The following is a 56,997-nucleotide window of genomic DNA, read 5'->3' as shown; positions in this document are numbered from 1 at the left end:
GCGGCCCACGGCGACCTCGGCATGGTCACCGCCGACGACGCCTTCATCGCCATCTCCTACTCGGGCGAGAGCGCCGAGTTGATGGCCATCCTGCCCGTCGTCAAGCGCATGGGCAGCGCGCTGATCTCGATGACCGGCAAGCCCGGCTCCAGCCTGGCCCAGCTGGCCGACGTCCACCTCGACGTCTCGGTGGCCAAGGAGGCCTGCCCGCTCAACCTGGCGCCCACCGCCAGCACCACCGTCACCCTGGCGCTGGGCGACGCCCTGGCCGTCGCCCTGCTCGACCTGCGCGGCTTCAAGGAGGAGGACTTCGCCCGCTCGCATCCCGGCGGCGCGCTGGGCCGCCGCCTGCTGACCCACGTGCGCGACGTCATGCGCAGCGGCGCCGCCGTGCCGGCCGTCGGCGCCGACGTCAAGCTGACCGAGGCGCTGCTCGAGATCACCCAGAAGGGCATGGGCATGACCGCCGTGGTCGACGCCGACGGCCGTCCGCTCGGCGTGTTCACCGACGGCGACCTGCGCCGCATGATCGAAAAAGTCCAGGACTTCAGCAAGGTGCTGATCCGCGACGTGATGCACGCCAAGCCGCGCAGCATCGGCCCGGAAAAACTGGCGGTCGACGCCGTCGCCGTGATGGAGCAGTACCGCATCAACCAGATGCTGGTGGTCGACGCCGACGGCAAGCTGGTCGGCGCGCTGCACATCCACGACCTGACCCGCGCCAAGGTGATCTGATGAACGCCGGATACAACCTCGACAACGTCGCCCGCGCCGCCAAGGTGCGCCTGATGATCTTCGACGTCGACGGCGTGCTGACCGACGGCAGCCTGCACTACGGCGCCGACGGCGAGGCGCTGAAGACCTTCAACGTGCACGACGGCCTGGGCATCAAGCTGCTGCACGAGTCCGGCGTGCAGACCGCCATCATCAGCGCGCGCGTCTCGCCGCAGGTGGTCAAGCGCGCCGCCGACCTGGGCATCGCCTTCCTGCACCAGGGCGGCCACGACAAGCTGACCCCGTTCCACGCCCTGCTGGAAAAAACCGGCCTGGCGGCCGAGCAGGTCGGCTTCATCGGCGACGACGTGGTCGACCTGCCGATCCTGCGCCGGGTCGGCTTCGCCGTCGCCGTGCCGAACGGCCGCGCCGAGGTGCACGGCCGCGCCCACCACATCACCGAGGCCGCCGGCGGCCGCGGCGCGGTGCGCGAGATCTGCGAGTTCGTCCTGCGCGCGCAGGGCAGCTACGACCGGGTCATGGCCCAGTTCCTGGTCTGAGGCGGCGAGCATGCGCAAAAAAACCGCCCACCGCTGGCGCCTGTCGCTCACCATGCTGTTGTTCGTGCTGGTGGCGCTGGGCACCTTCTGGCTGGTCGAGCTGATGAACCAGAGCGGCCAGGAGATGCAGGCCGACCGCCATCGCAACGAGCCCGACTACATCATCGAGCACTTCAGCTTCGTGCGCATGAACCAGGCCGGCCAGCCCAGCTACATCATCTCCGGCGACAAGCTGACCCACCTGCCGCTCGACGACTCGTCCGACATCGAGCTGCCGGTGGTGCGCAGCCTGGCCGGCAAGGAGCCGGGCCGGCAGCCGCCCATGCAGATGCACGCGGCGCGCGGCCGGGTCGACCGGAACAACAGCCGGGTGCGCCTCGACGGCGACGTCAACGTCGAGCGCAGCGCCTCGGCCGCCAGCCGCGCGATGCGGTTGAAGACCGAGTCGCTGACCGTGTTCCCCGACGACGACACGATGGAGACGGCGCTGCCGGTGGCGCTGAGCTTGGGCAACGCCACGGCCAACGGTGTCGGCATGCGCGCCAACAACGCCACGCGCCAGGTCCAGCTGGGCGGCCGCGGCCAACTGCTGTTGCCGCCGCGCGGCGCGCCGGCGCCGCCGCTGAAATAGGGCCTGCGCCCAACACACTGATTGCAACACTGACAGAACGGAACCACGATGAACAAACTACTCCTCTCGGCCCTGCTGTTGCTCGGCGCCGCAGTCCCGGCGCTGGCGGAAAAGGCCGACTCCAGCAAGCCCACCGAGATCAAGTTCGACAACGTCGACATCGACGACGTCAAGCAGATCCAGACCTTCACCGGCAACGTCGTGCTGACCCGCGGCACCCTGCTGATGAAGGCCGCCAAGGCGGTCGTCACGCAGTCGCCCGAGGGCTACCAGTACGCCACCCTGACCAGCGTCGCCGGCGTGCCGGCCACCTTCCGCCAGAAGCGCGACGGCGCCGGCGACCAGTGGGTCGAGGGCGAGGCCGAGCGCATCGAATACGACGGCAAGATCGAGCTGGTCAAGCTGTTCTCCAAGGCCCGCGTCAAGCGCATCGAGGGCAGCAAGCCGGGCGACGTGGTCGAGGGCGAGTTCATCTCCTACGACAGCCGCAAGGAGTTCTTCAGCGTGAAGAACACGCCGACCGGCGACAGCAAGCCGGGCGCCGGCCGTGGCACCATGGTGATCCAGCCGAGCGGCGTCAACGCCGCGCCGGCCGCCAGCACGCCGGCGGTGAAATAATGGAGGCGAAGCGCTGCGGCAGCACGCTGATCGTGCGCGGCCTGCAAAAGAGCTACGGCAAGCGCCAGGTGGTGCACGACGTCTCGCTGCAGGTCGAGTGCGGCGAGGTGGTCGGCCTGCTCGGCCCCAACGGCGCCGGCAAGACCACCTCCTTCTACATGATCGTCGGCCTGGTGCCGTCGGACGCCGGCAGCATCGACATCAGCGGGGTCGACATCTCGAGCCTGCCGATCCACCGCCGCGCCATGCTCGGCCTGTCCTACCTGCCGCAGGAGGCTTCGGTGTTCCGCAAGCTGACCGTGGAGGAAAACATCCGCGCCGTGCTGGAAATCCAGCAGGTCGACGGCAAGCCTTTATCCAAGGCGCAAATTGATGAACGGCTGGATACCCTCCTGGCCGAATTGCAAATCGAGAAGCTGCGCGAGAACCAGGCGCTGTCGCTGTCCGGCGGCGAACGCCGGCGGGTGGAGATCGCCCGCGCCCTGGCCACCAATCCGCGCTTCGTGCTGCTCGACGAACCTTTCGCCGGGGTCGACCCGATCGCCGTCATTGAGATCCAGCGCATCGTGCGCTTCCTCAAGGAACGCGGCATCGGCGTCTTGATCACCGATCACAATGTGCGCGAGACGCTGGGCATCTGCGACCGCGCCTACATCATCAACCAGGGCACGGTATTGGCGTCAGGCCGGCCAGACGACATCATCGCCAACGAATCGGTGCGTCGCGTGTATCTGGGTGAACACTTCCGCATGTAAACATGAAACAGTCCCTGCAGCTGCGCACCTCGCAGCACCTCGCGCTTACGCCGCAACTGCAGCAGTCGATCCGCCTGCTGCAGTTGTCCACGCTGGAATTGCACCAAGAGCTGGAACAGCTGCTGACCGACAACCCCCTGCTCGAACGCCTCGACGACCCGCTCGACCATTCGCTGCGCCTGCTGGGCGACGGCGCCATCAGCCAGCAGTCGGCGCCCGCCGAGGCGAGCGCCGAGGGGCCGCCGCAGCAGCCGCAGGACGCCGCCGCCGCGCCGGCCGAGGCGGACAACTTCGAGGCCGCCGACAACGACCGCAGCGGCGAGGCCGACATGGACTGGAGCGACGCCGGCCGTGGCAAGGCGCCCGACGACGAGGACTCGCGGCCGCAGCTCGAGGCCAGCCACTGCACGCTGCGCGAGCACCTGATGGAGCAGATGCGCGTCACCGTCCACGAGTCGCGCGACCGCGCCCTGGTCGAACTGATCATCGACGCGCTCGACGAGAACGGCTACCTGGAGGACCCGCTCGACGAGATCTTCGCGCGCATCCCCGCCGAGCTGGAGATCGAGTGCGAGGAATTGCAGACCGCCTTGTCGCTGCTGCAGAGCTTTGATCCGGCCGGGGTCGGCGCGCGCAACGCCTCCGAGTGCCTGGCGCTGCAGATCAAGCGCCTGCCGCACATTCCGTTGGTGACGCGGCGCATGGCGCTGACCATCGTCGAGCAGCACCTGACCTGGTTCGCCCAGCGCGACTTCAACAAGCTGAAGAAGGCCCTGGTGTGCGACGACGAGGACCTGCGCGAGGCGCAGACGGTGATCCGCCAGTGCAACCCGCACCCCGGCGCCGCCTTCGCCGCCGACGTCTCCGACTTCGTCGTGCCGGACGTGGTGGTGAAGAAGTCGCGCAACGGCTGGCAGGTCAGCCTGAACAACGACGTCATGCCGCGCCTGCGCGTCAACGCCATGTACGCCAACCTGCTCAAGCAGGGCAAGGGCGAGGGCCAGATGGGCGCCCAGTTGCAAGAGGCCAAGTGGTTGATCAAGAACATGCGCCAGCGCTTCGACACCATCCTGCGCGTCGCCGAGGCGATAGTAGAACGACAAAAGAATTTTTTCTCGCATGGCGCCGTTGCCATGCGCCCCCTTGTGCTCCGCGAAATAGCTGATACACTGGGTTTACACGAGAGTACTATTTCTCGGGTAACAACTCAGAAATACATGCTGACCCCGCATGGCATGTTTGAGTTGAAGTACTTCTTTGGCAGCCATGTCGCCACCGAAGCGGGGGGGGAAGCTTCCTCGACGGCGATCCGGGCGCTGATTGTGCAACTCACAGGAGCAGAAGACCCTAAAAATCCTTTATCCGACAGTAAGATTGCGGACATGCTGGGAGAACAAGGCATGGTGATTGCGCGACGCACTGTTGCCAAATATCGCGAAGCGTTGAAAATCCCGCCAGTCAGTCTCCGCAAGTCTTTGTAGTTTTGTTGGTTCCTGCGTGCCCGGCGGCAAAGGGCAAGGCACTAACCGTAAGCGACATCATCTCTAGGAGTGTGTATGAATCTCACCATCAGTGGACATCATCTCGAAGTGACACCAGCGATTCGCGAATACGTGCAGAACAAGCTGGAACGGGTCAAACGCCACTTCGATCAAGTGATTGATATTGCTGTCATCCTGACCGTAGATAACCTGACTGAGAAAGATAAACGCCAAAAGGCCGAAATCAACCTGCGTATGTCCGGCAAGACCGTCTACGTGGAAAGCCTGTCGCAAGACCTGTACGCGGCGATCGACACCCTGATCGACAAACTGGACCGCCAGGTCATGAAGTACAAAGCAAAAGTGCAAGAGCACGGCCACGATGCCATCAAGCATCTGCCGGACACTTTTGAACCGGCCGCCACCGCTTAAGCGGTCCCGCCACCATCCAACAAAGGGCGCTCCAGGCGCCCTTTTTTGCGCCCGCCGCAAACCCGCCGGCCGCGCTAAAATAGCCGCTCCATCCACCACCACCGTCCAGCCACATGAGCGAATTCGTCCACAGCAGCGTCAGCAACCGCACCGGCTTCATCACCCTCGACCGTCCGAAGGCGCTCAACTCCCTGTCGCTGGCGATGGTGCGCGACCTGGCCGCCGCCCTGCAGGCCTGGCGCGACGACGCCGGCGTCGACGCCGTGGTGATCCGCAGCAGCAGCGAGAAGGCCTTCTGCGCCGGCGGCGACATCCGCTTCTTCTACGACGTCGGCCGCGCCGGCGTGCAGGGCGGCAGCGCCCAGCTGGAGGACTTCTTCACCGAGGAGTACGCGCTCAACCACCTGATCCACTTCTACCCCAAGCCCTATATCGCGCTGATGGACGGCGTGGTGATGGGCGGCGGCATGGGCGTGGCCCAGGGCGGGCCCGACTGCCGCCTGCGCATCGTCACCGAGCGCACGAAAATGGCCATGCCGGAGGTCAACATCGGTCTGTTCCCGGACGTCGGCGGCAGCTACTTCCTGTCGCGCGCGCCCGGCCAGCTGGGCAACTACCTGGGGCTGACCGGGCTGACCATAGTCGCCGCCGACGCGCTCTACAGCGGCCTGGCCGACTACTTCGTGCCCGGGGCCGACATGGCGGCCCTGGCGGCGCTGATCGAGGCCACCCCTGGGGCGCAGCTGCGCCAGGCCGTCGCGGCCTTTGTGGCGCCGTTCCAGGCCTCGGCAGGGGGCAGCGTGTTGCAGGCCGAGCGCGCCACGATCGACCGCCATTTCGGCGCCGGCTCGGTGGCCGCCATCATGGCCTCGCTGGCGGCGGACGAGGGCGCCTTCGCGCAAAAGGCGCTGAAGGCGATGGCCACGCGCTCGCCGCTGATGATGGCCGTCACCCACGAGCTGCTGCGCCGTGGCGCCGCGCTCGACGTGGCCGGCTGCCTGCGCATGGAGCGCACGCTGGTGCGCCACAACTTCGAGGACGGCGAGGTGTTGGAGGGCGTGCGCGCGCTGGTGATCGACAAGGACAACGCGCCGCGCTGGAAGCCGGCCGCGCTGGCCGAGGTGACGGCGGAAATGGTCGAGCGCTTCTTCGCGCCGGTCTGGCCCGACTACGCGCACCCGCTGCGCCACTTGGCGTAGTGAAGCGGCGCAAGCCGCAAGCCAGGGGTCTGACCCCGTGCGGGGTCAGACCCCGCGCCTGGTGCTTTGCGGGGTAAAAAATTCTTTGCGGATGTCGGCACGCCGGCCTAGGCCAGCAGGCCAGGGATCAGCTCTGTTCGCGGTGGCGCAGCACCACGCGCTCGCTGGCGTGGAAGTACTGCGCCAGCCGCTCGGCCATGTAGACCGAGCGGTGCTGGCCGCCGGTGCAGCCGAGCGCCACCGTCAGATAGCTGCGGTTGTCGGTCTTGAACGAGGGCAGCCATTTTTCGATGAAGACGCGGATGTCGGTCAGCAGTTCGTTGGCGCTTGGTTGCGCGTCGAGGAAGGCGATCACCGGCGCGTCGCGGCCGTTGAGCGGGCGCAGCGCCAGGTCGTAGTAGGGGTTGGGCAGGGCCCGCACGTCGAAGACGAAGTCGGCGTCGAGCGGCACGCCCAGCTTGAAGGCGAACGATTCGAAGAACAGCGTCAGCGGCGCGCGCTCCGAGGCCACCAGGTCCTTGACCCAGGCGCGCAGCTTGTTGGCGCTCAGCTCGGAGGTGTCGATCACATGGCCCAGCTGCTCGATCGCCGACAAGCGCTCGCGCTCCTCCAGGATGCATTCGATCAGGGTGCGGCGCGCCGCCGGATTCTGCCCCGGGCGCAGCTCGTGCGACAGCGGATGGCTGCGCCGCGTTTCGGAAAAGCGCGCCACCAGCGAGTGCGTGTTGGCGGTCAGGAAGACGACCTTGACGTCGTGGCCCTGTTCCTTCAGCGTGAGCACGTCGCCCGGCAGGCTGGCCAGCGAAGCGGCGCTGCGCGCGTCGACCGCCACGGCCAGCGCCTGCAGGCCCTCGTCGACCAGCGTGGTGACCAGGCTGGCGAGCAGGGCGGGCGGCAAATTATCGACGCAATAATATCCCGAGTCTTCCAGGACGTTGAGGGCTACCGATTTGCCGGAGCCGGAGATACCGGTGAGAAGTACGATGCGCATAGGTGTCGATGATACCGCAAGCCGGCGGCGCGTGCGCAAAGCCGCAGGAGCAAAGCCGGGGGCTTAGTCGCCGCTCATGGCTTGGCGTTGGTGTAGCAGGGGTTTCGTGGGGCACCGCCCCACTCCTGCGGAACGGTCGCGCCTTGCAAGGCGCGGCTCCTTGGCAGCATTCAGTCGCCGCTCATGGCTTGGCGCTGCCGTTCCATGAACTCTTGCAGCGTGTCGATGCCGCGCAGTTGCAGGATGGTGTTGCGCACGGCGGCTTCGAGCAGCACGGCGATGTTGCGGCCGGCGGCGACCGGGATCACCACCTTGCGCACCGGCAGGCCGAGCACGTCCTCGGTGGGGAACTGGAACGGCAGCCGTTCGACCTCCTCCTCGAGCGCGCTGCGCCGCACCAGGTGGACGATCAGCTTGAGCCGCATCTTGCGCCGCACCGCCGTCTCGCCGAAGATGGCCTTGATGTCGAGCAGGCCCAGGCCGCGCACCTCCAGCAGATTTTGCAGCAGCGCCGGGCAGCGTCCCTCGATCATGTTCGGCGCGATGCGCGAGAACTCGACGGCGTCGTCGGCCACCAGGCCGTGGCTGCGCGAGATCAGCTCCAGCCCCAGCTCGCTCTTGCCGAGCCCGGAGTCGCCGGTGATCAGCACGCCCACGCCCAGCACGTCCATGAACACGCCGTGCATGATGATGCGCTGCGCCAGCTTCTTCGACAAATACACGCGCAGGAAGTCGATCACCTGGGCCGCCGGCAGCGGCGTGGAAAACAGCGGGATGTTCTTCTCGTCGCAGATGGCGAGGATGTCGGGCGGCGTCTCGAGCCCCTGGGCGATGATCAGCGCCGGCGGCCCGCCGGCGATCAGCTCGCCGATCACGTGGGTGCGGGTGAGCGACTTGAGGCGCTGGTAGTAGTTGATTTCCTGGTGCCCGAAGACCTGGATGCGGCCCGGGTGGATGGTGTTCAAGTGGCCGACCTGGTCGGCCGCCGAGGCGACGTCGCCGGAGATCAGGCGTTCGCCGCCGGGGAAGCCGGCGAACCAGCCGAGTTGCAAACTCTCGCGATTGTCGTCATAGAGCCTTTGGATCGTCAGCGGGGTTTGCAGCATGGGCGGTGGTCTTTACTCGGAAATGATCGGTAAGCCCTAGTGTACCTCATGCGTCCGCGGCCGGCGATCTTGCCTTGCTAGCCACCCGGCGCCGGCGCGGCAGGGCGCGGCGGTGGCGGTGGCGGGGATGGCGTGCCGGCTCAGCCGGCGGCTTGCAGGCTGGGCAGCCAGTTGACGATGCGCGTGTGCACCGACTTGGGGTCGGGATCGGTAGCCAGGGCGGTGCGGAAGGCGTCGTCCGAGAACATCTCGGCGATCTCCGACAGGATCTCCAGGTGCTGCTGGGTGACGTGGTCGGGAATCAGCAGGAAGAACAACAGGTTGACCGGCTTGCCGTCGGGCGACTCGAAGGGGATAGCTTCGACCAGGCGGACGAAGGCGGCCAGCGGCGACTTCAGGCTCTTCATGCCCTTGATGCGGCCGTGCGGCACGGCGACGCCGTGGCCCAGGCCCGTCGAGCCCAGCCGTTCCCGCGCGAACAGGTTGTCCGACACGGTGGAGCGGGCGATGCCGCAGTTGTTCTCGAAGATCAGTCCGGCTTGCTCGAAGGCGCGCTTCTTGCTCGACACTTCCAAGTCGAGCAGGACGTTTTCAAGAGAGAGTATTTTGCTGAGGTTGTTCATAACGCGACATAAAATGGTGCGACGCACAAAAGGTGGCATGCGAGCAGAATTATAGGCTTCTTTGCGCAGCCTGTAACATGAAATCGCTGTTGCCCGCCGTCCCGCCACGCCGCGCCATGGGGCGCCCGGGGCGGCCTGAATTATTGCAATAAACGCATTATGGCGACGATTCGCTATTTCCGGACACTAAATTGGAAAAACACCGGGTTATTCGCATCCAGCCGCCATATTGGCCGATTTTTTCCCGGTTTTTGCCGACTGTGCCGCAGCGCGGCCCGGCCGGCGCCGGTTCGCGGTCCCCGGGCGGGGGCTGGGCACCAGGTGGCCGCATCAACCATCATACGCTCAAGTGGTGTTGTCCGATTGGAAAATGTATTTCCAAGCGCGGGCTTGTAGCCAGATCAACCACACGCACCGTCGGCTTGATCCGGCGCAAGGCGGCGGCGCCGGAATCGGCGTAGAACCGGCCGGCTTGCCGCCTGTTCAGGGCGCGTTGGCGGCGCGTTTGCGACCCGGTTGCGGCGCATTCGCAGCCATGCGCGCCTATTGGCGCGCGCCGCGCAGGTTGGGCGGCGGGGTGGCCGTGCTGAAGTTGCTGCGCCAGGGGTTGATGTCGAGCCCGCCGCGCCGGGTGTAGCGGGCGTACACCGCCAGCTGCTGCGGCGCGCACTGGCGCAGGATGTCGGTGAAGATGCGCTCGACGCACTGCTCGTGGAACTCGTTGTGCTCGCGGAAACCGATCAGGTAGCGCAGCAGGCTTTCCTGCTCGATCTGCGGGCCGTAGTAGTGGATCTGCACGCTGGCCCAGTCGGGCTGGCCGGTCACCAGGCAGTTCGACTTGAGCAGGTGCGACACCAGCTTCTCCTCCACCGGGCCGTTGTCGAAGTTGGCCTTGAGCAGTTCGGGCGCCGGGTGGTAGTGCTCGACTTCGATGTCGAGGCGGTCCAGCAGCAGGCCGTCGAGCTCGCCCATTTTCAGCCGCTCGAACTCCTCCGGCAGGCTGAGCGCGATGTGCACGGCGGCGCCGAAGCCCTGCGACAAGTCCTTTTGCAGCAGCGCCTTGAGCGCCTCGGCGCTGTCGAGCCGGGTCTGGTTGAAGGAGTTCAGGTACAGCTTGAAGGACTTCGACTCGACGATGTTGGGCGAGTCGGCCGGCACGGTGATGCGGGCGATCGCCACCTGCGGCTTGCCGCGCCCGTTCAACCAGGAGATCTCGTAGGCGTTCCAGATGTCGACGCCGAAGAAGGGCAGGGTGCCGCTCAGGCCCAGCTCGTCGCGCTTGCCCTGGCGCGGGATGGGGAACAGCAGCTCCGGCGCGTAATCGGTGCGGTATGCGGAGGTTTTGCCTAGCGGCGACAGGTCGACAGTGTTGGTCATGATGGCGGGATGGGGGATGAATGAGTTCGGACAAGGCGGCATGGTAGCGCAACTGGCCGCCGCGCGCGCGCCGACGTCCGCCGGCGCCGCCGCGCCGGGGGCGGTGCCGGCGGCGCTCGGCTCCGCTCAGCCGAGGAACAGCTTGTAGACCGGGTTGGCCGTCTCGTCCCAGTAGCGGTAGCCCAGGGTGGTGAGGAAGCGGGCGAAGGCGTCCATCTCGTCGGGCGGCACCTGCAGGCCGATCAGGATGCGGCCGACGTCGCCGCCCTGGCTGCGGTAGTGGCACAGCGAGATGTTCCAGTTCGGCGCCATGCTGTCGAGGAAGCGCATCAGCGCGCCCGGCCGCTCGGGGAACTCGAAGCGGTACAGCAGCTCGTCCTGCGCCAGGCTGCTCTTGCCGCCGACCAGGTGGCGGATGTGCGCCTTGGCCAGCTCGTCGTGGGTCAGGTCCAGCGTCTTGAAGCCGTTCTCCTCGAAGCGGCGGGCCAGCGCGCCGGACTCGTGGCGGTCGGCGATCTGGATGCCGACGAAGACGTGGGCCTGGTCCTGGTCGCTGATGCGGTAGTTGAACTCGGTCACGTTGCGCGGCCCCACCAGCGAGCAGAAGCGCTTGAAGCTGCCGCGCTGCTCGGGCAGGGTGACGGCGAACACCGCCTCGCGCGACTCGCCCAGCTCGGCCCGCTCGGCGACGAAGCGCAGGCGGTCGAAGTTCATGTTGGCGCCGCAGGCGATGGTGATCAAGGTCTCGTGCTGGATCGGGTTCTTGGTCAAGGCGGCGCGCTCGATGTAGGCCTTGGCGCCGGCGATGGCCAGCGCGCCGGCCGGCTCGAGGATGGAGCGGGTGTCGGTGAAGACGTCCTTGATGGCGGCGCAGATGGCGTCGGTGTCGACGATGATGATGTCGTCCACGTATTGCTGGGTCAGGCGGAAGGTCTCCTCGCCGACCAGGCGCACCGCCGTGCCGTCGGAGAACAGGCCGACGTCGGCCAGGGTGACCCGCTCGCCGGCCTTGACGCTGCGCGCCATGGCGTCGGAGTCGAGCGTCTGCACGCCGATGATCTTGATGTCGGGGCGGATCTGCTTGACGTAGGCGGCCACGCCGGAGATCAGGCCGCCGCCGCCGATGGCGACGAAGATGGCGTGGATCGGCCCGGCGTGCTGGCGCAGGATCTCCATGCCGATGGTGCCCTGGCCGGCGATCACGTCGGGGTCGTCGAAGGGGTGGACGAAGGTCAGCTTCTGTTCCTTCTCCAGGGTCAGCGCGTGGTTGTAGGCGTCGGTGTAGGACTCGCCGTGCAGCACCACCTCGACGTCGGCGCCGCCGCGCGCCTTGACCGCGTCGATCTTCACCTGCGGCGTGGTGGTCGGCATGACGATCAGCGCGCGGCAGCCCAACTTGGCCGCCGACAGCGCCACGCCCTGGGCGTGGTTGCCGGCCGAGGCGCAAATGACGCCGCGCTTGCGCTGCGCCTCGCTGAGGTGGGCCATCTTGTTGTAGGCGCCACGAATCTTGAAGCTGAACACGCTCTGCATGTCCTCGCGCTTGAAATAAATTCGGTTCTCGTAGCGCTGCGACAGGGTCGGCGCGAGTTCCAGCGGGGTCTCAGTGGCGACGTCGTAGACGCGCGCGGTCAGGATTTTCTTCAGATAGTCGATAGTCATGGTCTGCAAACAGTGTGGTTCTGGGCCAGATGCGGTACGTGCAACTTCTGGTACTTGCGATGCGAAGACATGCTTCTAACCGGCTGGTGACCGGGGGCGGCAGGCGCTGGACGGGCGCCGGTGGGCGCGCGGCCGAACAGGTCGAACGTGCGGAGTGCGCTCGACGGGTGTGTCTGATTATAATGGACACCTTTCGCCCTACACAAAAAACCGATGATCGAATCCGCAATAGCCTGGCTGCTGCACCTGCTGGCGGCGCCGGAGGTGGGGCTGACGTCGGTCTTCCTCATCAGCTTCATCTCCGCCACCCTGTTGCCGCTGGGCTCCGAGCCGGCCGTGTTCGCCGTCGTCAAGGCCAACGCCGCGCTGTTCTGGCCGGTGATCGGCGTCGCCACCCTGGGCAACACCCTGGGCGGCGTGGTCGACTATTGGATGGGTTACCGCGCCAAGCAGGCCTTCGCGCGCGAGCGCGAGAGCCGCTGGTTTTCCTGGCTGGCCCGCTACGGCGCCAAGACCATGCTGCTGGCCTGGCTGCCCGGCATCGGCGATCCGCTGTGCACCCTGGCCGGCTGGCTCAAGCTGCCGTTCTGGCCCAGCGTGCTGTACATGGCCTGCGGCAAACTGTTGCGCTACATAACCATGACCACCCTGCTGTTGTACGTGCCGGACGGCGTGTGGCAGCGGATCGGCCATTTGCTGGGATGATGGGCCTGCATACGACGTTCCGATATATCGCCAAATCCATTAATATTATTCACTTTGAATGATTGCTTTTGGCTGCATATGCCAACGAAACGCGAATTTGGCAAATTTATTTCGGCGCGATGGCCGGCCTAGAGTCCTTAGGCCGGCTAAGGGTGTTCCCGCATGGTGCGGCGCAATAAGCTAGAATGGCCCTTTAGGGTCCAGTCCACAAGTCCAATCTCACATGAACGCCCCCGCACAAATCCAAGCATTGCTGGCGGAAACGCCCCACGGTCCCGCGCCGACCCGTCTGCGCGAAATCCCCTACAACTACACGTCGTTTTCCGATCGCGAAATCGTCATCCGTCTGTTGGGGGAGGACTCTTGGAGTCTGCTCGACGCCCTGCGCGGCTCGCGCCAGACCGGCCGTTCGGCGCGCATGCTGTACGAGGTGCTGGGCGACATCTGGGTGGTGCGGCGCAATCCCTACCTGCAGGACGATATGCTGGACAACCCCAAGCGGCGCCAGGAGTTGATCGACGCGCTGCACCACCGCCTGGCCGAGGTCGACAAGCGCCGCCTGTCGGTCGACGCCGTCGGCGAGGGCGCCGACGCCGAGCAGGCGCGCCAGCGCAGCGCCAACGTCGAGCAGTTGTTGAAGGCGGCCAGCAAGGCCGTGGCCGACTTCGGCGACGAGTTCCGCGCCACCTGGGACCTGCGCAAGCGCACCACCAAGATCCTCAGCCGCTACACCGAAAAACACAACATCCGCTTCGACGGCATGACCCGCGTCTCGCACGTCACCGACGCCACCGACTGGCGCGTCGAGTATCCGTTCGTGGTGTTGACGCCGGACAGCGAGGACGAGATGGCCGGCCTGGTCAAGGGCTGCATCGAGCTGGGGCTGACCATCATCCCGCGCGGCGGCGGCACCGGCTACACCGGCGGCGCCGTGCCGTTGACGCCGCTGTCGGCCGTCATCAACACCGAGAAGCTGATCGACCTGGGCCAGGTCGAGATGCGCGTGCTGCCCGGCCTGGACCACGAATACGCCACCATTTACTCGGGCGCCGGCGTGATCACCAACAAGGTGTCCGAGGCGGCCGAGAAGGCCGGCTTCGTCTTCGCCGTCGACCCGACCTCGGCGCACGCCTCCTGCATCGGCGGCAACATCGCCATGAACGCGGGCGGCAAGAAGGCCGTGCTGTGGGGCACCGCGCTGGACAACCTGGCCTCCTGGCGCATGGTCGACCCGAACGGCGACTGGCTCGAGGTGACCCGGCTGGAGCACAACCTGTCGAAGATCCACGACGCGCCGGTGGCCAAGTTCCTGCTCGAATGGACCCATCCGAACACCCGCGACGCCAGCAAGAAGAACGCGCCGTTCAAGACCGAGACCCTGGTCATCGAGGGCCGCAAGTTCCGCAAGGAGGGCCTGGGCAAGGACGTCACCGACAAGTTCCTGTCCGGCCTGCCCGGCATCCAGAAGGAGGGTTGCGACGGCCTGATCACCTCCGGCCGCTGGATCCTGCACAAGATGCCCAAGCACGCCCGCACCGTCTGCCTGGAGTTCTTCGGCCAGGCGCGCGACGCCATCCCTTCGATCGTCGAGATCAAGGACTACCTGGACGGCCTGCCGGCCAAGGGCGAGCAGTTCAAGACCATTCGCCTGGCCGGCCTTGAACACCTCGACGAGCGCTACCTGCGCGCGGTCGGCTACTCGACCAAGTCGAAACGCGGCGTGCTGCCGAAGATGGCGCTGTTCGGCGACATCGTCGGCGACGACGAGAACGCGGTGGCCATGGCCGCCTCGGAAGTGGTGCGCATCGCCAACACCCGCGTCGGCGAAGGCTTCGTCGCCGTCAGCGCCGAGGCGCGCAAGAAGTTCTGGCTGGACCGCGCCCGCACCGCCGCCATCGCCAAGCACACCAACGCCTTCAAGATCAACGAGGACGTGGTGATCCCGCTCAACCGCATGGGCGAGTACACCGACGGCATCGAGCGCATCAACATCGAGCTGTCGATCAAGAACAAGCTGCAACTGGCCGCCGCGCTGCACGACTTCATCGCCGCCGGCAACCTGCCGGTGGGCAAGAGCGAGGACGTCTCCGACGACCGCGTCGGCGACGCCGAGATGCTCGGCGACCGCGAGCAGCAGGCGCTGGCCCTGCTCGAGCAGGTGCAGGCGCGCTGGACCTACACGCTGACCGGGCTGGACCTGCCGCTGGCGCAGGCGCAAACCCGCCTGGCCGAGCTGGGCCTGGAGCGCCTGCTGCCGGTGTTCGCCCAGCGCCTCGAAACGCAGCCGGACGCCACCCTGTTCGACGTGGTGCAGGACCGCACCGTGCGCATCACCTGGAAGCAGGAGATCCGCGCCCAGCTGCGGCAGATCTTCAACGGCGCCGCCTTCAAGCTGATTCTCGACGAGGCCACGGCGATCCACCAGCGCGTGCTGCGCGGCCGCGTCTTCGTCGCGCTGCACATGCACGCCGGCGACGGCAACGTGCACACCAACCTGCCGGTCAACTCGGACAATTACGCGATGCTGCAGGACGCCCACCAGGCCGTCGCCCGCATCATGGTGCTGGCCCGTTCGCTCAACGGCGTCATTTCCGGCGAGCACGGCATCGGCATCACCAAGCTGGAGTTCCTCACCGAGGACGAGATCAGCGAGTTCCGCGAGTACAAGAAGCGCATCGATCCCGAGGGCCGCTTCAACAAGGGCAAGCTGCTCAACCTGCCGGGCCTGGGCGCCGACCTGCGCAACGCCTACACGCCGTCGTTCGGCCTGATGGGCCACGAGTCGCTGATCATGCAACAGAGCGACATCGGCGCCATCGCCGACAGCGTCAAGGACTGCCTGCGCTGCGGCAAGTGCAAACCGGTCTGCGCCACCCACGTGCCGCGCGCCAACCTGCTGTACTCGCCGCGCGACAAGATCCTGGCGACCTCGTCGCTGATCGAGGCCTTCCTGTACGAGGAGCAGACCCGGCGCGGCATTTCGATCAAGCACTGGGAAGAGTTCGAGGACGTCGCCGACCACTGCACGGTCTGTCACAAATGTGTGACGCCGTGCCCGGTCAACATCGACTTCGGCGACGTCTCGATGAACATGCGCAACCTGCTGCGCAAGATGGACAAGAAGAGCTTCAAGCCGATGGCCGCCGCCACCATGTTCTTCCTCAACGCCAGCGATCCGACCACCATCAACGTCTACCGCAAGGTGATGTTGGAATGGGGCATGAAGGCGCAGAACCTGGGCCACGACATCCTCAAGAAGTTCGCCAAGAAGCAGACCAAGGCGCCCAAGCCGACCACCGGCAAGGCGCCGGTGCGCGAGCAGGTGATCCACTTCATCAACAAGAAGATGCCGGGCAACCTGCCGAAGAAGACCGCGCGCGCCCTGCTCGACATCGAGGACGACAAGGTCATCCCGATCATCCGCAATCCGCTCGCCACCACGGCCGACAGCGAGGCGGTGTTCTACTTCCCGGGCTGCGGCTCGGAGCGCCTGTTCTCGCAGGTCGGCCTGGCCACCCAGGCGATGTTGTGGGAGGTCGGCGTGCAGACCGTGCTGCCGCCGGGCTACCTGTGCTGCGGCTATCCACAGCGCGGCAACGGCGAGTTCGACAAGGCCGAGAAGATGATGACGGACAACCGCGTGCTGTTCCACCGCATGGCCAACACGCTCAACTATCTCGACATCAAGACCGTGCTGGTCTCCTGCGGCACCTGCTACGACCAGCTGGCCACCTACGAGTTCGACAAGATCTTCCCCGGCTGCCGCATCATGGACATCCATGAGTATTTGCTGGAGAAGGGCGTCAAGCTGGAGGGCGTCAACGGCACCCGCTATATGTACCACGAGCCTTGCCACAACCCGATGAAGCTGCAGGACTCGGGCAAGACCATCAACTCGCTGATCAGCACCATCGACAACGTCAAGATCGAGAAGAACGACCGCTGCTGCGGCGACGCCGGCACACTGGCCGTGTCGCGGCCCGACATCTCGACGCAGATCCGCTTCCGCAAGGAGGAGGAGATGATCAAGGGCGCCGACAAGCTGCGCGCCGACGGCTTCACCGGCGAGGTGAAGATCCTCACCAGCTGCCCGGCCTGCCTGGGCGGCGTGTCGCGCTACAGCGAGGACGCCGGCACCACCGCCGACTACATCGTCATCGAGATCGCCAAGCACCTGCTGGGCGAGAACTGGCTGCCCGACTACGTCGCCAAGGCCAACAGCGGCGGCATCGAGCGGGTGCTGGTATGACGACCGCCTGCGATCTCTGCCAGTTGCTGGAGCAGGCCGCCGGCCAGGCCGGCGGCGCCGTCATCTGGCGCGACAGCCAGCTGACGGTGCTCGCCGTCGACGAGGCCGAGTACCCCGGTTTTTGCCGCGTGGTGTGGAACGGCCACGTCAAGGAGATGAGCGACCTGCTGCCGCGCGAGCGGCACTGGGTGATGGACGTGGTGTGGCAGGTCGAGCTGGCCGTGCGCGAGATCATGCAGCCGCAAAAGGTCAACCTGGCCAGCTTGGGCAACATGACGCCGCACGTGCACTGGCACGTCATCCCGCGCTTCCTCGACGACGCCCACTTCCCCCATCCGGTCTGGGCCACGGCCCAGCGCAGCTCGCTGCCCGAGGTGCTGGCCGCGCGCCGCGCCCTGCTGCCGCAGCTGCACGCCGACATCATCGAGCGTTTGGGCGGATAATGGTTTGAAAGCCAAGCCACCCCGGTAAAATCGGGGTCTGACCCCACATGGGGTCAGACCCCTGTTCCCTGCCTGGGGTGGAGTTCGCCGTCGCCGGCACCATCAATTCACCCACCAAAGCCCGCATCCCCACCATGAGTATTTCCAAGAACAGCCCGCTGCCCACCGGCTTCACCGTGCACAGCAAGTCCCGCCTGCTCGACGTCAGCTTCGACGACGGCGCCTCCTTCGCCATTCCCTTCGAGCTGCTGCGCGTGTACTCGCCGTCGGCCGAGGTGCGCGGCCACGGCCAGGGCCAGGAGGTGCTGCAGGTCGGCAAGCGCGAGGTCGGCATCACCGCCCTCGACCCGGTCGGGAACTACGCGGTGCAGCCGACCTTCAGCGACGGCCACAACACCGGCCTGTTCAGCTGGGACTATCTGTACAAGCTGGGCAGCGAGCAGGCCCAGCTGTGGCAAGACTACCTGGCGCGCCTGCACGCCTCCGGCTTCGCCGGCGACAGCGGCCGCGAACCCGGCACCACGCTGACGGCGCCGGCCAAGGCCCACGGCTGCGGCGGCAAGCACTAAAGGCGCGCCGCGTCCCTGCGCGCGCGCCGCGCGCAAGCGCCAGCGCGCCCGGCCGCGCCAGCTCGGCACCGCGCGGCATGACATACGTCGCCCCGTTTCACATCCATCGTCTTCTACCGGGCGGCCGCTTGTATAATGCTGGCAAACTAACAGGCCGCCCAATATGACCAACACTACTCATTTCGGTTACAAAACCGTCGCTGAAGACGACAAAGTCCGCGAAGTCGCCAAGGTTTTCCACTCCGTCGCCGCCAAATACGATGTGATGAACGATCTCATGTCGGCCGGCCTGCACCGTTTGTGGAAGACCTTCACCATCGCCCACGCCGGCGTGCGTCCCGGCTTCAAGGTGCTCGACATTGCCGGCGGCACCGGCGACCTGGCCAAGGCCTTCGCCAAGCAGGCCGGCCCGACCGGCGAGGTGTGGCTGACCGACATCAACGAGTCGATGTTGCGCGTCGGCCGCGACCGCCTCTTGAATCGCGGCCTGTTGACCCCCACCTTGTTGTGTGACGCGGAAAAACTCCCCTTCCCGGACAACTATTTCGACCGCGTCAGCGTCGCCTTCGGCCTGCGCAACATGACCCACAAGGACCAGGCGCTGGCGGAAATGCGCCGCGTGTTGAAACCGGGCGGCAAGCTGCTGGTGCTGGAGTTCTCCAAGGTGCCGGCGGCATTGCAAAAACCATACGACCTGTATTCCTTCCAGGTGCTGCCGTGGTTGGGCCAAAAAATCGCCGGCGACGCCGAGAGCTACCGCTATCTGGCCGAGTCGATCCGCATGCACCCCGACCAGGAAACCCTGAAGACGATGATGCAGGACGCCGGCCTGGAAAATGTACAGTATTACAATCTGACGGCAGGTGTGGCCGCTTTACACACCGGTATCAAACTGTAAGACACTTCTAGGAAGCACAGAACATGAACATGAAGAAAATCCTGATCGGCGCCATGCTGGCCGTGTCCGCCTTTTCGATGATGGCCGAGTCGATCGCCCGTCCGATGGGCGGTGGCCGCTCGATCGGCCGCCAGTCGTCCAACGTCAGCCGCACCGCGCCAGCGCCGGCCCAACAGGCGCCGCGTCCGGCCGCCGCGCCGGCACCGACACCGGCCGCGCCAGCCATCCCGCCCAAGCCGGCCAGCCCTTGGAAGGGCATTCTGGGCGGCGCGCTGCTCGGTCTGGGCGTGGGCGCCCTGTTGTCGCACTTCGGCATGGGCGGCGCCCTGGGCAGCATGTTCGGCTCGATCATCATGCTGGCCCTGCTGGCCGGCGCGGCCTTCTTCATCATCCGCATGATCCGCAACCGCAACGCTGGCAACAGCGCCAACGCCGCGCCGCTGGCGCCTAGCGCCTTCGGCGGCGGCATGGGCGGCGGCTTCGGCGGCGCCAACGCCACGCCGGAAATCGGCTCGCGTCTGCCGGCCCAGGCCTACGAGCCGCTGCCGCCGCTGCAACCGGTCTCGTCGGGTGCGGGCTTGGACAAGCCGGTCGCCCACACGCCGTGGGGCGTGCCGGCCGACTTCGACGCGCCGGTCTTCCTGCGCGTGGCCAAGAGCAACTTCATCCGCCTGCAGGCGGCCTGGGACAAGGGCGACGTCGCCGACATCCGTGAATTCACCACGCCCGAGGTGTTCGCCGAGCTGAAGATGCAGATCAGCGAGCGCGGCGCGCAGGCCGACTTCACCGACGTCGTGACCATCGACGCCGAGCTGCTCGGCATCGAAACGGCCGCCAACGAGTACCTGGCCAGCGTCAAGTTCGCCGGCATGATCAAGTCGGCGCCGACGGCCGCCGCCGAACCGTTCCAGGAAGTGTGGAACCTGAGCAAGCCGGTGTCCGGCGGCAGCGGTTGGATGCTGGCCGGTATCCAGCAACTGTCCTGACACGCGCGGGTGCAGGTAATTTGACCAGGCCGCCGGGATATTGCCCGGCGAACTGGTAAGATCAAGACCGCCCACTTTCCGGGCGGTTTTGTTTTTTGAGCGGCGAACGCATGACACCACCGAATTCATCCCCTTTCCCCTCCCTTCCGGACGCGGCCGCGCCCGTCATCGCCACCGTCAACCACCTGCTGGCCCAGGAGCCCTGGGCGCGGCAGGAATTGCTGCTGCACGCCGGCAAGGTCGCCTGCGTCGACGCCGGCAGCCTGGCGCTGCGTGTGCGCGTCGCCGGCGACGGCCTGCTGCAGGCGGCCCCGGCCGAACAGGAGGCCGCCGTCACCATCCGCCTCAAGCTGTCCGACCTGCCGCTGATCCTGCAACAGCGCGAGCGCGCCTTTTCCTACGTCAAGATCGACGGCGACGCCGAGTTCGCCAACGCCATCTCCAGCCTGAGCAAATCGCTGCGCTGGGAGGCCGAGCACGACCTGGAGAAGGTGATCGGCCCGGTGGCCGCCGTGCGCGTGGTGGCCGGCGCCAAGGCCGCCTTCGGCGCCATCAAGGCCGGCCAGCAGAAGCTGGCCGAGAACGTCGCCGAATACTTCCTCGACGAGCAGCCGATGCTGCTGCGTCCGCCCGTGGTGGCCGCTTTCTCGGCCGACGTGGCGCGCCTGCGCGACGACGTCGAACGGGCCGCCAAGCGCCTGGCCAAGCTGGAACAGAAGCTGGCCGCGCGCCAGGCCATCCTCTCGCAATTCGATACGGACCCTCAATGATCTTGAAATTCCTGCGCCTGCTGAAAATCCTGCGGGTCGCCATCCGTTACGGCCTCGACGAAATCGCCATCTCCGGCCTGAAGGTGCCGCGCACCGCCAAGCTGATCGACACCATCATCTTCTGGCGCGACATCTCGGCGCCGCGCGGCGAGCGCCTGCGCATGGCGCTGGAGGACCTCGGCCCGATCTTCGTCAAGTTCGGCCAGGTGCTGTCGACCCGGCGCGACCTGATCCCGCTCGACCTGGTCGAGGAGCTGGCCAAGCTGCAGGACCGCGTGCCGCCGTTCCCCTCCGACCTGGCCATCGCGCAGATCCAAAAGTCGCTCGGCGCCCACCCGGACCAGCTGTTCGCCTCGTTCGAGCGCACGCCGGTGGCCTCGGCCTCGATCGCCCAGGTGCACTTCGCCACCTTGAAGGACGGCAAGCAAGTGGCCGTCAAGGTGCTGCGCCCCGGCATGAAGAAGTCGATCGACGAGGACGTCGCGCTGATGCACCTGGCCGCCGAGCTGATCGGCCGCATCTGGGCCGACAGCAAGCGCCTGAAACCGAAGGAGGTGGTGGCCGAGTTCGACAAGTACCTGCACGACGAGCTCGACCTGATGCGCGAGGCGGCCAACGCCAGCCAGCTGCGGCGCAACTTCGCCGGCTCCGACCTGTTGCTGGTGCCGGAGATGTACTGGGACTATTGCTCGAGCAGCGTGATCGTCATGGAGCGCATGCACGGCATTCCCGTGTCGCAGATCGACCGGCTGGCGGCGGCCGGCGTCGACCTGAAAAAGCTGTCGAGCGACGGCGTGGAGATCTTCTTCACCCAGGTGTTCCGCGACGGCTTCTTCCACGCCGACATGCACCCTGGCAATATTTTGGTGTCGGTCGACCCGGCCACCTTCGGCCGCTACATCGCGCTCGACTTCGGCATCGTCGGCACCCTGAACGACTTCGACAAGGACTACCTGTCGCAGAACTTCCTGGCCTTCTTCCGCCGCGACTACAAGCGCGTCGCCGAGGCCCACATCGAGTCCGGCTGGGCGCCCAAGGAGACCCGCGTCGACGAGCTCGAATCGGCCGTGCGCGCCTGCTGCGAGCCGATCTTCGACCGGCCGCTGAAGGACATCTCCTTCGGCCAGATCCTGCTGCGCCTGTTCCAAACCTCGCGCCGCTTCAACGTCGAGGTGCAGCCGCAGCTGGTGTTGCTGCAAAAGACCCTGCTCAACATCGAAGGCCTGGGCCGCCAGCTCGACCCCGACCTCGACCTGTGGAAGACCGCCAAGCCCTACCTGGAAAACTGGATGGCCGAGCAGGTCGGCTGGCAGGGCATGTGGCAGCGCCTGAAGGCCGAGGCGCCGCGCTACACCCACATCCTGCCGCAACTGCCGCGCCTGCTGCACCGCGCGCTGGAGCAGGGCGGCGAGCGGCCGGCCGACAACAGCGACCTGATCAAAACGCTGATAGTCGAGCAGCAGCGCACCAACCGCCTGCTCAGCCTGGTGATCTATTTCGCCGGCGCCTTCGCCATCGGCGTGCTCGGCTTCCAGCTCTACCTGCGCTGGCAACACATGCAGTAATTGAATCAAAGGCGGCAGACATGCAAGAATTTAATGAGCGCGACCCGCTCAAGCCCGCCTTCTGGGACGAGCGCTTCGCCGGCAACTTCACCCCCTGGGACAAGGGCGGCGTGCCGCAGGCCCTGCGCGACTTCGTCGCCGCCGCGCCGGCGCCGCTGCGCACCTTGATTCCCGGCTGCGGCTCGGCCTACGAGTTGGCCTGCCTGGCCGAGGCGGGCTGGGACGTCACCGCCATCGACTTCTCGCCGGCGGCGGTGGCCGCCGCCAAGGCCGCCGTCGGGCCGTGGGCGGGCAGGGTGGTGGAGGCCGACTTCTTCGCCTGGCAGCCGGCCGGTCCGCTGCAACTGATCTACGAGCGCGCCTTCCTGTGCGCCATGCCGCGCGCCCTGTGGCCGCAGGTGGCGGCACGCTGGGCCGAGTTGCTGGCGCCCGGCGCGCTGCTGGCCGGCTATTTCTTTTTCGACAATGTGGCCAAGGGCCCGCCGTTCGGCATCGCCCGCGAACAGCTGGACGCGCTGCTGGCGCCGCACTTCGACTGCGTCGAGGACGCCGCCGTGGCCGACTCCATCGCCGTGTTCGAGGGCAAGGAGCGCTGGCTGGTCTGGCGCCGCCGCTGACGCCGTCGCTGGCGGCGTGGCCGCGCTGTGGCGTGCCGGCCTCCCGGCCAGCGGAAAACCGCGATGGGCCGGGAAAAAGCTTTATAATTCAGGGTTTTTGATGATTTTTGCGGAGTAATAGATGCCGATCTACGCTTACCGCTGCGAGGAATGTGGCTTTGCCAAGGATGTCTTGCAAAAGATCTCCGACCCGCAGCTGACTGATTGCCCGACCTGTGGCAAGGCAAGCTTTAAGAAACAACTGACCGCCGCCGGTTTCCAGCTGAAGGGCACCGGATGGTACGCCACCGATTTCCGTGGCGGCACCGCGCCGGCCACCGGCGTGTCCAGCGGCCCGGTCGAGGGCGCCGCCAAGGCCGACACCACGGTGCCGGCAGCGGCCGCCGCGCCGGCCGCGAGCACGCCGTCCGGCAAATCGGGAGCGGACTAAACAAGAGGATCAGGCCAGGCCGGGCCGAGGCGGCAGCCTGCCGCCATCACCCTTCACAGAGAACACGATGCGCAAATATTTCATTACCGGTTTGCTGATTTTGGTGCCGCTGGCGATCACCGCCTGGGTGCTGAACCTGGTGGTCAGCACCATGGACCAGTCCTTGTTGATCGTGCCCGAGCGCTGGCAGCCGCGCACCCTGATCGGCTTCGACATCCCCGGCCTGGGCACCATGCTGACGGTGCTGATCGTGTTCGTCACCGGCCTGTTGACCAACAACCTGGTCGGCAACTACGTGGTCAAGCTGTGGGAGCGCCTGTTGCAGCGCATCCCCGTGGTCAGCTCCCTGTACGGCAGCGTCAAGCAGGTCTCCGACACCTTGTTCTCGTCGTCCGGCAACGCCTTCCGCAAGGCCGTGCTGGTGCCGTATCCGCACCAGAACTCCTGGACCATCGCCTTCCTCACCGGCACGCCGGGCGGCGATGTGAAGAACCACCTGGTGGGCGACTACGTTAGCGTCTACGTGCCGACCACGCCCAACCCCACCTCGGGCTTCTTCCTGATGATGGCGCGCCAGGACGTGGTCGAGCTCGACATGAGCGTCGACGCCGCCCTGAAGTACATCGTCTCGATGGGCGTGGTGGCGCCGGACGCGCCGCCGGCCAACGAGGCGGCAAGCAAATAAACACGCAAACACGCCGCGCCTAGGCGGCGGCGAATTGAAATTTAACCTGAACTGAGAAATAACATGTCCTCAATGCGTACTCACTACTGCGGCCTCACCACTGAAGCCCTGCTCGGCCAAACCGTCAGCCTGTGCGGCTGGGTACACCGCCGCCGCGACCACGGCAGCCTGATCTTCATCGACCTGCGCGACCGCGAAGGCCTGGTGCAGATCGTCTGCAATCCCGAGCAAGCCGAGATGTTCAAAGTCGCCGAGGCAGTGCGCAACGAGTTCTGCCTGCGCGTCACCGGCGTGGTCACCGCCCGCACCGAAGGCACCATCAACAACAACCTGAACTCGGGCAAGGTCGAAGTGGTCTGCGCCGAGCTGGAAGTGCTGAACGCCTCGGTGCCGGTGCCGTTCCAGCTGGACGACGACAACCTGTCCGAAACCACCCGCCTGACCCACCGCGTGCTCGACCTGCGCCGTCCGCAGATGCAGAACAACCTGCGCCTGCGCTACAAGGTGACGATGGAAGTGCGCAAGTATCTCGACGAGCTGGGCTTCATCGACATCGAAACCCCGATGCTGACCAAGTCGACCCCGGAAGGCGCGCGCGACTACCTGGTGCCGTCGCGCGTCAACGCCGGCAACTTCTTCGCCCTGCCGCAATCGCCGCAGCTGTTCAAGCAGCTGCTGATGGTGGCCAACTTCGACCGCTACTACCAGATCGTCAAGTGCTTCCGCGACGAGGACCTGCGCGCCGACCGCCAGCCCGAGTTCACCCAGATCGACTGCGAGACCTCCTTCCTGACCGAACAAGAGATCCGCGACCTGTTCGAGGACATGATCCGCAAGGTCTTCAAGAACACCCTGGACATCGAGCTGCCGAACCCCTTCCCGGTGATGGAATTCGCCGAGGCGATGGGCAAATACGGTTCGGACAAGCCGGACATGCGCGTCAAGCTCGAGTTCACCGACCTGACCGAAGTGATGAAGGACGTCGACTTCAAGGTCTTCTCCGGCGCCGCCAACCTGCCCAACGGCCGCGTGGTCGGCCTGCGCGTACCGAAGGGTGGCGAGATGCCGCGTTCGGAAATCGACGCCTACACCCAGTTCGTCGCCATCTACGGCGCCCGCGGCCTGGCCTACATCAAGGTCAACGAGAAGGCCAAGGGCCGTGACGGCCTGCAGTCGCCGATCGTCAAGAACCTGCACGACGCCGCCCTGGCCAAGGTGCTGGAACTGACCGGCGCGCAGGACGGCGACCTGATCTTCTTCGGCGCCGACAAGGCCAAGGTGGTCAACGACGCCATCGGCGCGCTACGCGTGAAGATCGGCCACAGCGAATTCGGCAAGAAGGCCGGCCTGTTCGACGACGTCTGGGCGCCGCTGTGGGTGGTCGACTTCCCGATGTTCGACTACGACGAGGAAGCCGACCGTTGGACCGCGACCCACCACCCGTTCACCGCGCCGAAGGACGGCCACGAGGACATGCTGGAAACCAATCCGGGCGCCTGCATCGCCAAGGCCTACGACATGGTCTTGAACGGTTGGGAACTGGGCGGCGGTTCGATCCGTATCCACCGCGAGGAAGTGCAGTCGAAGGTGTTCCGCGCGCTGAAGATCGACGCCGACGAGGCCCGCCTGAAGTTCGGCTTCCTGCTCGACGCGCTGCAATACGGCGCGCCGCCGCACGGTGGCCTGGCCTTCGGCCTGGACCGCATCGTCACCATGATGACCGGCTCCGATTCGATCCGCGACGTGATCGCCTTCCCGAAAACCCAGCGCGCCCAGTGCCTGCTGACCCAGGCGCCGTCCGAAGTCGACGAGAAGCAACTCAAAGAGCTGCACATCCGTCTGCGCGCCGCCGAGCCGAAGGTGGCCGGCTGATCTAGATCTGTTGCGTCCGCCCCGGCGGACGCGGCGTGGTCTTCAAAAAGGCGCACTGGTTGCGCCTTTTCTTTTGCCCGAACAAGATGCCATACAAGATACCCGAATCCGTGCTGGTGGTGATCCACACCGCCGACCTGCAGGTGCTGCTGATCGAGCGGGCCGACCGCGCCGGCTTTTGGCAGTCGGTCACCGGCTCGCTCGACACGCCCGACGAGCCGCTGGCGCAGACCGCCGCGCGCGAGCTGTTCGAGGAGACCGGCATCGCCGCCGGCGCCGCCGCCGGTGCCGATATTGTGCTGCGCGACTGGCAGCTGGCCAACATCTACACCATCTACCCGGTCTGGCGCCACCGCTACGCGCCCGGCGTGACCGAGAACACCGAGCACGTCTTCAGCGTCGAGGTGCCGCGCGACATCGCCATCACCCTCAGTCCGCGCGAACATCTACAATACACCTGGCTGCCCTACTTGGAGGCGGCCGACAAATGCTTTTCCTCGTCGAACGCCGAAGCCATCCTGCAACTGCCCCAGCAACTCAAGCGCTAATGCGTTGCTCAACCCGTCCACCTTTGCGCGGACACAAAGGCCTATGGTGGAGCCGGCTTTAGCATGACAGTCTGTTCCGACTGTCGAGGACCCGCTTGCCATGCCCGCCATCTTGCGCTACAACGGATACACGCTCTTCTTCTTTTCAAACGAAGGCAATCCTCGCGAGCCGGCGCACGTTCATGTTCGGGGGCGGGGCGGCTCCGCCAAGATATGGCTTGAGCCGGAAGTGCGTTTGGCGCAGTCGTTTGGAATTGCTGACAATGAGTTGGGCGCGTTGCTACAGTTAGCCAAGCTGCAGCGAGAACATTTGATACAAGTGTGGGAGGATTTTTTCGATGATTGAACCACTAGCATTGAAACTCACCTTCGACCAGCAGGCGATGTGGGTACACTTGGCTGACGGGCGCACCTTGGGCGTGCCCTTGAGCTTCTTTCCCCGTTTGCAGCGGGCCAAGTCTGAGCAGTTGGCCGACTACGTCATCAGTGGCGGCGGTACTGGTCTGCATTGGGATGCGCTCGATGAGGACATCAGCGTTCAACATCTCATGTTCGGCTACGGCGACCAGACCGCAGGCAGGGGCGGTTTGGCGCGCCAAGCGTGAGTCTCAAGCCGTGCCGCGATGGTGGCGCGGCACAGTCAATTTCTCGCACGCAAGACGCGGAGGTGCCGGAAGCGGGCTTATGGGGGTAGAATCGATCCCATGAAAATCCGCGTCGCCACCTACAACATCCACAAGGGCGTGTCCGCCATCCGCAGCCAGCCGCGCGTGCACGCGCTCAAGCAGGCCATCGGCCTGTTCGCCGCCGACGTGGTGTTCCTGCAGGAGGTGCAGGGCCGCCACGACCGCAACGTTGCCCAGTACGGCGCCGAGCACCACGGCCACAGGCACTGGCCCGAGACGGCCCAGCACGAGTTCTTCGCCGGCGAGGCGCTGCACGCCGCCTACGGCATGAACGCCGTCTACGACCACGGCCACCACGGCAACGCCCTGCTCAGCGCCTACCCGATCGCCCAGAGCCGCAACCACGACGTCTCCGACCACGCCTACGAACAGCGCGGCATCCTGCACTGCGAAGTCGACACGCCGAAGGGCACGGTGCACTGCTACGTGGTCCACCTCGGCCTGTTCGCGGGCGGCCGGGGGCGCCAGACGGCCGCCCTGATCGAGGCGGTCAAGGCCTCGGCGCCGAACGGCGAGCCGGTTATCATCGCCGGCGACTTCAACGACTGGCGCGACACGCTGGGCGACAAGCTGCGCCAGGCGCTCGGCGTGGTCGAGGTGTTCGAGCAGATCGGCGACACCACCACCCTGAGCGAACTGGTGCGCACGCTGGGCCGCCGCCACAAGCCCGGCGCCTCGACGGCGGCGCGCACCTTCCCGGCCGCGCTGCCCTTCTTCCGCCTCGACCGCATCTACGTGCGCGGCTTCCAGGTCGACAACGCCGAGGTGATGCACGGCTCGCTGTGGGCGCGCCTGTCCGACCACGCCCCCATCGTCGCCGAGCTCAAGCTCGCCTGAGCGGGCCGGCCCAGCACTTCATGCGCTCAGTCAACTTCATCGCCGACAACGACGTCCAACTGCTCTACTGCGGCACCGAGTTCTTCCCCGCGCTGATCGAGGCGATCGACGCGGCCCGGGGCGAGGTCTACTTCGAGACCTACATCTTCGCCGACGACGACACCGGCAAGGCCGTGCTGGCAGCGCTGATGCGCGCCGCCGGCCGAGGCGTGCTGGTGCGCGTGATCACCGACTGGTTCGGCACCGGCGGCGCGCGCAGCCAGCGCATGCAGGCCCAGCTGGCGGCGGCCGGCGTCGAACACCGCATCTTCAACGCCTGGTTCCGCCGCGGCGTCACGCGCACCCACCGCAAGATCTGCGTGGTCGACCACGGCGTCGCCTTCGTCGGCGGCATCAACATCAACGACGACCTGTTCTGCGACTACAACCACGCCATCCGCCTGCCGGCGCCGCGCTGGGACTTCGCCGTCGCCGTGCGCGGCCCGCTGGTGGCGGCGATCCAGAAGGAGGCCGAGGCGCAGTGGGCGCGGCTGGGCAAGCTGGGCATCTTCAAGCGCATCAGCCTGTACCACGACATGCGCAAGATCGACCGGAACGCCGCCCCGCCCAGCATGGTGCAGGCCGGCTTCGTGGTGCGCGACAACCTGCGCAACCGCCGCACCATCCAGCGCGCCTACCTGCAGGCGCTGGGCCGGGCGCGCAAGAGCGTGCTGCTGGCCAACCCGTATTTCGCGCCTGGGCGCAAGTTCCGCCGCGCCCTGGCCTCGGCCGCCGAGCGCGGCGTCGAGGTGGTGCTGCTGATCGGCGTCGGCGAGATCTGGCTGCAGGACGCCGTCGCCCACTCCTTCTACCCGAAGCTGCTGGAGGCCGGCGTCAAGGTGGTCGAGTACCACCAGACCCAACTGCACGCCAAGGTCGCCGTCATCGACGACAACTGGGCCACCGTCGGCTCGAGCAACGTGGACGGCCTCAGCCTGTTCCTCAACCAAGAGGCCAACGTGGTGGTCAAGGACGCCGCCTTCGCGCGCAGCCTGCGCGGCCACATCGAGGCGGCCGTGGCCGAGGGCGTGGTGATCCACCAGGACGACTTCGCCCACATCGGCCGCTGCCGCCGCCTCGGCTACGAGATCGCCTTCGTTTGCTATAAACTGTTGATGCGCATCTTCGCGATAGGGAAATATGCTTGATCGGTTTCAGTATGAGTAAAGACGGCAAACCCGGCGCCGGCAACGACGCCGGCGGTAAGGGCGTGCGGGTCGACAAATGGCTGTGGGCGGCGCGCTTCTTCAAGACGCGCTCGCTGGCGGCCGAGGCCGTCGACAGCGGCAAGATCAAAGTCGGCGGCGACAAGGTCAAGCCGGCGCGCGCGCTGCGCCTGGGCGACGAGTTGCACATCGATAACGGCGCCGACGTCTGGCAGGTCGAGGTGCTCGGCCTGTCCGACGTGCGCGCCGCCGCGCCCATCGCCCGCCTGCTGTACGCCGAGAGCGCCGCCAGCGTGGCGCGCCGCGCCGGCGAGGCCGAGCGGCGCAAGCTGTTCCGCGAGCCCGGCGCCGAGCTCAAGGGCCGCCCCACCAAGCGCGACCGCCGCCAACTCAGCAAGGCCAGCGGGCAGGAATGACGGCGCGCGGCGGCGGCGCTATCGATCCAGCCGAGGAGTTTTCATCGAGGTATCGTTTTAATCAAAAACATATGCGACACTGTGTTTTTTAATCGAAAACGAAAGCGTTTAATCGAAAATGAGTAACTTGGCGGGTTTTAAATGGTTGGAAGATGCTTTTGGAGTTTCTCCTATTCAACCATTCATTACCGTAAGCGGGTTCGGTAGCGCGCGTAAAACGGTCGAAAGTGCCGACGGCGCGCGCATCGAGACCTACCCATATGCCATGCGGCCGGAGTCGACAGCGGCGGCGCATCTGGCATTCGCTTTTCGCTACGAGCCGATTCACCTGGAGTTCCTGGCGCGCTTGTTTGCTCAGCTCGATCCGGCGATCATCGAAGCCTGGGTCGCGCGCGAGCCGACCGGACAATACGCGCGTAGGGCCGGCTTCTTTTTCGAGTGGTTGACAGGAAAACGCCTAGCGGTAGAGCAAGTTAGTTCGGGAAACTATGTCGATGCGCTCGATGCAACAAGATACCTTGTGGCGGGCAATGCGTTCAATAACCAACGGTGGCGAGTCAGGGACAACCTCCCGGGGACCCCAGAGTTTTGCCCGATTGTCATGCGCACCGCCCTGGTCCAGCAGCATGAACGCTACGATTGCGCGCGCGCATTGAAGGATCTCGAGGTTCAATTTGGTGCCGAGATCCTACAGCGTAGCGCTGTCTGGTTGACAATCAAAGAATCCCGCGCCTCATTTTTGATTGAGAACGAGGAGGGGAAAACCGATCGCGTACGTCGATTTGCGGCAGTCATGGAGCGCCGTTGCGGGATGGGGGGCGACCCGCTGCTCCTTGCTTCGCTCACTGAACTACAGACCGAGATATTGGGAATGGCCACCCGCTATGGTCTGCGCATGTCACCCGTTTTCGTCGGCCACAATGACGGTTTTGTTTCCGTGGTCGACTATATTGCTCCGCATTGGGACCACACTCCGGTGCTGCTCAACGGTTTGGCGCTGAGCATGGAAAGAACAAAGAATCAACCCTCTCTGATACGCGCGGCAGTGGCGTCCTTTGGGTTTGTGTACATCCATCCGATGGCGGATGGAAATGGCCGTATCTCCCGGTTTCTGGTCAACGACGTGTTGCGTCGTGACGGCGCGGTGCCCGCGCCGTTCATTCTGCCGATTTCGGCAACGATCACCCATGGCCCAAGGGAGCGCGTTGGTTATGATCACGCGCTCGAGCGGCTATCGAAACCGCTGATGCGGTGTTTCTCCGACCGGTATGAGTTTGGCGCCGAAGTGGATTGCGAAGATGGCATTCGGACAAACTTCCATTTTGACGCCTACGATGAGGCCTTGCCGACTTGGCGCTATCCGGACTTGACAGGGCAGGTCGAGTATTTGGGCGACGTCGTGCGCAATACCATCGAGCGTGAGATGACCAACGAGGCGCACTACCTGCGCAATCTTGAGCAGGCGCGCGAGGCGGTGAAGAACCACTTGGAGGGGCCAAACTCGGATATCGACCAGATCATCCGCTCCCTGCGCGGTAATCAGTACCGCGTGTCCGGCATCCTGCGCAAGAGTTTTCCCCAGTTCGAAGACGCGGCGCTAGCCGAGGCGATTGTTGACGAGTTGCGCGCCATCTTCACTGCCGCAGAGGAGGGGGGGCGGCAACAAGGTGCCGCCGATGATGGCTCGCTAGAGGTTTGAGTTCATCGCCAAGAGCCCACCGCCCGGCTCGTCACATCCGCGCCACAAATGCCGGCTATGCTGCATTGCAGCAATAGAACCGCACCTCTAACGTAAGCGTTTGACTTTTGTCCCCCAGTAGATAATAGTACGAGCGTTCGCAATTCTTTTCACACGGAGCAAATTCATCTGGGAGAGAATGCTTTATTCCCAATGATTTTCAACCTTTGAGTGTCACTATTAATACTTCAGTCAAATTCATGCGCAAAGGCGAACTGACCCGCGCAGCCATTCTCGACGTCGCCCTGGACTTGTCCAGCCGGGACGGCTTGGAAGGCCTGACCATCGGTTTGCTGGCGGACAGGATGAACATGAGCAAGTCCGGCGTGTTCGCGCATTTCGGTTCGCGCGAGGACCTGCAGATCGAGGTGCTCAAGCTGTACCACCACCGTTTCGAGCAGGAAGTGTTCTTCCCCAGCGTCAAGGAGCCGCGCGGTATTCAGCGGCTGCGCTCGATGTTCGGCCGCTGGGTCAAGCGGGTCAGCGTCGAGATCGCCTCGGGCTGCATCTACATCAGCGGCGCGGTCGAGTACGACGACCGGCCCGGTCCGATCCGCGAGTCGCTGGTGGCGATGGTGGCGGCCTGGCAGGGCGCCCTGCTGCGTTGTGTGCAGCAGGCCATCGAATGCGGCGACCTCAAGGCCGACACCGACGCCGGCCAGCTGGTCTACGAGATGTACGGCCTGATCCTGGCACTGCACCACGACGCGCGCTTCCTGCGTCGGCCGGGCAGTCTGGAACGCGCCAGCGTCGGCTTCAACCGACTGATTGAAAATTATCAAAATGCGCCGCCGGCGGAGAAAACGGCAGCGCAGCACCAACCTTAAACCGCCGCGGTCCGCCGCAGCCTTTCGTCCTACACATACCAAGCCACACGCCTTCAGGAGATAATCATGGGTCAATACGTCGCGCCAATCCGGGATATGCAATTCGTGCTGCACGAGTTCTTGAAAGTTGAAGATGAACTCAAGCAAATGCCTCACTACGCCGAAGTCGATGCCGACATCATCAACCAGGTGCTGGAAGAGGGCGCCAAGTTCACCTCGGAAGTGTTGTTCCCGCTGAACCACTCCGGCGACCGCGAAGGCTGCAAGCACGACGCCGCGACCCATACCGTGACCACCCCGAAGGGCTTCAAAGAGGCCTACAAGCAGTACGTCGACGGCGGCTGGGCGGCCTTGGCCTGCGCCACCGAATACGGCGGCCAAGGCCTGCCTATCGTGCTCAACAACTCCTTCTACGAGATGCTGAACTCGTCGAACCAAGCCTGGTCGATGTACCCGGGCCTGTCGCACGGCGCCTACGAGTGCCTGCTGGAACACGGCACCGACGAACAAAAATCCGTCTACCTGCCTAAGCTGGTCTCGGGCGAGTGGACCGGCACCATGTGCCTGACCGAACCGCATTGCGGCACCGACCTGGGCATGCTGCGCTCGAAGGCGCTGCCGCAGGACGACGGTTCCTGGCTGATCACCGGCAACAAGATCTTCATCTCGGCCGGCGAACACGACATGGCCGAAAACATCCTGCACCTGGTGCTGGCCCGCGTGCCGGACGCGCCTGAAGGCTCGAAAGGCATCTCGCTGTTCCTGGTGCCGAAGTACCTGCCGAACGCCGACGGTTCGGTCGGCGCGCGCAACCCGATCACCTGCGGCGCCATCGAAGAAAAAATGGGCATCCACGGCAACTCGACCTGCCAGATGAACCTGGACGGCGCCCGTGGCTGGATCATCGGCCAGCCGAACAAGGGCCTGAACGCCATGTTCGTCTTCATGAACGCGGCCCGCCTGGGCGTCGGCATGCAGTCGCTCGGCCTGACCGAGATCGCCTACCAGAACGCCCTGGTCTACGCCAAGGACCGCATCCAGATGCGCAGCCTGTCCGGCGTCAAGGCACCGGACAAGCAAGCCGACCCGATCATCGTCCACCCCGACGTGCGTCGCATGCTGTTGACCGGCAAGGCCTACGCCGAGGGCGCGCGCGCCTTCTCGTCCTACGTCGCGCTGCAGATCGACCGCGAACTGCACCACCCTGACGAGGAAGTGCGCAAGGAAGCGGCCGACGAAGTCGCCCTGCTGACCCCGATCATCAAGGCCTTCATCACCGACAACGCCTGGATCGCCACCTCGGAAGCCATGCAAGTGTTCGGCGGCCACGGCTACATTTCGGAGTGGGGCATGGAGCAGTACGTGCGCGACGCCCGCATCAACATGATCTACGAAGGCACCAACACCATCCAGTCGCTGGACCTGCTGGGTCGCAAGATCCTCGGCGACAACGGCGCCAAGCTGCGCAAGTTCGGCGAGAAGGTCAAAGCCTTCGTTGAGGACAACGGTACCGATGAAGCCATGAGCGAATTCATCACCCCGCTGGGCGACCTGGGCGACAAAGTCACCAAGTTGACCATGGAAATCGGCATGAAGGCCTTCCAGAACCCGGACGAGGTCGGCGCCGCTTGCGTGCCTTACCTGCGCGTGGTCGGCCACATGATCTACAGCTACCTGTTCGCGCAGATGGCCAAGATCGCCCTGGAGAAGGAATCCAGCGGCGACAACTTCTACAAGGCAAAACTGGCGACCGCACGTTTCTACTTCGCCCGTCTGCAACCAGAAACCGCAACCCTGATTCGCCAGGCGCGCGCCGGCTCCGCCAATCTGATGGCGCTCGACGCAGATCTGTTCTAAGAACCTAGAGGAAAACCATGACCAATTTCATCGTTAAAAAAGTAGCCGTCCTGGGCGCCGGCGTGATGGGTGCGCAAATCGCCGCCCATTGCATCAACGCCAAAGTGCCTGTGGTCCTGTTCGATCTGCCGGCCAAGGAAGGCCCGAAGAACGGCATCGTGCTGCGCGCCATCGAAAACCTGAAAAAGCTTTCGCCTGCGCCGCTGGGCAACAAGGACCACGCCGCGCTGATCGAAGTGGCCAACTACGAAGACAATCTGGACCTGCTGGCCGGTTGCGACCTGATCATCGAAGCCATCGCCGAGCGCATGGACTGGAAGCACGACCTGTACAAGAAGGTCGCGCCGCACATCGCGCCGAACGCCATCTTCGCCTCGAACACCTCGGGCCTGTCGATCACCACGCTGTCCGAAGGTTTCGACGCCGACCTGAAATCGCGCTACTGCGGCGTGCACTTCTTCAACCCGCCGCGCTATATGCACCTGGTCGAGATCATCCCGACCGCCGCCACCAAGCCGGAAATCGCCGACCAGCTGGAAGGTTTCCTGACCACCACCCTGGGCAAGGGCGTCGTGCGCGCCAAGGACACCCCTAACTTCATCGCCAACCGCGTTGGCGTGTTCGGCATCCTGGCCATCGTCCACGAAGCCGAGAAGTTCGGTCTGAGCTGCGACGTGGTCGACGATCTGACCGGCGCCAAGCTGGGCCGCGCCAAGTCGGGCACCTTCCGCACCGCCGACGTGGTTGGCCTGGACACCATGGGCCATGTGATCAAGACCATGCAGGACTACCTGCCGAACGACCCGTTCGCCGCCGTCTACAAGACCCCGGCCGTGCTGGCCAAGCTGGTCGAAAAGGGCGCGCTGGGCCAGAAGACCGGCGCCGGTTTCTACAAAAAAGTCGGCAAGGAAATCCAACGCCTGGACTTCTCCACCGGTGAGTACGTCGCCGGCGGCGGCAAGGCGGCCGACATCGTCGCCCGCATCCTGAAGGAAAAAGATCCGGTCAAGAAAATGAAGGCCCTGCGCGAATCGACCAATCCACAGGCGCAGTTCCTGTGGGCGATCTTCCGCGACGCCTTCCACTACATCGCCATCCACCTCGACACCGTGGCCGACAACGCCCGCGAGATCGACTTCGCCATGCGTTGGGGCTTCGGCTGGAACGTCGGCCCGTTCGAAACCTGGCAGGCCGCCGGCTGGTCGCAAGTGGCCACCTGGGTCAAGGAAGACATCGACGCCGGCCACGCGCTGTGCAACGCGCCGCTGCCAGCTTGGGTCTTCGAAGGTCCGGTCGCTGAAAAAGGCGGCGTCCACACTCCTGAAGGTTCGTACTCGGCCATCAGCAAATCGTTCGTGCCGCGTTCGACGCTGGCCGTCTACGAGCGTCAACAGTTCCGCGCGCCGGTGTTCGGCGCCGGCGTGGCCGACGGCAAGACCGCCGGCACCACCGTCTTCGAGGACGACTCGGTACGCCTGTGGCACTCGGGCGACGAAGTGCTGGTGATCTCGCTGAAAACCAAGATGCACGTCATCGGTGACGGCGTCATCAAGGGCCTGAAGCTGGCGCTGGAAGAAGCCGCCAAGAACTTCAAGGGCCTGGTGATCTGGAGCGCCGACGCGGCCGAAGGCGGCGCCTTCTCGGCCGGCGCCGACCTGCAATCGGCACTGCCTGCGTTCATGCAGGGCGGCGCCAAGGCGGTCGACCCGATCATCCGTGAACTGCAAGACACCTTCATGGCGATGAAATACTCGAACGTGCCTGTGGTGGCCGCCGTTGCCGGCCTGGCCCTGGGTGGCGGTTGCGAAATGGCGCTGCACGCCTCCAAGCGTGTCGCCTCGATCGAATCCTACATCGGCCTGGTCGAAGTGGGCGTCGGCCTGATCCCCGCCGGCGGCGGCCTGAAAGAGGCGGCCGTGCGCGCCTTCAAGGAAGCCAAGGGCAGCGACATCCTGCAATTCCTGAAAACCGGCTTCACCAACGCGGCCACCGCCAACGTGTCGAAATCGGCGCTGGAAGCCCAGGCCATGGGTTACCTGAAGGAAGACGACGTCATCGTCTTCAACGCCTACGAGCTGCTGCACGTGGCGAAAGTTGAAGCGCGCGCCATGTTCGACAAGGGCTACCGTCCGCCGATGAAGGCACCGGTGCAGGTCACCGGCCGCTACGGCTACGGCACCATCAAGGCCCAGCTGGTCAACATGCGCGACGGCGGCTTCATCTCGGCGCACGACTTCAAGCTGGGCGAGATGATCGCCGAGATCGTCTCCGGCGGCGACATCGACCAGGGCAGCTTCGTCTCCGAGCAGTGGTTCCTCGACATGGAACGCAAGGCCTTCCTGGAGTTGCTGAACCATCCTAAGTCGCAAGAGCGGATCATGGGCATGATGCAAACCGGCAAGCCGGTGCGCAACTAATCGTCCAGGTCATGTCGATCCTGTCCCTGGTATTCAAAGTACTTTTGCGCGTGAGGCCAAGCATGGTGTATGAACGTATCAAGCAACAAATGATGGACACTCTGCCCTTCGTGCGCCTGCTGGGGATCAAGATCGACGAGATCGGCGCCGGCACCTCCAAGGTGTCGATGCCGGAGGACCCCAAGCTGAATAACCACCTGGGCACGCAGCACGCCGGGGCCCTGTTCACCCTGGCCGAAACGGCCTCGGGCGCGGCCATGGCGGGCGGCTTCGCCGAGCTGATCCTGGGCCTGCGCCCGGTCGCCAAGGAGTCGCGCATCCAGTACCAGAAGGTGGCCAAGGGCGCCACCCGCGCCGAAGGGCGCGTGCCGGGCGACCTGGCCGCGCTGAAGGCCGAGCTCAAGGAGCAGGGCAAGGTGGCCTTCCCGGTCGAGGTCGACATTTTCGACGCGGCCGGCACGCTGGCCGCCCAGGTGCAGGTGGACTGGTACTTGTCCGAGAAGCGCGCCTGATTCCCCGGCGCGCCCGCCACGGCGCATTCCCCTAGGTTACGCAGCAATTCGACAGAACTTCGACAGAACTTCGATCAAAAATTTTTGAAAGAATAAAATGAGCAAACAACTTCAAGACGCATACATCGTCTCCGCCACCCGCACCCCGATCGGCAAGGCGCCGCGCGGCATGTTCAAGACCACCCGCCCGGACGACCTGCTGGTGCGCGTATTGCAATCGGCCATGGCGCAGGCGCCCGGCCTGGACCCGTCGCTGATCACCGACGCCATCATCGGCTGCTCCTTCCCGGAAGCCGAGCAGGGCTTCAACATCGCCCGTCAAGCGGTGCTGCTGGCCGGCCTGCCGAAGACCATCGGCGGCGTCACCGTCAACCGCTACTGCGCCTCGGGCATCACCGCCATCGCCATGGCCGCTGACCGCATCCGCGTCGGCGAAGCCGATGCGATGATCGCCGGCGGCGTCGAGTCGATGTCGATGGTGCCGATGATGGGCCACCACCCATCGATGAACCTGAACATGTTCACCGACGAAAACGTCGGCATGGCCTACGGCATGGGTCTGACCGCGGAAAAAGTCGCGCAGCAATGGAAAGTCTCGCGCGAAGCGCAGGACGCCTTCGCCGTCGAATCGCACCGCCGCGCCATCGCCGCGCAGCAGGCCGGCTTCTTCAAGGCCGAGACCACCCCGGTCGAGATCATCACCCGCACGCCGAACCTGGCCACCGGCCAGATCGACATCAAGACCCGCACCGTCGACACCGACGAGGGCGCGCGCGCCGATTCGACCGTCGAATCGCTGGGCAAGCTCAAGCCGGTGTTCGCCGCCAAGGGCTCGGTCACCGCCGCCAACAGCTCGCAGATGTCGGACGGCGCCGGCGCGCTGCTGATCGTCTCGGAGAAATTCCTGCGCGAGCACAACCTGACCCCGCTGGCCAAGTTCTCCTCGTTCGCCGTCAAGGGCGTACCACCGGAAATCATGGGCATCGGTCCCAAGTTCGCCATCCCGGAAGCCTGCAAGCAAGCCGGCATCACCCAGGACCAGCTGGACTGGATCGAGCTGAACGAAGCCTTCGCCGCACAGGCGCTGGCGGTGATCGGCGACCTGGGCCTGGACCCATCGAAGGTCAACCCGATGGGCGGCGCTATCGCCCTGGGCCACCCGCTGGGCGCGACCGGCGCGATCCGTGCCGCCACCGTGATCCACGCTCTGCACCGCAACAACCTGAAGTACGGCATGGTCACCATGTGCGTCGGCGCGGGCATGGGCGCGGCGGGGATCTTCGAGCGCGTATAAATCGGCTATAGTGTAGAAAAACACAAGGGCGCTGCGGATACTTCCCGGCGCCCTTTCCTTATTTTGGCGCGCATTGCAGCGCAGACGGAGACAAGATGGACATTTTGAGCAGCAAGGCCGACGGCATCCTGACGATCGAATTCAACCGCCCGGACCGCAAGAACGCGATCACCTCGGCGATGTACCAAAGCATGGCCGAGGCCATCGCCGACGGCGAGCAGGACAGCGCCGTGCGCGCCATCCTGATCATCGGCAAGCCGGAGATCTTCACCGCCGGCAACGACCTGGACGACTTCATGAAGAGCTCGCGTCCCGAGGACGGCGTGGCCATCGAGGACCGTCCGGTGTACCGCTTCATGCTGGCGCTGAGCGGCGCCAAGAAGCCGGTGGTGGCGGCGGTGGCCGGCGCGGCGGTGGGCATCGGCACCACCCTGCTGATGCACTGCGACCTGGTCTACGCGGCCGACAACGCCAAGTTCTCGATGCCCTTCGTGCAGCTGGGCCTGTGCCCGGAGTTCGCCTCCAGCCTGCTGCTGGCGCAGATCGCCGGCTACCCGCGCGCGGCCGAGAAGCTGATGCTGGGCGAGGCCTTCCTGGCGCAGGAGGCGCTGGACATGGGCCTGGTGTCGAAGGTGCTGCCGATCGACGAGCTGCTGCCCTTCGCGTTGCGCCAGGCGGCCAAGCTGGTGGCCCTGCCGGCCAGCTCGGTGCGCGCCACCAAGCAGCTGATGAAGGCCGGCCGCAACGGCGCCATCAGCCAGCAGATGGTCGACGAGAACAAGTTCTTCGGCGCCATGCTGGCCGCGCCCGAGGCCAAGGAAGCCTTCACCGCCTTCTTCGAGAAGCGCAAGCCGGATTTTTCCAAGTTCGCTTGAGGGGCGGCCGCTGTATGCCAACCCTTGGCGTAAAGTGACGCGGATGTTGGGGGTGGCGACAGTGGGCATGTAGGCGTCCTCAGCCGCCGTGCAGGCGTTTGTGCCGCATTGCCCCATTTTTTTCTGGTCGGTTCAGCGGGGCGCTAGCGACGCTCCGTCCGATTCCCCCGACCCGACCTCCACCGCTTCTTGAGCGGCTTTGGCCTCCCTCTCAATGCAGTCGAAAACTGTCTCGGGGACGCGATCGGCAAATTGCTTGCGGCGTTTTTTCGACAGTACCCCGCCGTTATCCAAGCAACAGCGGATCAGCGCGGCCAGCTCGCTGCCGCGCACGTCGAATGCCGCGTTGATGGCCCGCGCGATGCGATCATACCGTGCGATAAATTCGGTTTCCTGGCGCAACTCTATTTCCAGCGCTTGCTCGGCCATCCGGTAGCCGAATGCCACACTTGGCGTGGCATCCCAGTAACGGTAAATTGCCGGCGTCCCTTGGAAGGTGAAGTCGTATTGTCCTTCGTCGATCCAGCGCACACCCCAGCGCTCGCGCACTTGCCGCGAGTACTGTTGCAAGGTCGTCAGGTAGTCGGCCTCATGGCGTTTCATCGCGATCGACACGGGCAGGAGCAAGCCCTTTTCCAACTGGCCCGATTGGCAGAGGGCGTGGTGGAACAGGAACCTGGAGAGGCGACCGTTGCCGTCCATGAACGGGTGGATGAAGACAAAACCGAAGGCGATCACCGATGCCGCGACGATGGGATCGACCACCTTGGGCGCCGTCGCAGCAAGTGCCGTGAGTTCGCTCATCAGCTCGCGCGCGAGCCCGGGCGGCGGTGGCAGATAGGTCACCGCAAGGGCTCCTCGGCCCGGCCCGGCAAGCCAGTTCTGCTCCGAGCGGAAGGCGGCCGCGCGGTTGTAGGGATTGGTGAGGGCCGCGTTCTGCAGCTCGACCAGATACTCCTCGCTGAGCGCCCGAGGCTCGTGCGCTTGGCGCAAGAGATCGACGAAGGCGCGCGCCTTGTCCTCCGATGGCACCTCCCGTTCGATTGCGAAGGAGGAGTCCGTTTCATGCAGATACGCCCAAGCTAGCGCGCGGTCCATCAGGCCCGCGCCCAACGACGCGATGAACTGCTTGGTACGGTTCAGGATGTTCGACCCGATGGCGGTCTGGATCGCGGCCGTGCGCCGCACTGTGGCACAGTATCGAATGGAGCCGATGCCGTTGAACAGGACGCGCCAGCGGGCGTTGCGTACCACGGGGCCGGTCACGTAGCGCTCAGGGTCGAACAGGGGATGCGCCGGTCCTCCGATGCTGGGGATGGGGACCAGTTGGCGGCCGCTGAACTCTTCCCATAGGTAGCAGGCAAGACGAATGTAGGCACCGGACGGCGATTTATTGAGTTCGGCGATCATGTCCTCGGCCGAGATTCTGGGCAGCGCGTCGGCCAGCACCTGCAGATTGGTCCCCTCATGTTTTAATGCGAAGAGCACGTGCGATAGGGGATCGATGCCTGCCGGCGCGACTTGGCGCGGCACCGCCAAGGTATTGACCGAGTCCTCGACCCGAGTAACCGGCCGGATATATGCGGGCCGGACGGGCGGGAAGGCCGCGAGCTGCAGGGATGCACGAAGAAATTCGTAGCCGATGGCCGTCATTTTTTTTCACCGATTGAGAAAATCTGTATTTTTTTGAGTTTAGCGCGGATTTTCTTACGGCTTCGACCTTTTTCTTACGAACTACTCGGCCGGAACGGCGGAATGATGAGTGCAAAACGCTCTCTGCTTGGGCCGCGTCCGTAAAGTGAGTGCTTGTTCACATCGAGTCGCGAGAACGTTAATTTTTAGTGAAAGGTGAAGGTTCGATCACATTTTGGCGGAAAATATCTAAATAATGCTAATTTTTGTGCCGCGCCGGCCAGCGGCGGCGCACGGCACCGACCAACACACGAAGAGGAAGCCCCATGGCAGAATCGGCCGCAGCCGGCGGCGCCCAAGCGGCGCTGCGCACGATGGACAAGGTGATCGTCGCCATCCACGGCGTCGGCAGCCAACAGCGCAGCGAGACGATACGCCGCGTCACCACGCAGTTCAGCGCCCACTCCAAGCCGCGCGTGGCGCTGATGCCGCTCGGCTTCTTCTATGTCGACAAGGTCGGCCAGGTCAAGGTCAGCCAGCTCGACGTGCCGGCCGGCGACACGCTCGACAAGATCGGCTTCGCCGAGGTGTTCTGGGCCGACATCCCGAAAAAGGTCGACAAGGACAGCGACACGCTGGAGGAGATCAAGGCTTGGGGCCGCACCGTGGTCAGCCGCGCCGAGGCGGCCTACGGCAAGGTCAACGCCGCCACGCCCCGGCTAGACCAGGCCGACTTCCAGCTCGGCGCCGCCGTGGTCGAGGAGATCGTCGAGACCGTGGCGGTGCTGGAGAACCTGCTGTTCATCGCCGACAAGATGGGCTTGTTCAAATTCGACCTGGCGCCGGTGCTGCGCGAGTACGTCGGCGACGTGCAGGTGGTGGCCGAGTTCCGCTTCTTCCGCGAGCGCATCGTCTACCGTTTCCACAAGGCCATGCACGACGTCATCCAGGCCTGCCAGGGCGCGCCCGAGGTCTACGTGGTGGCGCACAGCGAGGGCACTGTGGTGGCCCTGCTGGCGATGCTGGAGGCGCTGTCGAGCGCGCCGGCGAGCCAGGTGGCCGATCCGGACGACCCGACCAACGAGGACAAGGTGGTCTCGACCGACTGGATCCTGGCGCTGCGCGGCTTCATGACGATCGGTTCGCCGATCGACAAGCACCTGGTGCTGTGGCCGCAGATGTGGAGCGGGCTCAATCCCGCCGCGCGCCGGCTGGAGCACAAGATCAAATGGCGCAACTACTACGACTACGGCGACCCGATCGGCTTCAAGCTCGACGCCGCCAAGACCTACCTCGACAACACCGGCTGCCAGGCCTTCGATTTCGCCTCCGACCCCGAGCGCGACGACTTCGGCTTCAGCCGCTACTGGCTGCCGGGCAAGGCGCACAAGGACTACTGGACCGACAACGCGGTGTTCGACCACTTCATCCGCAGCGTGGTGCTGGGCGAGGAGGTCAAGGACAAGCCACGGGGCAGGGCGCTGGTGGGTGCGGTCAGCACGGCGCTGCCGTATCTGCTCAGCGCGGCGCTGCACCTGGCGGCGGTGTTCCTGCTGTTCAAGGCGCTGTTGATCTATCTGGAGGGCGTGCCCTCCCTCGCCCTCGAGCTGATCCTGCTGCTCACCCGCACGGTGTTTTGCCTGGGCGGCCTGCTGCTCGGCGTGACCGTCGTCGCGCGCGTGCCCCGGCTGGTCAACCGCTGGTGGAAGTGGCTGTGGCTGCCCGTGCTGTTCGGCCTGGCGATGGCCGGCCTGTACTGGCTGTGGCTGCCCGAGCCGGTCGCCTTGGCGCTGGCCACCATTGTCCAGATGCTGCTGCAACTGTTGCTGCCGGCCGCCGCCTTCGCGGCGCTGCCGCCGCCCGGCGACGCGGTGGTGTTCGGCAAGGGTGTTCTGCTGGGCATCGCGGCCCTGCTGGCCTGCTCCGGCTGGGTGCTCACGCGCAACCGCCGGCGCGGCCGGCGCGCGCTGGTGGCGGCGGGCGCGGTGGCGGTGCTGCTGCTGGTGGTGCTACAGATCGTCGCGACGGACCGCCAAGACCCGCAGCCGGTGTGGCCGTTGGTGCTGGCCGGCGCCGCCTTCCTCTACCTGTGGTGGCTGGGCATCCTGGTGTTCGACCTGGCCTTCATCTGGCACCGCTACATCCGCCAGTCGGTCGCGGCGGAGACCCTGCACCACTGGTATCGGCGGATGGAGGCCGTGCCGAAGACGCTGCGGCAGATTTTGATGCCGGCAACGACAGAGCGGGCCGCCGCGCCTAGCGCAAGGGACGGGGGTTGAGCTGGTTCATCAGCGCGACATGCCTTGCCGTCACCTGCTTGAATTCGTCCGAAATGCGCCGCTCGTCGAACACCGCCTGCCAGAAGTCCTGGGCCATGGCGAAGCAGAATTCGAGGTGGCTTAGTTCCAGCTTGCGCACCGAGGCGGCGGCCCATTCGCGCGGCACCACCTCGCCGTGCTGGTTCGGCCGGTACAGCATCGGCAGCATGTCGTAGCAGGGCAGCAGGCGCAGCGGCCCCTTGAGCGCCCAGGCGGCGGCGATGTTGCCGTGGTGCCGGTCGGTGTTGCCGATCAGCGCGCCGAACAGGTCGAGGATTTCCACCGTGCGCCGGTCGGCCGGCGACAGTAGGTTTTGCCGCCCCAGCTCCCTGGCGGCGGCGCTCCAGCTTTGGTCCAGCATGCCCAGCTCGCCGTCCATGGCGGAGAAGGTGAGCATCGGCAGCCTGCCGTTCCTGCCGCTGCGGTCGAAACGCACCACCTCGAGGAAGACGCGTTGCTCGGCCTCGACGAGGCTGGTCGTGGCGGCGCCGATGCCGTGCCGGCGCAGCGTGTCGAGGGCAAGATGCTCGCAGACCAGCAGGTCGCCCCAGCGGCGGCCGCCGGCGCTGTCGGTGCGCGGCGAGAACTTGACGATGACGTGTTCGATCCGCCCGTCGTCCCGCGCGACGATCTGGGTGAACTTGGGTTGCTCGCCGCCGGCCGACGAGCCCGGCGGATCGCCCTGCATGGCGTGCTCGGCGAGACGGGGATAGCGCGCCCGCCGCCGCGCCGCGGCCAGCAGCGCGTTTTCCCCGTCCGGCGCAGGCGCGAGCAAGCGCGCATACGACTCGTTGCCGACGACGATGTCGCCGGGCGCGTGCTCGCTGCGCCTGCTCAGGTACTTGAGCACATGCTCGTCGCTCCAACGCAGTATGTCGTCGGGCAAATCCAGATCCTTGTTCTTCGCCGGCTCCAGGCGGCCCAGGAAGCCTTGCGGGCGCAGATCGCGCAGGAAGTAGGGCATGCCCTGGAAGAGCAGGTAGTCGTGCCCCGTCGGAAAGGTCAGCGCGTACCAGCCGCCTTCCAGCAGCTCCAGCTGCCCCAGCGGCGCGGCCCGTCCGTCCGCCGCGACGCGGAACAGCGGCAGCGGCGAGGGGACGCCGGGGATCTGCCGCCGCAGCGCATAGCGCCGCCGCCGGGTCGCGCCGAGGGCGACGCCGTTCTGCATGCCGGCCCACAGGCGGGAAAACGTGGGTTGGCTGATCCTCAGGTCGGCCAGCAAGCCGGCCGCCTCCCTAGGCCCGTCCTTGAGCAGGCGCTGCAGTTCAAGCAAGTTGTCTGGGTGCGCCATGGAGGAAATATGAATAGAATTCGGAGTGCCAATTTTACTGCTGATTGCCTTTAGATAAAGCATTTTATTGAAAAAATGTGGATAAAGTGAATGGAAAAATGAATAGAAATATGAATGGAAAATTCGGCCATGGACGGCGGTGTGGACTCGCGGCCGGCGCCACGCTGGACCCGAGCAGCGCCAACAACTACTACGGCGAGCCGCGCAATGTCATGTTGACATTGAAGTACACGCCCAAGCTGTAGTCGGCCGATGGCGGCCGCGCCGCCGACGCGGCCGCCGACGTCGCCCCGTCGAAATGACTAGTGCCCGGGCGGCGCTTGTATCACGACGGAGCGCGATTTGCGCATCGCCGCCGCCGCCGGGCGCGGCCGGCGCGGCCGACGGCATGCAAGGCGGAACAATCTTCCGCGCGCCTTTGCGCCGCGTCCGCGCGCCGCGCGCGGGGCCGCCGGCGCGCCGCGCCGGGCCTAGCCCATCCGGCCCCGGCGCCTAGTCCTTTCGAGCTACCCCCCTAAACACTTTGTCTTGCGGAAACATCCGTCCTGCCAATGGTGCCCGCGCGTTGCCGGGAATACAGTTGCCACCTTGCCTATCGGTCCGGGCCGGCTGCCTTGCGCGCCACGCGGGCGATGACATCGGGTAGTACAACGGGTTTTTCAGACAGTGGTTTAGGGAGAAAAATTGATGGATAAGGTCACACAACAACAAATCGAGGACGGTCTTGCGCAACCGGCTACGCGACGTAGCTTCCTTGGCAAGAGCGCCCTACTGGGCTTGACCGGAGCCGGTGTTTCGTTCGGCCTGGCGGCCTGCAAAGAGAATGGCGGCGCCGCCGCACCTGCCGCGTCGGCATCGGCCAAGGCCGCCGGCGGCGAGCTGGGCCACGAAGTGCAGCCCGGCCAGCTCGACGACTACTACCACTTCTCCAGCGGCGGCCACTCCGGCGAGGCGCGCATCCTCGGCCTGCCGTCCGGCCGCACGCTGCGCCGCATCCCGGTGTTCAACATCGATCCAATGGTCGGCTGGGGCATCACCAACGAATCCAAAGCCATCATGGGCACCAAGGCCGACGGCAGCCTGAAGTACACCACCGGCGACACCCACCACGTCCACGGCAGCTACAAGGACGGCATCTACGACGGCCGCTGGTTGTTCATCAACGACAAGATGCACGGCCGCCTGGCGCGCATCCGCATGGACACCATGGAGTGCGACAAGATCATCGAACTGCCCAACATCCAGGGCTTCCACGGCATCTTCCCCGACAAGTGCGACCCGGTCGATCCGAAGATCAACTACACCACCCGCGTCTTCTGCGGCGCCGAGTTCCACATTCCGCTGCCGAACGACGGCCGCGACCTGGGCGACCCGAGCAAGTGGGGCTGCCTGTTCACCTGCGTCGACGCCGCCTCGATGGAAGTGCGCTGGCAGGTGCGGGTGGACGGCAACATGGATCTGGTCGCCACCTCCTACGACGGCAAGCTGGCCGCCTCCAACCAGTACAACGTCGAGAACGGCGCCGACCTGGCCAGCATGATGTCGGCCGAGCGCGACGCCTGCGTGTTCTTCGACGTGGCCCGCATCGAGGCCCTGGTCAAGGCCGGCAAGTTCACCACCATCGGCGGCTCCAAGGTGCCGGTGGTCGACGGTCGCAAGGCCGCCAACCCCGATGCGAAAACCGCGGTCACCTGCTACGTGCCGGTCGGTAAGAATCCGCACGGCGTCAACGCCTCGCCGGACGGCAAGTACTTCGTCTGCTCGGGCAAGCTGTCGCCGACCGCCACCGTGATCGAACTGGCGCTGGTGCAGAAGTGGTTCGCCGGCGAACTCAAGGACGCGCGCGACGCCGTCGTCGCCGAGCCGGAAATCGGCCTGGGCCCCTTGCACACCGCCTTCGACGGCAAGGGCAACGCCTACACCACCCTGTTCCTCGACAGCCAGATCGTCAAGTGGAACGTCGACAAGGCGATCGCCCACTTCAAGGGCGACAAGACCGCCAAGGTGGTGATGGACCGCATCGACGTGCACTACCAGCCGGGCCACGGTTACTCGTCGATGGGCGAGACCAAGGAAGCGGACGGCAAGTACTACAACTCGGGCAACAAGTTCTCCAAGGACCGTTTCCTGCCGGTCGGCCCGCTGCACAGCGAGACCGAACAGCTGATCAACATCAGCGGCGAGAAGATGAAGCTGATCTCCGACCACACGGCCTATCCGGAACCGCACGACGGCATCATGGTGCGGCGCGACCTGGTCAAGACCCGGCAGATCTACCACATGGACGACTTCGCCAACGCGGTGAAGACGCCGGCCGACTCGCGCGTCGAGCGCAAGGGCAACAAGGTGTCGATCTTCCTGATGTCGCAGGCGCCGAACTACAGCATGCCGATCATCAAAGTGAAGAAGGGCGACGAAGTCACGCTGACCTTGACCAACCACGACAAGGTGGAAGATCTGACCCACGGCTGCGCGATTCCAACGCACAACGTGAACTTCATCGTCAATCCGCAGGAAACCAAGTCGGTCACCTTCAAGACCGACAAGCCGGGCGCCTACTGGATCTACTGCACCCACTTCTGCCACGCGCTGCACTTGGAAATGCGCAGCCGCCTGCTGGTCGAGGGCTAAGCGCAGCTTGAGCCGAGCCTAACCCCAACCCCGGACGCCGGGGTCTGACCCCGACGGGGTCAGACCCCTTCCAGCGGGGTGCGGGGTAGGGCGTGAAGCACCGTTCAAGCAAGTCCCCGCTGCTGCGGGGACGCCCGCATTGAACGAAAGAATTTTCGCGACGGCCCGAGCGGCCGCCATCACAGGATATTCGCCGAGATGGACAAGATGAACGATCACCGAAGCGCAGCCAAGCCCTCGCTGCCGACATTCGCCAAGCTGGCGCCGCTGGCGGCGCAACTGCTGCAACTGGTTTTACTGCTGGTATGCGTCGCGCTGCTGGGCTCCGCGCCCGCGCGCGCCACCGTCTACGACGCCGAGTTGTCGGCGCAACTGCTGCACGGCGAAGACCTGTGCGCGGCCGCCCCCTGCCGCGAGGTCATGCCGGCGGCGCAACAATTCTCCAAACGCAAGGGCTCGCCCAGCTACGTCGAGGCCTACGCCGTCGACGCCGGCAAGCAGCGCCTGGTCGGCTACGTCTTCCTGTCGACCGACGTGGTCGACATCCCCGCCTACTCGGGCAAGCCGGTGGTCACCCTGATCGGCATGGACAAGGCCGGCATCATCAGCGGCGTGCGCGTGCTCAAGCACTCCGAGCCGATCTTGTTGGCCGGCATCCCCGAGTCGGCCCTGCTCAAATTCATCCACCAGTACGTCGGCAAGTCGGCCGACGCCAAGCTGGTCATCGGCCAGGGCCAGCAGGACGGCGGCGCCATCGGCCTGGACGCCATCAGCGGCGCCACCGTCACCGCCATCGCCGAGAACCAGGTGATCTCGCGCAGCGCCTACGAGATCGGCCGCCAGGTCGGCATCATCAAGAGCACGCCGCGTCCGCCGGCCCGCTTCACGCCGCTGCGCGACAAGCTCAGCTGGGCCGACATGCTCAAGGAGGGCAGCGTGCAGAGCCTGCTGGTGCCGGCCGGCGAGGTCGACGCCAAGGACCCGTCGCAGCCCTATATGGAGCTGCACTTCGGCTATCTGAACGTGCCGGCGGTCGGCATCAGCCTGCTCGGCCAGCACGGCTACGACAGCCTGATGCAGGATTTGAAGCCGGACGAGCACGCCATCTTCATCATCGCCACCGGCCAGGAATCGTTCAAGGGCTCCGGCTTCGTGCGCGGCGGCATCTACGACCGCGTCCAGGTGCGCCAGGACCCGGTCACCTTCACCTTCCGCGACACCGACTACCTCAACCTCTACCACCTGCAGCCGGCCGACGCGCCGGCCTTCAAGGAGTCGGCCATCTTCATCGTCCGCTCGGCCGACTTCAACCCGGCCTGGCCGTGGCAGTTGACCGTGCTGGCCAACAAGTCGGACAAGGAAAACGGCATCAAGACCTTCGTCCACTTCGACCAGGAGCTGTGGCTGCCGGCCCGCTACCTGGAGGGCGGCCGGCCCCACGTCGAGCGGCCGCAGGCGGCCTGGAAGGCGATCTGGGCCAACCAAAAGGTCGAGATCGCGCTGTTCGGCCTGATCCTCGCCTTCGCCGCCTTCATGTACTCGCGGCGCGACTGGCTGGTGCGCCGCTCCAGCCGCAAGCACAAGCCGTGGATCGCCGTGCCGCGCCACCTGCTGTGGATCGCCAGCGTGGGCTTCCTCGGCTTCTACCTGAAGGCGCAGCCCAGCATCACCCAGGTGATGACCTGGTTCCATTCCATCCTGCACCAATGGAAGTGGGAGCTGTTCCTGTCCGACCCCTTCATCTTCGTGTTCTGGTGGTTCATCATCATTTCCGTCGCGCTGTGGGGCCGGGGCGTGTTCTGCGGCTGGTTGTGCCCCTTCGGCTCGCTGCAACAACTGGCGCTGAGCCTGGGCAAGCGCATCGGCCTGAAGCGCTTCCAAAGCCTGCTGCCGAAGCGCCTGCACGACAAGCTGAAGTGGATCAAGTACGCGGTCTTCTTCGTGCTGCTGGGCGTCTCCTTCTTCTCGATGGAAACGGCCGAGCACCTGGCCGAGATCGAACCGTTCAAGACCACCTTCCTGGTTGGCGTGTGGAACCGCACCTGGCCGTTCTGGCTCTTCATCGGCGCCATCCTCGGCTGGTCGTTCCTCAGCGAGCGGCCGTATTGCAAGTACATCTGCCCGCTGGGGGCGGGATTGGCGATCCCCAGCAAGCTGCGCCTGTTCGGCCTGAAGCGCAAACAGGAATGCACCACCTGCCACGCCTGCGCCTCCGGCTGCGGCTCGCACGCCATCGACGCGGCCGGCAAGATCGACCAGACCGAGTGCATGCAATGCCTTGACTGCATGATCCTGTACTACGACGACCACGCCTGCCCGCCGCTGGTGAAGGAGCGCAAAGCGCGCGAGAAGAGCGGCCAGCCGCTGACCGCCATCAACGGCGCCGGCTACTTCATCTCACTCGACAGCGTACGCCAGACCCTGTCCGACAAAGCCGCCGAACAGCGGACGCGGAGCTGAGCATGGCACATCCACGCCGCCCCAAGTTGCGCGCCGTCGTCGCGGCATTGCTGCTGGGCCTGGTTACGGCCGGCGCCGGCGCCGCCGTGCTGCCGGTGGCGCCGGGCGAGTCGATCGCCGCCGCCGTGTCGCGCGCCAAGGCGGGCGACACGGTGCGCGTGGCCGCCGGCGAGTACCTCGAGCATCTGCTGATCGACAAGCCGCTGACGCTGGAGGGCGTCGGCCGCGCCATCATCAGCGGCGGCCAGCAGGGCGACGTGATCCGCGTGCGTTCGGCCGACGTGACCATCCGTGGCCTGCGCATCCGCGACAGCGGCAGCGACCTGACGGCGCAGAACGCCGGCATCTACTTCGAGCCCGGCTCGCACCGCGCCGCCGTGCGCGACTGCACGCTGTCCTACAACCTGTTTGGCATCTGGATGGAAAATCTGAAGGACGGCCGGGTCGAGCGCAACACCATCACCGGCAAGCGCGACCTGCTGTCGGCGGCGCGCGGCAACGGCATCCAGGTCTACAACACCAGCGGCGCCAAGATCATCGACAACGACATCAGCTTCGCCCGCGACGGCATCTATGTCGACGTGTCGACCGACGCCCTGTTCCGTGGCAACAAGATCCACGACCTGCGCTACGGCACGCACTACATGAACACCAACCACAGCACCTGGGAATACAACGAGTCCTACCGCAACCGGGGCGGGCTGGCGCTGATGGAGGTGCGCCACCTGATCGTGCGGCACAACCGGGCCTGGGGCAATAGCGACCACGGCATCATGCTGCGCACCATCGAGGACTCGACCATCGAGGACAACGTGGTGCAGGGCAACGGGCGCGGCTTCTTCATCTACGACGCCGAGTACAACGTGCTGCGCCGCAACCTGGTGGTCGGCAACCGCGTCGGCGTGCATCTGACGGCCGGCTCGGCCAACAACCTGGTCGACGGCAACGACTTCATCGGCAACCAGGAACAAATCAAATACGTCGCCTCGCGCGACGTGCAATGGGGCCGCACGCAGGGCAACTACTGGAGCAACTACAGCGGCTGGGACCAGAACAACGACGGCATCGGCGACGTGGCCTACGAGGCCAACGACGTGGTCGACCGGCTCAACTGGCAATACCCGCTGCTCAAGTTGTTGATGACCAGCCCGTCGGTACAGACGCTGCGCTTCGTCGCGCGCCAGTTCCCCGTGCTGCGCGCGCCCAGCATTGTCGACAAGCATCCGCGCATGCGGCCCGCACATCAGGATTGGAGGCGCTGGAGTGAGCAATAAACCCAAGGCGATCGAGGTCGCCCATGTCAGCAAACACTACGGCCAGATCGAGGCGCTGAACGACGTCAGCCTGGCCGTCGCGCCGGGCGAGATGTTCGGCCTGATCGGCCCCAACGGCGCCGGCAAGAGCACGCTGTTCAAGATGATGCTGGGGCTGGCCGCGCCCAGCGCCGGCGAGATCCGCGTGCACGGCGTGCGCATCGACGGGCGCGACTTCCGCCAAGTGCGGCGGCGCATCGGCTACCTGCCGGAAAGCTTCGTCACCTACGACAACCTGACCGGGCTCGAGGTGCTGCACCTGTTCGCCGACCTCAAGCAGGTCGGCCGCGACTCCTGCGGCGCGCTGCTGGAACGGGTCGGCCTGTCCGGCGCCGCCGGCCGGCGCGTGCGCGGCTACTCCAAGGGCATGCGCCAGCGGCTCGGCTTCGCCCAGGCGCTGCTCGGCAAGCCCGACCTGATCTTCCTCGACGAGCCCACCAACGGCCTCGATCCGCAGGGCATCCACGACTTTTACCAGACCCTGCGCGAAGTGCAGGGGGAGGGCGCCACCATCATCATCACCTCGCATATTTTGGCCGAGATCCAGGAGCGGGTCGACCACCTGGTCATCCTGCAAAGCGGCCGCATCGCCGCGCAAGGCACGCTGGCGCAACTGCGCGCCCAGCGCGTCATGCCCTCGCTGCTCGAATTGACCGTGGCCGCCGCGCGCCAGGCGCCGCTGCGCGCCGCGCTGGCCGGCATGGACGGGCTGGACATCGCCATGCACGGCGACAACGTGCGCATCTCCTGCCCGCCGGCGCAGAAGGTGGCGCTGCTGGCCGCGCTGTTCGCCGAGCAGGGCACGGTGCAACACATCACCATCCACGAGCCTTCGCTGGAAGACTTGTTCCTCGGTTACGGAGGCCGCCATGCACAAGCGCATTGATTGGCGCCAGGTCGCCGTGTTGGCCGGCAAGGAATGCCGTGAACGCGTGCGCAACTGGTGGGTGCTGGCCGTCGCCGTCATCTTCGCCCTGTTCGCCCTGGCCATCGCCTATTTCGGCACGGCCCAGCAGGGCGCCGTCGGCTTCCACGGCATCGACATCACCATCGCCAGCCTGGTCAGCCTGGTGATCTACCTGGTGCCGCTGATCGCCGTCATCCTCGGCTACGACGCCATCGTCGGCGAGCAGGAGCGCGGCTCGCTGGAGCTGCTGCTGTCGATGCCGATCACCCGCTTCGAGATCCTGCTCGGCAAATTCCTCGGCCTGTCCGCCGCGCTGGCCGTGGCCACCACGCTGGGCTTCGGCGCCGGCCTGCTGCCGCTCTCCTCGCAGCTGGGGCCGGACGACCTGTTCCACTACGCCGGCTTCGTCGGCAGCGCCGTGCTGATGGGCATGGCCTTCCTCAGCCTGGCCTTGTGCCTGTCGGTGATCGCCCAGGACCGCATGCGCGCCAGCGGCATGGCGATCGCCATGTGGTTCTTCTTCGTGCTGATCTTCGACCTGTTGCTGATGGGCCTGCTGGTGCTCAGCAACGGCACCCTGAGCAGCGGCGTGTTCGCCGGCCTGCTGATGCTCAACCCGGCCGACGTGTTCCGCCTGCTGAACATTTTCAATTCCGAACAAGTGCAAACCATGTACGGCCTGGCCACCGTGATGCCCGACAGCCTGACCAATCCCCTGGTCCTGCTGAGCATCATGCTGGGCTGGATCGTCGCCCCCTTCCTACTCGCCAATTGGAGATTCAAATGATTGCAAGCCCACGCGCCGCCCGTCCGGCAACGTCCCGAAAAATGCTGGGCGGACTTCTGCTGCTGGCCCTGCTGGGCGCCTGCAGCCACACCACGCCGACGGCGGTGGCGCAGGAGCCGGGCGCCGACACCGCCTGCGTGCTCGACGGCATGCTGCTGCAGGACTTTCCCGGTCCGAAAGGCCAGATCGTCTACGCCGAGGGCAAGCCCGACTTCTTCTGCGACCTGATGGAGCTGTTCACCACGCTGCGCACGCCGGAGCAAAAGCGCGCCGTCGCCGGCGCCTACGTGCAGGACATGGGCAAGACCGACTGGGCCCATCCGAAGGGCAACTGGATTCCCGCCAAGACCGCCTTCTTCGTGATCGGCAGCAAGTTGCACGGCTCGATGGGGCCGACCCTGGGCGCCTTCTCCAGCGCCGAGGACGCCAACAAGTTCATCCAGCAGAACGGCGGCAAGCTGCTGCGCTTCGAACAGGTGACGCCGGAAATGGCCGACCTGTCCGGCGGCGTGATGCACGACAGCGGCATGTCGCACTAAGGAGCCAGCATGGACGGCATCACCAAATTGGACCAGACCGCGCCGGTGGCGCTGGACGAAGTCATGGACGAGGACGCCCTGCAGACCTTGTTCGCCAAGACCAGCTACCAGCTGCGCGAATCGCGCAAATCGCTGCTGCAGCGCTACGAGGTCGACAGCGAGGAGGCTTTGCTTGAACGCATAGTCGGCGGCGCCATCGACACCCACCCGGCCTACGAGCACTACCTGAGCGCGCGCATCATCGAGCAGACCCGCGACCAGGTGCGCGCCGAGCTGGCCGCCCATATCGCCGCCGGCGCGCAGGCCGAGCTGCCGACGCTGAGCGCCCACCTGAACTTCAAGAACCAGCTGGAGGCGCTGTACGCGGCGCGTCTGGCCGAGCCGGTGCGCATGGCGCAGGACGCCTTGCTGCTGTCCTTCGACAACGGCCTGCTGCTGGAGGTGCGCTACTTCAGCCGCCAGGAGCACTCGATCATCTGGTGCTGGGGCGAGGCCGAGCGCCGGCTCGACACGGCGCCGGGCACGCCCGCCGGCGCCGCTGCCGCCGCCGTCGCCGCCACGGCCGACGGCGACCCCTGGCAACACTTCGCCGCCGTCCTGGAGTCGCTGTTGGCCGACCCCCTGGCCGATCCGCTGGCCTACATCGCCGCACCCCTGAACGCCGCTTGAACCCGGCACAACGACATTTTTTCGACCAATAAAGGAAACCCATCATGAAAACCTACCAACTTCTCCCCGTCCTGCTCGCCGTCGCCCTGGCCGCCTGCGGCCAAAAAACCGAGGCTCCGGCAGTCGCCTCGGCCTCCGCCGTGGCCGAGGCTCCAGCGGCCGCGCCGGCCGCGGCGCCGGCTGCGGCCCCTGCCGCCGCCGCTGCCGCCGCCGGTCCGGCACCGAGCGCGGCCGACCTGGCCGCCGGCGAGAAAATCTACACCGCCACCTGTCTGGCCTGCCACGGCGCCGGCGTGCTCGGCGCGCCGAAGTTCGGCGACAAGGCGCTGTGGGCGCCGCGCGTGGCCAAGGGCATGGAAGTGCTGTACGCCAACGGCATCAACGGCGTCAACATGATGCCGCCAAAGGGTGGCAACGCCACGCTGAAGGACGCCGAGTTGAAGCAGGCGATCGACTACATGATCAACGCGGTACGCTGAGCGGCAAGAACCGGGCTGCTGCCCTAAGGCACGCGCGGCCACAAGCGGGGTCAGTGCCGACATTCGGACACGACCTCAACCACAAGCGGGGTCAGTGCCGACATTCGGACACGACCTCGACCATAGCCGAACATCTTTACTGCTGAGTCTGTGTCCGAATGTCGGCACTGACCCCGGGGTTGCGGCCTTGTGATTTGCCGGGAGCGCCGCCATGCCGCGCTCCCTTTTTTTCGATTGGGATTTGTATGCTGAAGACTCTGCTGCGCCGCATCGCGCCCTGCTTGGCCGGCGCCTTGATGCTGTTGTCGGCGGGCAGCGGCCAGGCCGCCACCGACACCATCCACCACATTCCGGGCCGCGTGTTCGGCACCGAGATCGACATCGCCATCTACGGCGAAAACCAGGCGCGCGCCGAGCAGCTGGGCGCCCGCGTGCTGGCCGAGTTCGACCGCCTGCACCACAAGTTCCATGCCTGGCAGCCGAGCGCGTTGACCGAACTCAACGACGCCATCTCCCGTGGCGAACCCTACCAGTCGGACGCCGAGATGGTCGACATGCTGCGCGCCGCCACGGCCCTGGCCGAGCGCTCCGACAACCTGTTCAACCCGGCCATCGGCCACCTGATCCGCCTGTGGGGCTTCCAGAGCAGCGACATCACCGCGCACGCGCCGACGCCGGCCGAGATCAAGCGCTGGGTCGACGCCAAGCCGCGCATGAGCGATTTGCGCTACGACGGCTACAAGATCTCCAGCCGCAACAAGGCGGTGATGCTGGACCTGGGCGGCTACGCCAAGGGCTACGCGCTGGACCGCGCCGCCGCCATCCTGCGCGGCGAGCACGTGCGCGCCGCGCTGGTCAACATCGGTGGCAACGTGATGGCCATCGGCCAGCCCGGCGCGCGGCCGTGGCGGGTCGGCGTGCGCGACCCGCGCGGCGCCGGCGCCATCGCCCAGGTGGCGCTGCACGACAACGAGGCGATCGGCACCAGCGGCGACTATATGCGCTATTTCATGAACGACGGCAAGCGCCATCCGCACATCATCGACCCGCGCAGCGGCGACACCATCGACCTGGTGGCCTCGGTCACCATCATCACCTCCGGCGGCAGCGACGCCGGCACCCGCTCGGACGGCAATTCCAAGCCGCTGTTCATCACCGGCCCGCGCGGCTGGAAGGAGATGGCCAAGCGCCTCGGCCTGAACGAGGTCATGCTGATCGACGCTGACAAGAACGTCGAGATGACGCCGGCCATGCGCGAACGCATGGTGATGAGCAAGAACTAGCGCCGCCAGCGCCACCGCGCGGGCGCCTGGCAGAATCTGTCGGCGCTTGGCGGCTTGGCGGCTTGGTGGCCGGGTTGCCGCCGGCTCAGCGCTCGCCGTAGCGGGCGCGGATGGCGGCCAGTTCGCCGCCCTGTTCGAGCCGGACGATGGCGCCGTTGATCGCCTCCAGCTGGGCCGGCGTGGTGCTGGCGGCGTGCAGCATCAGGTGCACCGAGGCGCGCAGCGCGACGAAGGGCAGGGCGGCCAGCTTGACGCCCTGCCGGCGCGCCTCGTAGCGCAGCGCCGTGGCGTCGCCGACGATCAGCTCGGCGCGGCCGGCGCCCAGCATGCGCACGCCCTGCTGGAAGCTGCCGAAGGTGCTCAGCTGGCCGGACTGCTCCAGCGCCGGCAGCGCGCGGGCGTAGTCGCGGCCGTACCAGCCGACCTTGGGCGCCAGCAGCGCCAGGCGGCCCTTGGCGATGGCCTCGAAGCCGGCCAGGTGGCGGTACTTGGCCTGCTTGTCGGCGGTGGTGAACACGCCGACCGACTCGTAGCGGTAGGGCGCGCTGAAGCGGGCGTAGCGGTGCCGCTCGGGCGTGTCGGAGGCGGCCAGCATCAGGTTCAGCTCGCCCTTCTGGAACAGGATCTGGCGCCGCGCGGTGGGCAGCTCGGGCTGGATCAGCAGGGTGCAGCCGGCCTCCTTCAGGATCGCCCGGGCCAGCTCCAGGTCGAGCCCGGTGACGCCGGTCTTTGCGCTGCTGTAGACGTAGGGCGGCCACTGCTCCAAGGCCATCGTCAGCGTGCAAGCCCCCGCCTGGAAGGTCAACGCCGCCAGCGCCGCAGCAATAACAACAGGGCGCGCCCGCATGTTTGATCCCCGTGTCTAGTGTGAAATGTGTCTATGGGGTAATTTGACAGAATCGGCCCGAAAGTCAAGCGTCCGTGGCCAAATAAGCTTATCAGGAAAAAATCCTTATTCGACAAGTTTGCTTGCGGGTAAGATGAAAATCCGGCACAGGCTTGCGCCATGCCAGCCATTCATCGCACTCCCCGGAGGGACATCTTGAACACTCGCCACCACGCCCATTTGCCGCTGTCGCTGTCGCTGTTGCGCTCGTCCGACAATCCTCCGCGCCCGCGCCTTCGGCGGGGCCGTCTGCATGTCGCGCTGGCCTGCGCGCTGCTGGCCGGCATGGCGCCGCCGTCGCGCGCCGAGGCGCCGGCCGCCCAGCCGGGCGTGGAGCAGGGCCGGGGGCAGGGCCAGGGGCAGGGCGAGGCGGCGCCGCGCGCCGGCATCGACCAGGTCACCGTGGTCGGCTCGCGCGCGCGCAACCGCACCGTGTTCGACAGCAGCGTGCCGATCGACCGTTTCGGCGCGCGCGAGGTGGCCAACGCGCTGGCCAGCGGCGAGGTGGGCGCCGCCTTGCAGAACCTGTCGCCGTCGATCAACTTCCCGCGCATCGAATCGAGCGGCGCCTCCGACTCCGTGCGCGGCATCCAGCTGCGCGGCCTGGCGCCCGACCAGGTGCTGGTGCTGATCAACGGCAAGCGGCGCCACA

At 65.8% G+C, this 56,997-nt stretch carries 53 protein-coding genes (2 of these 53 running past the window's edge); 45 read left to right on the top strand and 8 right to left on the bottom strand.

All coding sequences use genetic code 11. The features are described from left to right. The 8 genes from BM252_RS23230 to BM252_RS23195 form a co-directional block, all read left to right on the top strand. A protein-coding gene (locus BM252_RS23230) for a KpsF/GutQ family sugar-phosphate isomerase (RefSeq protein WP_093390049.1) crosses the window boundary here: on the top strand, positions 1-735 show its 3' portion. 279 nt of this gene lie to the left of the window's left edge; the window shows 735 of its 1,014 coding nt (coding positions 280-1,014); its start codon lies beyond the left edge, outside the window; it ends in the stop codon at positions 733-735. Next, positions 735-1,274 (top strand): KdsC family phosphatase, encoded by a 540-nt coding sequence (locus BM252_RS23225; RefSeq protein ID WP_093390048.1) that lies wholly within the window; start codon positions 735-737, stop codon positions 1,272-1,274. Before BM252_RS23230 ends, BM252_RS23225 begins: the two co-directional genes overlap by 1 nt. 10 nt (positions 1,275-1,284) lie before the next feature. Next, the gene (gene lptC / locus BM252_RS23220; protein ID WP_093390047.1) at positions 1,285-1,905 is read left to right on the top strand and encodes an LPS export ABC transporter periplasmic protein LptC; all 621 of its coding nucleotides are present in this window, start codon (positions 1,285-1,287) and stop codon (positions 1,903-1,905) included. Positions 1,906-1,953: 48 nt separating this feature from the next. Then, positions 1,954-2,523, top strand: a complete 570-nt coding sequence (lptA, locus tag BM252_RS23215) for a lipopolysaccharide transport periplasmic protein LptA (protein WP_093390046.1) — start codon at positions 1,954-1,956, stop codon at positions 2,521-2,523. Further along, positions 2,523-3,278: an LPS export ABC transporter ATP-binding protein gene (gene lptB, locus BM252_RS23210; protein ID WP_093390045.1), complete on the top strand. Its 756-nt coding sequence runs from the start codon at positions 2,523-2,525 to the stop codon at positions 3,276-3,278. Before lptA ends, lptB begins: the two co-directional genes overlap by 1 nt. Before the next feature lie 2 nt (positions 3,279-3,280). After that, positions 3,281-4,759, top strand: coding sequence for an RNA polymerase factor sigma-54 (locus BM252_RS23205; RefSeq protein WP_093390044.1), 1,479 nt, complete (start codon positions 3,281-3,283; stop codon positions 4,757-4,759). A gap of 75 nt (positions 4,760-4,834) precedes the next feature. Further along, positions 4,835-5,191 (top strand): ribosome hibernation-promoting factor, HPF/YfiA family, encoded by a 357-nt coding sequence (gene hpf, locus BM252_RS23200; protein WP_093390043.1) that lies wholly within the window; start codon positions 4,835-4,837, stop codon positions 5,189-5,191. Between the two features lie 113 nt (positions 5,192-5,304). Then, a complete protein-coding gene (locus BM252_RS23195; RefSeq protein ID WP_093390042.1) occupies positions 5,305-6,390 on the top strand; it encodes an enoyl-CoA hydratase/isomerase family protein in 1,086 nt (361 codons plus the stop codon). Positions 6,391-6,517: 127 nt separating this feature from the next. Here BM252_RS23195 and rapZ read toward each other — a convergent pair whose 3' ends face one another. From rapZ to ilvA, 5 genes are all read right to left on the bottom strand, one after another. After that, positions 6,518-7,381, bottom strand: coding sequence for an RNase adapter RapZ (rapZ, locus tag BM252_RS23190; protein ID WP_093390041.1), 864 nt, complete (start codon positions 7,379-7,381; stop codon positions 6,518-6,520). Between the two features lie 170 nt (positions 7,382-7,551). Beyond that, the gene (hprK, locus tag BM252_RS23185) at positions 7,552-8,487 is read right to left on the bottom strand and encodes an HPr(Ser) kinase/phosphatase (protein WP_093390040.1); all 936 of its coding nucleotides are present in this window, start codon (positions 8,485-8,487) and stop codon (positions 7,552-7,554) included. Positions 8,488-8,627: 140 nt separating this feature from the next. Beyond that, the gene (locus BM252_RS23180) at positions 8,628-9,110 is read right to left on the bottom strand and encodes a PTS sugar transporter subunit IIA (protein ID WP_093390039.1); all 483 of its coding nucleotides are present in this window, start codon (positions 9,108-9,110) and stop codon (positions 8,628-8,630) included. 543 nt (positions 9,111-9,653) lie between these two features. Further along, the gene (gene queF, locus BM252_RS23175; RefSeq protein ID WP_093390038.1) at positions 9,654-10,487 is read right to left on the bottom strand and encodes an NADPH-dependent 7-cyano-7-deazaguanine reductase QueF; all 834 of its coding nucleotides are present in this window, start codon (positions 10,485-10,487) and stop codon (positions 9,654-9,656) included. A gap of 126 nt (positions 10,488-10,613) precedes the next feature. Further along, positions 10,614-12,149 carry a threonine ammonia-lyase, biosynthetic gene (gene ilvA / locus BM252_RS23170; protein ID WP_093390068.1) on the bottom strand — a complete coding sequence of 512 codons (1,536 nt, stop codon included), beginning with the start codon at positions 12,147-12,149 and terminating at the stop codon, positions 10,614-10,616. Between the two features lie 213 nt (positions 12,150-12,362). Between ilvA and BM252_RS23165 the strand changes: the two genes are divergently transcribed. From BM252_RS23165 to BM252_RS23045, 25 genes are all read left to right on the top strand, one after another. Continuing rightward, entirely contained in the window at positions 12,363-12,854 is a 492-nt protein-coding gene (locus BM252_RS23165) for a YqaA family protein (protein WP_093390037.1), read from the top strand. A 223-nt stretch (positions 12,855-13,077) separates the two neighbouring features. Continuing rightward, complete coding sequence (locus tag BM252_RS23160; protein ID WP_093390036.1) at positions 13,078-17,103, top strand: FAD/FMN-binding oxidoreductase; 4,026 nt, start codon at positions 13,078-13,080, stop codon at positions 17,101-17,103. Beyond that, positions 17,100-17,546 carry an HIT family protein gene (locus tag BM252_RS23155; RefSeq protein ID WP_093390035.1) on the top strand — a complete coding sequence of 149 codons (447 nt, stop codon included), beginning with the start codon at positions 17,100-17,102 and terminating at the stop codon, positions 17,544-17,546. The genes BM252_RS23160 and BM252_RS23155 overlap by 4 nt, the downstream gene beginning before the upstream one ends. 134 nt (positions 17,547-17,680) lie before the next feature. Next, positions 17,681-18,115 carry a gamma-butyrobetaine hydroxylase family protein gene (locus tag BM252_RS23150; RefSeq protein ID WP_093390067.1) on the top strand — a complete coding sequence of 145 codons (435 nt, stop codon included), beginning with the start codon at positions 17,681-17,683 and terminating at the stop codon, positions 18,113-18,115. 163 nt (positions 18,116-18,278) lie between these two features. Beyond that, positions 18,279-19,013 carry a bifunctional demethylmenaquinone methyltransferase/2-methoxy-6-polyprenyl-1,4-benzoquinol methylase UbiE gene (ubiE, locus tag BM252_RS23145; protein WP_093390034.1) on the top strand — a complete coding sequence of 245 codons (735 nt, stop codon included), beginning with the start codon at positions 18,279-18,281 and terminating at the stop codon, positions 19,011-19,013. Positions 19,014-19,036: 23 nt separating this feature from the next. Next, positions 19,037-19,999: a Tim44 domain-containing protein gene (locus BM252_RS23140; protein ID WP_093390033.1), complete on the top strand. Its 963-nt coding sequence runs from the start codon at positions 19,037-19,039 to the stop codon at positions 19,997-19,999. Between the two features lie 110 nt (positions 20,000-20,109). Next, positions 20,110-20,769: a ubiquinone biosynthesis accessory factor UbiJ gene (locus tag BM252_RS23135; RefSeq protein WP_093390066.1), complete on the top strand. Its 660-nt coding sequence runs from the start codon at positions 20,110-20,112 to the stop codon at positions 20,767-20,769. Next, the gene (gene ubiB, locus BM252_RS23130; RefSeq protein WP_093390032.1) at positions 20,766-22,334 is read left to right on the top strand and encodes a ubiquinone biosynthesis regulatory protein kinase UbiB; all 1,569 of its coding nucleotides are present in this window, start codon (positions 20,766-20,768) and stop codon (positions 22,332-22,334) included. The genes BM252_RS23135 and ubiB overlap by 4 nt, the downstream gene beginning before the upstream one ends. Positions 22,335-22,354: 20 nt before the next feature. Next, positions 22,355-22,951 carry a methyltransferase domain-containing protein gene (locus BM252_RS23125; RefSeq protein ID WP_093390031.1) on the top strand — a complete coding sequence of 199 codons (597 nt, stop codon included), beginning with the start codon at positions 22,355-22,357 and terminating at the stop codon, positions 22,949-22,951. A gap of 121 nt (positions 22,952-23,072) precedes the next feature. After that, entirely contained in the window at positions 23,073-23,381 is a 309-nt protein-coding gene (locus BM252_RS23120; protein ID WP_093390030.1) for an FmdB family zinc ribbon protein, read from the top strand. 67 nt (positions 23,382-23,448) lie between these two features. Next, positions 23,449-24,066, top strand: a complete 618-nt coding sequence (locus BM252_RS23115; protein WP_093390029.1) for a DUF502 domain-containing protein — start codon at positions 23,449-23,451, stop codon at positions 24,064-24,066. Positions 24,067-24,138: 72 nt separating this feature from the next. Beyond that, on the top strand, positions 24,139-25,938 hold the full coding sequence (aspS, locus tag BM252_RS23110; protein WP_174900645.1) for an aspartate--tRNA ligase: 1,800 nt from the start codon (positions 24,139-24,141) through the stop codon (positions 25,936-25,938). 86 nt (positions 25,939-26,024) lie between these two features. Further along, entirely contained in the window at positions 26,025-26,486 is a 462-nt protein-coding gene (nudB, locus tag BM252_RS23105) for a dihydroneopterin triphosphate diphosphatase (RefSeq protein WP_093390065.1), read from the top strand. 100 nt (positions 26,487-26,586) lie between these two features. Continuing rightward, entirely contained in the window at positions 26,587-26,832 is a 246-nt protein-coding gene (locus BM252_RS23100; RefSeq protein ID WP_093390027.1) for a DUF4160 domain-containing protein, read from the top strand. Further along, positions 26,825-27,091 carry a DUF2442 domain-containing protein gene (locus BM252_RS23095; protein ID WP_093390026.1) on the top strand — a complete coding sequence of 89 codons (267 nt, stop codon included), beginning with the start codon at positions 26,825-26,827 and terminating at the stop codon, positions 27,089-27,091. Before BM252_RS23100 ends, BM252_RS23095 begins: the two co-directional genes overlap by 8 nt. A gap of 99 nt (positions 27,092-27,190) precedes the next feature. Then, positions 27,191-28,009: an endonuclease/exonuclease/phosphatase family protein gene (locus BM252_RS23090; RefSeq protein ID WP_093390025.1), complete on the top strand. Its 819-nt coding sequence runs from the start codon at positions 27,191-27,193 to the stop codon at positions 28,007-28,009. A gap of 20 nt (positions 28,010-28,029) precedes the next feature. Next, complete coding sequence (gene clsB, locus BM252_RS23085) at positions 28,030-29,196, top strand: cardiolipin synthase ClsB (RefSeq protein ID WP_093390024.1); 1,167 nt, start codon at positions 28,030-28,032, stop codon at positions 29,194-29,196. 11 nt (positions 29,197-29,207) lie between these two features. Beyond that, positions 29,208-29,630, top strand: coding sequence for an RNA-binding S4 domain-containing protein (locus BM252_RS23080; RefSeq protein WP_093390023.1), 423 nt, complete (start codon positions 29,208-29,210; stop codon positions 29,628-29,630). Positions 29,631-29,748: 118 nt separating this feature from the next. Further along, on the top strand, positions 29,749-31,329 hold the full coding sequence (locus tag BM252_RS23075; protein ID WP_093390022.1) for a Fic family protein: 1,581 nt from the start codon (positions 29,749-29,751) through the stop codon (positions 31,327-31,329). Between the two features lie 239 nt (positions 31,330-31,568). Beyond that, complete coding sequence (locus BM252_RS23070; RefSeq protein ID WP_093390021.1) at positions 31,569-32,195, top strand: TetR/AcrR family transcriptional regulator; 627 nt, start codon at positions 31,569-31,571, stop codon at positions 32,193-32,195. A gap of 66 nt (positions 32,196-32,261) precedes the next feature. Continuing rightward, positions 32,262-34,052 (top strand): acyl-CoA dehydrogenase C-terminal domain-containing protein, encoded by a 1,791-nt coding sequence (locus BM252_RS23065; protein WP_093390020.1) that lies wholly within the window; start codon positions 32,262-32,264, stop codon positions 34,050-34,052. Between the two features lie 17 nt (positions 34,053-34,069). After that, on the top strand, positions 34,070-36,469 hold the full coding sequence (locus tag BM252_RS23060; protein ID WP_093390019.1) for a 3-hydroxyacyl-CoA dehydrogenase/enoyl-CoA hydratase family protein: 2,400 nt from the start codon (positions 34,070-34,072) through the stop codon (positions 36,467-36,469). A gap of 11 nt (positions 36,470-36,480) precedes the next feature. After that, positions 36,481-36,981: a PaaI family thioesterase gene (locus BM252_RS23055; RefSeq protein ID WP_281249382.1), complete on the top strand. Its 501-nt coding sequence runs from the start codon at positions 36,481-36,483 to the stop codon at positions 36,979-36,981. 97 nt (positions 36,982-37,078) lie between these two features. Further along, positions 37,079-38,275, top strand: a complete 1,197-nt coding sequence (locus BM252_RS23050) for an acetyl-CoA C-acyltransferase (RefSeq protein WP_093390017.1) — start codon at positions 37,079-37,081, stop codon at positions 38,273-38,275. A gap of 95 nt (positions 38,276-38,370) precedes the next feature. Beyond that, positions 38,371-39,150 carry an enoyl-CoA hydratase gene (locus tag BM252_RS23045; RefSeq protein ID WP_093390016.1) on the top strand — a complete coding sequence of 260 codons (780 nt, stop codon included), beginning with the start codon at positions 38,371-38,373 and terminating at the stop codon, positions 39,148-39,150. Positions 39,151-39,282: 132 nt separating this feature from the next. On the opposite strand, the gene BM252_RS23040 is transcribed toward BM252_RS23045, so the two are convergent. Further along, on the bottom strand, positions 39,283-40,803 hold the full coding sequence (locus BM252_RS23040) for a Fic family protein (RefSeq protein WP_093390015.1): 1,521 nt from the start codon (positions 40,801-40,803) through the stop codon (positions 39,283-39,285). A gap of 305 nt (positions 40,804-41,108) precedes the next feature. Here BM252_RS23040 and BM252_RS23035 point away from each other — a divergent pair, with 305 nt between their 5' ends. Beyond that, positions 41,109-43,061 (top strand): hypothetical protein, encoded by a 1,953-nt coding sequence (locus tag BM252_RS23035; RefSeq protein ID WP_093390014.1) that lies wholly within the window; start codon positions 41,109-41,111, stop codon positions 43,059-43,061. On the opposite strand, the gene yjjJ is transcribed toward BM252_RS23035, so the two are convergent. Beyond that, the gene (yjjJ, locus tag BM252_RS23030; protein ID WP_174900642.1) at positions 43,039-44,391 is read right to left on the bottom strand and encodes a type II toxin-antitoxin system HipA family toxin YjjJ; all 1,353 of its coding nucleotides are present in this window, start codon (positions 44,389-44,391) and stop codon (positions 43,039-43,041) included. The genes BM252_RS23035 and yjjJ overlap by 23 nt on opposite strands. A gap of 110 nt (positions 44,392-44,501) precedes the next feature. Between yjjJ and BM252_RS32035 the strand changes: the two genes are divergently transcribed. The 10 genes from BM252_RS32035 to BM252_RS22985 all read left to right on the top strand — a co-directional run bounded on the left by BM252_RS32035 (position 44,502) and on the right by BM252_RS22985 (position 55,459). After that, on the top strand, positions 44,502-44,636 hold the full coding sequence (locus BM252_RS32035) for a hypothetical protein (protein WP_281249381.1): 135 nt from the start codon (positions 44,502-44,504) through the stop codon (positions 44,634-44,636). Positions 44,637-45,078: 442 nt separating this feature from the next. After that, a complete protein-coding gene (gene nosZ, locus BM252_RS23025) occupies positions 45,079-47,022 on the top strand; it encodes a TAT-dependent nitrous-oxide reductase (protein WP_093390012.1) in 1,944 nt (647 codons plus the stop codon). A gap of 207 nt (positions 47,023-47,229) precedes the next feature. Next, positions 47,230-49,482 (top strand): 4Fe-4S binding protein, encoded by a 2,253-nt coding sequence (locus tag BM252_RS23020; protein WP_093390064.1) that lies wholly within the window; start codon positions 47,230-47,232, stop codon positions 49,480-49,482. A 2-nt stretch (positions 49,483-49,484) separates the two neighbouring features. Next, complete coding sequence (locus tag BM252_RS23015; RefSeq protein WP_093390011.1) at positions 49,485-50,756, top strand: nitrous oxide reductase family maturation protein NosD; 1,272 nt, start codon at positions 49,485-49,487, stop codon at positions 50,754-50,756. After that, on the top strand, positions 50,746-51,681 hold the full coding sequence (locus tag BM252_RS23010; RefSeq protein WP_093390010.1) for an ABC transporter ATP-binding protein: 936 nt from the start codon (positions 50,746-50,748) through the stop codon (positions 51,679-51,681). The genes BM252_RS23015 and BM252_RS23010 overlap by 11 nt, the downstream gene beginning before the upstream one ends. Beyond that, positions 51,665-52,489, top strand: a complete 825-nt coding sequence (locus BM252_RS23005; RefSeq protein WP_217429950.1) for an ABC transporter permease — start codon at positions 51,665-51,667, stop codon at positions 52,487-52,489. Before BM252_RS23010 ends, BM252_RS23005 begins: the two co-directional genes overlap by 17 nt. Next, complete coding sequence (locus BM252_RS23000; RefSeq protein WP_174900641.1) at positions 52,486-53,028, top strand: nitrous oxide reductase accessory protein NosL; 543 nt, start codon at positions 52,486-52,488, stop codon at positions 53,026-53,028. Before BM252_RS23005 ends, BM252_RS23000 begins: the two co-directional genes overlap by 4 nt. Before the next feature lie 9 nt (positions 53,029-53,037). Continuing rightward, the gene (locus BM252_RS31185; RefSeq protein ID WP_174900640.1) at positions 53,038-53,697 is read left to right on the top strand and encodes a hypothetical protein; all 660 of its coding nucleotides are present in this window, start codon (positions 53,038-53,040) and stop codon (positions 53,695-53,697) included. 44 nt (positions 53,698-53,741) lie between these two features. Continuing rightward, a complete protein-coding gene (locus BM252_RS22990; RefSeq protein WP_093390008.1) occupies positions 53,742-54,176 on the top strand; it encodes a c-type cytochrome in 435 nt (144 codons plus the stop codon). Positions 54,177-54,421: 245 nt separating this feature from the next. Further along, a complete protein-coding gene (locus BM252_RS22985; RefSeq protein WP_245774399.1) occupies positions 54,422-55,459 on the top strand; it encodes an FAD:protein FMN transferase in 1,038 nt (345 codons plus the stop codon). An 85-nt stretch (positions 55,460-55,544) separates the two neighbouring features. Here BM252_RS22985 and BM252_RS22980 read toward each other — a convergent pair whose 3' ends face one another. After that, entirely contained in the window at positions 55,545-56,306 is a 762-nt protein-coding gene (locus BM252_RS22980) for a substrate-binding periplasmic protein (RefSeq protein WP_093390007.1), read from the bottom strand. A gap of 195 nt (positions 56,307-56,501) precedes the next feature. Here BM252_RS22980 and BM252_RS22975 point away from each other — a divergent pair, with 195 nt between their 5' ends. Beyond that, positions 56,502-56,997, top strand: partial view of a TonB-dependent receptor plug domain-containing protein gene (locus BM252_RS22975; protein ID WP_245774398.1) — the 5' portion only. Its footprint extends 2,096 nt past the window's final position; only the first 496 of its 2,592 coding nucleotides appear in the window; its start codon is at positions 56,502-56,504; its stop codon lies beyond the right edge, outside the window.

The organism is Rugamonas rubra (assembly GCF_900114705.1).
Taxonomy (GTDB): Bacteria; Pseudomonadota; Gammaproteobacteria; order Burkholderiales; family Burkholderiaceae_D; genus Rugamonas; species Rugamonas rubra.
This window is presented reverse-complemented; position numbering and strand designations above follow the sequence as displayed.

Coding starts and splice junctions, on each gene's coding strand:
- BM252_RS23225 (WP_093390048.1), top strand. CDS start 735: ATGAACGCCGGATACAACCTCGACAACGTCGCCCGCGCCGCCAAGGTG.
- lptC (WP_093390047.1), top strand. CDS start 1,285: ATGCGCAAAAAAACCGCCCACCGCTGGCGCCTGTCGCTCACCATGCTG.
- lptA (WP_093390046.1), top strand. CDS start 1,954: ATGAACAAACTACTCCTCTCGGCCCTGCTGTTGCTCGGCGCCGCAGTC.
- lptB (WP_093390045.1), top strand. CDS start 2,523: ATGGAGGCGAAGCGCTGCGGCAGCACGCTGATCGTGCGCGGCCTGCAA.
- BM252_RS23205 (WP_093390044.1), top strand. CDS start 3,281: ATGAAACAGTCCCTGCAGCTGCGCACCTCGCAGCACCTCGCGCTTACG.
- hpf (WP_093390043.1), top strand. CDS start 4,835: ATGAATCTCACCATCAGTGGACATCATCTCGAAGTGACACCAGCGATT.
- BM252_RS23195 (WP_093390042.1), top strand. CDS start 5,305: ATGAGCGAATTCGTCCACAGCAGCGTCAGCAACCGCACCGGCTTCATC.
- rapZ (WP_093390041.1), bottom strand. CDS start 7,381: ATGCGCATCGTACTTCTCACCGGTATCTCCGGCTCCGGCAAATCGGTA.
- hprK (WP_093390040.1), bottom strand. CDS start 8,487: ATGCTGCAAACCCCGCTGACGATCCAAAGGCTCTATGACGACAATCGC.
- BM252_RS23180 (WP_093390039.1), bottom strand. CDS start 9,110: ATGAACAACCTCAGCAAAATACTCTCTCTTGAAAACGTCCTGCTCGAC.
- queF (WP_093390038.1), bottom strand. CDS start 10,487: ATGACCAACACTGTCGACCTGTCGCCGCTAGGCAAAACCTCCGCATAC.
- ilvA (WP_093390068.1), bottom strand. CDS start 12,149: ATGACTATCGACTATCTGAAGAAAATCCTGACCGCGCGCGTCTACGAC.
- BM252_RS23165 (WP_093390037.1), top strand. CDS start 12,363: ATGATCGAATCCGCAATAGCCTGGCTGCTGCACCTGCTGGCGGCGCCG.
- BM252_RS23160 (WP_093390036.1), top strand. CDS start 13,078: ATGAACGCCCCCGCACAAATCCAAGCATTGCTGGCGGAAACGCCCCAC.
- BM252_RS23155 (WP_093390035.1), top strand. CDS start 17,100: ATGACGACCGCCTGCGATCTCTGCCAGTTGCTGGAGCAGGCCGCCGGC.
- BM252_RS23150 (WP_093390067.1), top strand. CDS start 17,681: ATGAGTATTTCCAAGAACAGCCCGCTGCCCACCGGCTTCACCGTGCAC.
- ubiE (WP_093390034.1), top strand. CDS start 18,279: ATGACCAACACTACTCATTTCGGTTACAAAACCGTCGCTGAAGACGAC.
- BM252_RS23140 (WP_093390033.1), top strand. CDS start 19,037: ATGAACATGAAGAAAATCCTGATCGGCGCCATGCTGGCCGTGTCCGCC.
- BM252_RS23135 (WP_093390066.1), top strand. CDS start 20,110: ATGACACCACCGAATTCATCCCCTTTCCCCTCCCTTCCGGACGCGGCC.
- ubiB (WP_093390032.1), top strand. CDS start 20,766: ATGATCTTGAAATTCCTGCGCCTGCTGAAAATCCTGCGGGTCGCCATC.
- BM252_RS23125 (WP_093390031.1), top strand. CDS start 22,355: ATGCAAGAATTTAATGAGCGCGACCCGCTCAAGCCCGCCTTCTGGGAC.
- BM252_RS23120 (WP_093390030.1), top strand. CDS start 23,073: ATGCCGATCTACGCTTACCGCTGCGAGGAATGTGGCTTTGCCAAGGAT.
- BM252_RS23115 (WP_093390029.1), top strand. CDS start 23,449: ATGCGCAAATATTTCATTACCGGTTTGCTGATTTTGGTGCCGCTGGCG.
- aspS (WP_174900645.1), top strand. CDS start 24,139: ATGCGTACTCACTACTGCGGCCTCACCACTGAAGCCCTGCTCGGCCAA.
- nudB (WP_093390065.1), top strand. CDS start 26,025: ATGCCATACAAGATACCCGAATCCGTGCTGGTGGTGATCCACACCGCC.
- BM252_RS23100 (WP_093390027.1), top strand. CDS start 26,587: ATGCCCGCCATCTTGCGCTACAACGGATACACGCTCTTCTTCTTTTCA.
- BM252_RS23095 (WP_093390026.1), top strand. CDS start 26,825: ATGATTGAACCACTAGCATTGAAACTCACCTTCGACCAGCAGGCGATG.
- BM252_RS23090 (WP_093390025.1), top strand. CDS start 27,191: ATGAAAATCCGCGTCGCCACCTACAACATCCACAAGGGCGTGTCCGCC.
- clsB (WP_093390024.1), top strand. CDS start 28,030: ATGCGCTCAGTCAACTTCATCGCCGACAACGACGTCCAACTGCTCTAC.
- BM252_RS23080 (WP_093390023.1), top strand. CDS start 29,208: ATGAGTAAAGACGGCAAACCCGGCGCCGGCAACGACGCCGGCGGTAAG.
- BM252_RS23075 (WP_093390022.1), top strand. CDS start 29,749: ATGAGTAACTTGGCGGGTTTTAAATGGTTGGAAGATGCTTTTGGAGTT.
- BM252_RS23070 (WP_093390021.1), top strand. CDS start 31,569: ATGCGCAAAGGCGAACTGACCCGCGCAGCCATTCTCGACGTCGCCCTG.
- BM252_RS23065 (WP_093390020.1), top strand. CDS start 32,262: ATGGGTCAATACGTCGCGCCAATCCGGGATATGCAATTCGTGCTGCAC.
- BM252_RS23060 (WP_093390019.1), top strand. CDS start 34,070: ATGACCAATTTCATCGTTAAAAAAGTAGCCGTCCTGGGCGCCGGCGTG.
- BM252_RS23055 (WP_281249382.1), top strand. CDS start 36,481: ATGTCGATCCTGTCCCTGGTATTCAAAGTACTTTTGCGCGTGAGGCCA.
- BM252_RS23050 (WP_093390017.1), top strand. CDS start 37,079: ATGAGCAAACAACTTCAAGACGCATACATCGTCTCCGCCACCCGCACC.
- BM252_RS23045 (WP_093390016.1), top strand. CDS start 38,371: ATGGACATTTTGAGCAGCAAGGCCGACGGCATCCTGACGATCGAATTC.
- BM252_RS23040 (WP_093390015.1), bottom strand. CDS start 40,803: ATGACGGCCATCGGCTACGAATTTCTTCGTGCATCCCTGCAGCTCGCG.
- BM252_RS23035 (WP_093390014.1), top strand. CDS start 41,109: ATGGCAGAATCGGCCGCAGCCGGCGGCGCCCAAGCGGCGCTGCGCACG.
- yjjJ (WP_174900642.1), bottom strand. CDS start 44,391: ATGGCGCACCCAGACAACTTGCTTGAACTGCAGCGCCTGCTCAAGGAC.
- BM252_RS32035 (WP_281249381.1), top strand. CDS start 44,502: ATGAATGGAAAATTCGGCCATGGACGGCGGTGTGGACTCGCGGCCGGC.
- nosZ (WP_093390012.1), top strand. CDS start 45,079: ATGGATAAGGTCACACAACAACAAATCGAGGACGGTCTTGCGCAACCG.
- BM252_RS23020 (WP_093390064.1), top strand. CDS start 47,230: ATGAACGATCACCGAAGCGCAGCCAAGCCCTCGCTGCCGACATTCGCC.
- BM252_RS23015 (WP_093390011.1), top strand. CDS start 49,485: ATGGCACATCCACGCCGCCCCAAGTTGCGCGCCGTCGTCGCGGCATTG.
- BM252_RS23005 (WP_217429950.1), top strand. CDS start 51,665: ATGCACAAGCGCATTGATTGGCGCCAGGTCGCCGTGTTGGCCGGCAAG.
- BM252_RS23000 (WP_174900641.1), top strand. CDS start 52,486: ATGATTGCAAGCCCACGCGCCGCCCGTCCGGCAACGTCCCGAAAAATG.
- BM252_RS31185 (WP_174900640.1), top strand. CDS start 53,038: ATGGACGGCATCACCAAATTGGACCAGACCGCGCCGGTGGCGCTGGAC.
- BM252_RS22990 (WP_093390008.1), top strand. CDS start 53,742: ATGAAAACCTACCAACTTCTCCCCGTCCTGCTCGCCGTCGCCCTGGCC.
- BM252_RS22985 (WP_245774399.1), top strand. CDS start 54,422: ATGCTGAAGACTCTGCTGCGCCGCATCGCGCCCTGCTTGGCCGGCGCC.
- BM252_RS22980 (WP_093390007.1), bottom strand. CDS start 56,306: ATGCGGGCGCGCCCTGTTGTTATTGCTGCGGCGCTGGCGGCGTTGACC.